At 67.1% G+C, this 56825-nt stretch carries 51 protein-coding genes and 1 tRNA gene (2 of these 52 only partly in view); 21 read left to right on the top strand and 31 right to left on the bottom strand.

Annotation, left to right across the window (positions count from 1 at the left end; genetic code table 11):
* Window positions 1–793: the 3' portion of a ubiquinone-dependent pyruvate dehydrogenase gene (gene poxB, locus FPY90_RS02620; RefSeq protein WP_071216482.1), read on the top strand. Its footprint begins 932 nt before the window's first position; the window shows 793 of its 1725 coding nt (coding positions 933–1725); its start codon lies off the left edge, out of view; the stop codon is at window positions 791–793.
* 112 nt (window positions 794–905) lie between these two features.
* On the opposite strand, the gene FPY90_RS02615 is transcribed toward poxB, so the two are convergent.
* Entirely contained in the window at window positions 906–1541 is a 636-nt protein-coding gene (locus tag FPY90_RS02615; protein ID WP_071216511.1) for a dihydrofolate reductase family protein, read from the bottom strand.
* Between the two features lie 297 nt (window positions 1542–1838).
* Here FPY90_RS02615 and FPY90_RS02610 point away from each other — a divergent pair, with 297 nt between their 5' ends.
* The 11 genes from FPY90_RS02610 to FPY90_RS02560 all read left to right on the top strand — a co-directional run bounded on the left by FPY90_RS02610 (window position 1839) and on the right by FPY90_RS02560 (window position 14442).
* Window positions 1839–3383 (top strand): DUF4357 domain-containing protein, encoded by a 1545-nt coding sequence (locus FPY90_RS02610; protein ID WP_071216481.1) that lies wholly within the window; start codon window positions 1839–1841, stop codon window positions 3381–3383.
* A 158-nt stretch (window positions 3384–3541) separates the two neighbouring features.
* A complete protein-coding gene (locus FPY90_RS02605) occupies window positions 3542–4372 on the top strand; it encodes a PhzF family phenazine biosynthesis protein (RefSeq protein WP_498683652.1) in 831 nt (276 codons plus the stop codon).
* A gap of 497 nt (window positions 4373–4869) precedes the next feature.
* The gene (locus tag FPY90_RS02600; protein WP_071216479.1) at window positions 4870–5748 is read left to right on the top strand and encodes a TetR family transcriptional regulator C-terminal domain-containing protein; all 879 of its coding nucleotides are present in this window, start codon (window positions 4870–4872) and stop codon (window positions 5746–5748) included.
* Window positions 5745–6632, top strand: coding sequence for a beta-keto acid cleavage family enzyme (locus FPY90_RS02595; RefSeq protein ID WP_209908178.1), 888 nt, complete (start codon window positions 5745–5747; stop codon window positions 6630–6632). The genes FPY90_RS02600 and FPY90_RS02595 overlap by 4 nt, the downstream gene beginning before the upstream one ends.
* A 2-nt stretch (window positions 6633–6634) precedes the next feature.
* Window positions 6635–7609 carry a 3-hydroxyacyl-CoA dehydrogenase NAD-binding domain-containing protein gene (locus tag FPY90_RS02590; RefSeq protein WP_498683649.1) on the top strand — a complete coding sequence of 325 codons (975 nt, stop codon included), beginning with the start codon at window positions 6635–6637 and terminating at the stop codon, window positions 7607–7609.
* Entirely contained in the window at window positions 7606–8046 is a 441-nt protein-coding gene (locus FPY90_RS02585) for a thioesterase family protein (protein WP_498683647.1), read from the top strand. The genes FPY90_RS02590 and FPY90_RS02585 overlap by 4 nt, the downstream gene beginning before the upstream one ends.
* Before the next feature lie 115 nt (window positions 8047–8161).
* A complete protein-coding gene (locus tag FPY90_RS02580) occupies window positions 8162–9682 on the top strand; it encodes an ABC transporter substrate-binding protein (protein ID WP_498683646.1) in 1521 nt (506 codons plus the stop codon).
* An 8-nt stretch (window positions 9683–9690) separates the two neighbouring features.
* Entirely contained in the window at window positions 9691–10638 is a 948-nt protein-coding gene (locus FPY90_RS02575; protein ID WP_071216510.1) for an ABC transporter permease, read from the top strand.
* Window positions 10635–11516 carry an ABC transporter permease gene (locus FPY90_RS02570; RefSeq protein WP_498683645.1) on the top strand — a complete coding sequence of 294 codons (882 nt, stop codon included), beginning with the start codon at window positions 10635–10637 and terminating at the stop codon, window positions 11514–11516. Before FPY90_RS02575 ends, FPY90_RS02570 begins: the two co-directional genes overlap by 4 nt.
* A gap of 2 nt (window positions 11517–11518) precedes the next feature.
* Window positions 11519–13255: a dipeptide ABC transporter ATP-binding protein gene (locus FPY90_RS02565; RefSeq protein ID WP_498683643.1), complete on the top strand. Its 1737-nt coding sequence runs from the start codon at window positions 11519–11521 to the stop codon at window positions 13253–13255.
* A gap of 8 nt (window positions 13256–13263) precedes the next feature.
* Window positions 13264–14442: a serine hydrolase domain-containing protein gene (locus tag FPY90_RS02560; protein WP_498683641.1), complete on the top strand. Its 1179-nt coding sequence runs from the start codon at window positions 13264–13266 to the stop codon at window positions 14440–14442.
* Between the two features lie 88 nt (window positions 14443–14530).
* Here the strand turns inward: FPY90_RS02560 and FPY90_RS02555 are convergent, their stop codons facing one another.
* Window positions 14531–15493, bottom strand: coding sequence for an NAD(P)/FAD-dependent oxidoreductase (locus tag FPY90_RS02555; protein WP_498683638.1), 963 nt, complete (start codon window positions 15491–15493; stop codon window positions 14531–14533).
* A 110-nt stretch (window positions 15494–15603) separates the two neighbouring features.
* Between FPY90_RS02555 and FPY90_RS02550 the strand changes: the two genes are divergently transcribed.
* Both FPY90_RS02550 and FPY90_RS02545 read left to right on the top strand, forming a co-directional pair.
* Window positions 15604–16206, top strand: coding sequence for a helix-turn-helix domain-containing protein (locus FPY90_RS02550; protein ID WP_498683637.1), 603 nt, complete (start codon window positions 15604–15606; stop codon window positions 16204–16206).
* 224 nt (window positions 16207–16430) lie between these two features.
* Window positions 16431–17264: a formate/nitrite transporter family protein gene (locus FPY90_RS02545; protein ID WP_498683636.1), complete on the top strand. Its 834-nt coding sequence runs from the start codon at window positions 16431–16433 to the stop codon at window positions 17262–17264.
* Between the two features lie 348 nt (window positions 17265–17612).
* Here FPY90_RS02545 and nrdF read toward each other — a convergent pair whose 3' ends face one another.
* The 7 genes from nrdF to FPY90_RS02510 all read right to left on the bottom strand — a co-directional run bounded on the left by nrdF (window position 17613) and on the right by FPY90_RS02510 (window position 25356).
* Complete coding sequence (nrdF, locus tag FPY90_RS02540; RefSeq protein WP_307580671.1) at window positions 17613–18593, bottom strand: class 1b ribonucleoside-diphosphate reductase subunit beta; 981 nt, start codon at window positions 18591–18593, stop codon at window positions 17613–17615.
* 131 nt (window positions 18594–18724) lie between these two features.
* Window positions 18725–20866 carry a class 1b ribonucleoside-diphosphate reductase subunit alpha gene (nrdE, locus tag FPY90_RS02535; protein WP_175475546.1) on the bottom strand — a complete coding sequence of 714 codons (2142 nt, stop codon included), beginning with the start codon at window positions 20864–20866 and terminating at the stop codon, window positions 18725–18727.
* Window positions 20863–21345, bottom strand: a complete 483-nt coding sequence (nrdI, locus tag FPY90_RS02530) for a class Ib ribonucleoside-diphosphate reductase assembly flavoprotein NrdI (RefSeq protein WP_498683633.1) — start codon at window positions 21343–21345, stop codon at window positions 20863–20865. The genes nrdE and nrdI overlap by 4 nt, the downstream gene beginning before the upstream one ends.
* Window positions 21346–21394: 49 nt before the next feature.
* Window positions 21395–21640, bottom strand: a complete 246-nt coding sequence (gene nrdH, locus FPY90_RS02525) for a glutaredoxin-like protein NrdH (RefSeq protein ID WP_071216467.1) — start codon at window positions 21638–21640, stop codon at window positions 21395–21397.
* An 829-nt stretch (window positions 21641–22469) separates the two neighbouring features.
* On the bottom strand, window positions 22470–23300 hold the full coding sequence (locus FPY90_RS02520; protein ID WP_071216466.1) for a bifunctional hydroxymethylpyrimidine kinase/phosphomethylpyrimidine kinase: 831 nt from the start codon (window positions 23298–23300) through the stop codon (window positions 22470–22472).
* 12 nt (window positions 23301–23312) lie between these two features.
* Window positions 23313–24128, bottom strand: coding sequence for a YggS family pyridoxal phosphate-dependent enzyme (locus tag FPY90_RS02515; protein WP_071216465.1), 816 nt, complete (start codon window positions 24126–24128; stop codon window positions 23313–23315).
* Between the two features lie 103 nt (window positions 24129–24231).
* Window positions 24232–25356, bottom strand: coding sequence for a flavin-containing monooxygenase (locus FPY90_RS02510; RefSeq protein WP_498683631.1), 1125 nt, complete (start codon window positions 25354–25356; stop codon window positions 24232–24234).
* A gap of 81 nt (window positions 25357–25437) precedes the next feature.
* Here FPY90_RS02510 and FPY90_RS02505 point away from each other — a divergent pair, with 81 nt between their 5' ends.
* Entirely contained in the window at window positions 25438–26067 is a 630-nt protein-coding gene (locus FPY90_RS02505; protein WP_071216463.1) for a TetR/AcrR family transcriptional regulator, read from the top strand.
* Between the two features lie 91 nt (window positions 26068–26158).
* Here FPY90_RS02505 and FPY90_RS02500 read toward each other — a convergent pair whose 3' ends face one another.
* The 4 genes from FPY90_RS02500 to FPY90_RS02485 form a co-directional block, all read right to left on the bottom strand.
* Complete coding sequence (locus FPY90_RS02500; RefSeq protein WP_209908211.1) at window positions 26159–26509, bottom strand: zinc ribbon domain-containing protein YjdM; 351 nt, start codon at window positions 26507–26509, stop codon at window positions 26159–26161.
* 85 nt (window positions 26510–26594) lie between these two features.
* Complete coding sequence (locus FPY90_RS02495) at window positions 26595–27533, bottom strand: hypothetical protein (protein ID WP_071216461.1); 939 nt, start codon at window positions 27531–27533, stop codon at window positions 26595–26597.
* A gap of 62 nt (window positions 27534–27595) precedes the next feature.
* The gene (locus tag FPY90_RS02490; RefSeq protein ID WP_071216460.1) at window positions 27596–28147 is read right to left on the bottom strand and encodes a hypothetical protein; all 552 of its coding nucleotides are present in this window, start codon (window positions 28145–28147) and stop codon (window positions 27596–27598) included.
* Window positions 28144–28749: a helix-turn-helix domain-containing protein gene (locus FPY90_RS02485; protein ID WP_071216459.1), complete on the bottom strand. Its 606-nt coding sequence runs from the start codon at window positions 28747–28749 to the stop codon at window positions 28144–28146. Before FPY90_RS02485 ends, FPY90_RS02490 begins: the two co-directional genes overlap by 4 nt.
* A 207-nt stretch (window positions 28750–28956) precedes the next feature.
* On the opposite strand from FPY90_RS02485, the gene FPY90_RS02480 reads away from it, so the two are divergent.
* From FPY90_RS02480 to FPY90_RS02470, 3 genes are all read left to right on the top strand, one after another.
* Entirely contained in the window at window positions 28957–29724 is a 768-nt protein-coding gene (locus FPY90_RS02480) for an alpha/beta fold hydrolase (protein WP_071216458.1), read from the top strand.
* Between the two features lie 361 nt (window positions 29725–30085).
* Window positions 30086–31456: an FAD-binding oxidoreductase gene (locus tag FPY90_RS02475; protein WP_071216457.1), complete on the top strand. Its 1371-nt coding sequence runs from the start codon at window positions 30086–30088 to the stop codon at window positions 31454–31456.
* 289 nt (window positions 31457–31745) lie between these two features.
* Window positions 31746–33233 (top strand): amino acid permease, encoded by a 1488-nt coding sequence (locus FPY90_RS02470; RefSeq protein WP_071216456.1) that lies wholly within the window; start codon window positions 31746–31748, stop codon window positions 33231–33233.
* Window positions 33234–33269: 36 nt separating this feature from the next.
* On the opposite strand, the gene FPY90_RS02465 is transcribed toward FPY90_RS02470, so the two are convergent.
* The 12 genes from FPY90_RS02465 to FPY90_RS02410 form a co-directional block, all read right to left on the bottom strand.
* On the bottom strand, window positions 33270–34286 hold the full coding sequence (locus FPY90_RS02465) for an NADP-dependent oxidoreductase (RefSeq protein ID WP_071216455.1): 1017 nt from the start codon (window positions 34284–34286) through the stop codon (window positions 33270–33272).
* 462 nt (window positions 34287–34748) lie between these two features.
* Window positions 34749–34824 (bottom strand) — tRNA-Ala (locus tag FPY90_RS02460).
* Window positions 34825–34897: 73 nt separating this feature from the next.
* Window positions 34898–35311, bottom strand: coding sequence for a ribosome silencing factor (rsfS, locus tag FPY90_RS02455; RefSeq protein WP_071216454.1), 414 nt, complete (start codon window positions 35309–35311; stop codon window positions 34898–34900).
* Between the two features lie 42 nt (window positions 35312–35353).
* Window positions 35354–36934: a hypothetical protein gene (locus FPY90_RS02450; protein WP_498683628.1), complete on the bottom strand. Its 1581-nt coding sequence runs from the start codon at window positions 36932–36934 to the stop codon at window positions 35354–35356.
* 21 nt (window positions 36935–36955) lie between these two features.
* Entirely contained in the window at window positions 36956–37543 is a 588-nt protein-coding gene (gene nadD / locus FPY90_RS02445; protein ID WP_071216452.1) for a nicotinate-nucleotide adenylyltransferase, read from the bottom strand.
* Between the two features lie 46 nt (window positions 37544–37589).
* The gene (locus tag FPY90_RS02440; protein WP_071216451.1) at window positions 37590–37811 is read right to left on the bottom strand and encodes a hypothetical protein; all 222 of its coding nucleotides are present in this window, start codon (window positions 37809–37811) and stop codon (window positions 37590–37592) included.
* A 105-nt stretch (window positions 37812–37916) separates the two neighbouring features.
* Window positions 37917–39236: a glutamate-5-semialdehyde dehydrogenase gene (locus FPY90_RS02435; RefSeq protein WP_071216450.1), complete on the bottom strand. Its 1320-nt coding sequence runs from the start codon at window positions 39234–39236 to the stop codon at window positions 37917–37919.
* 80 nt (window positions 39237–39316) lie between these two features.
* Window positions 39317–40456 (bottom strand): glutamate 5-kinase, encoded by a 1140-nt coding sequence (proB, locus tag FPY90_RS02430; protein WP_071216449.1) that lies wholly within the window; start codon window positions 40454–40456, stop codon window positions 39317–39319.
* Window positions 40457–40466: 10 nt separating this feature from the next.
* Window positions 40467–42038: a GTPase ObgE gene (gene obgE, locus FPY90_RS02425; RefSeq protein WP_498683625.1), complete on the bottom strand. Its 1572-nt coding sequence runs from the start codon at window positions 42036–42038 to the stop codon at window positions 40467–40469.
* Window positions 42039–42188: 150 nt separating this feature from the next.
* Complete coding sequence (gene rpmA, locus FPY90_RS02420) at window positions 42189–42443, bottom strand: 50S ribosomal protein L27 (protein WP_071216447.1); 255 nt, start codon at window positions 42441–42443, stop codon at window positions 42189–42191.
* Between the two features lie 48 nt (window positions 42444–42491).
* Window positions 42492–42800 (bottom strand): 50S ribosomal protein L21, encoded by a 309-nt coding sequence (gene rplU / locus FPY90_RS02415; RefSeq protein ID WP_007272816.1) that lies wholly within the window; start codon window positions 42798–42800, stop codon window positions 42492–42494.
* 194 nt (window positions 42801–42994) lie between these two features.
* Window positions 42995–46369 carry an Rne/Rng family ribonuclease gene (locus FPY90_RS02410; protein WP_498683624.1) on the bottom strand — a complete coding sequence of 1125 codons (3375 nt, stop codon included), beginning with the start codon at window positions 46367–46369 and terminating at the stop codon, window positions 42995–42997.
* 568 nt (window positions 46370–46937) lie between these two features.
* Between FPY90_RS02410 and FPY90_RS02405 the strand changes: the two genes are divergently transcribed.
* Window positions 46938–47567, top strand: coding sequence for a vitamin K epoxide reductase family protein (locus FPY90_RS02405; protein ID WP_071216445.1), 630 nt, complete (start codon window positions 46938–46940; stop codon window positions 47565–47567).
* 4 nt (window positions 47568–47571) lie between these two features.
* Window positions 47572–48015: a ribosomal maturation YjgA family protein gene (locus tag FPY90_RS02400; RefSeq protein WP_071216444.1), complete on the top strand. Its 444-nt coding sequence runs from the start codon at window positions 47572–47574 to the stop codon at window positions 48013–48015.
* Between the two features lie 10 nt (window positions 48016–48025).
* Here the strand turns inward: FPY90_RS02400 and FPY90_RS02395 are convergent, their stop codons facing one another.
* The 5 genes from FPY90_RS02395 to ileS all read right to left on the bottom strand — a co-directional run bounded on the left by FPY90_RS02395 (window position 48026) and on the right by ileS (window position 54321).
* Window positions 48026–48349: a hypothetical protein gene (locus FPY90_RS02395; protein ID WP_071216443.1), complete on the bottom strand. Its 324-nt coding sequence runs from the start codon at window positions 48347–48349 to the stop codon at window positions 48026–48028.
* Window positions 48350–48720: 371 nt separating this feature from the next.
* Entirely contained in the window at window positions 48721–49137 is a 417-nt protein-coding gene (ndk, locus tag FPY90_RS02390) for a nucleoside-diphosphate kinase (RefSeq protein ID WP_071216442.1), read from the bottom strand.
* Between the two features lie 50 nt (window positions 49138–49187).
* Window positions 49188–49649 (bottom strand): DUF4233 domain-containing protein, encoded by a 462-nt coding sequence (locus tag FPY90_RS02385; RefSeq protein WP_071216441.1) that lies wholly within the window; start codon window positions 49647–49649, stop codon window positions 49188–49190.
* A gap of 5 nt (window positions 49650–49654) precedes the next feature.
* The gene (locus FPY90_RS02380) at window positions 49655–51019 is read right to left on the bottom strand and encodes a bifunctional folylpolyglutamate synthase/dihydrofolate synthase (protein ID WP_498683620.1); all 1365 of its coding nucleotides are present in this window, start codon (window positions 51017–51019) and stop codon (window positions 49655–49657) included.
* Window positions 51016–54321 carry an isoleucine--tRNA ligase gene (ileS, locus tag FPY90_RS02375; protein WP_498683619.1) on the bottom strand — a complete coding sequence of 1102 codons (3306 nt, stop codon included), beginning with the start codon at window positions 54319–54321 and terminating at the stop codon, window positions 51016–51018. The genes FPY90_RS02380 and ileS overlap by 4 nt, the downstream gene beginning before the upstream one ends.
* Window positions 54322–54725: 404 nt before the next feature.
* On the opposite strand from ileS, the gene FPY90_RS02370 reads away from it, so the two are divergent.
* Window positions 54726–56444, top strand: a complete 1719-nt coding sequence (locus tag FPY90_RS02370) for an HNH endonuclease signature motif containing protein (RefSeq protein ID WP_498683618.1) — start codon at window positions 54726–54728, stop codon at window positions 56442–56444.
* A 186-nt stretch (window positions 56445–56630) separates the two neighbouring features.
* Here the strand turns inward: FPY90_RS02370 and FPY90_RS02365 are convergent, their stop codons facing one another.
* Window positions 56631–56825, bottom strand: partial view of a DUF898 family protein gene (locus FPY90_RS02365; RefSeq protein WP_498683616.1) — the 3' portion only. Its footprint extends 174 nt past the window's final position; 195 of the gene's 369 nt are visible here — the last part of the coding sequence; its start codon lies beyond the right edge, outside the window; the stop codon is at window positions 56631–56633.

Below are 56825 nucleotides of genomic sequence, written 5' to 3'. Positions count from 1 at the left end.
CGACACCCTGGAGGTCCTGGCGCCGCTGCTTGAGCGGAAGACCGACACCACGCACCTGGCCGACGCGCAGAAGCACTACCGCAAGACCCGCGAGAAGCTCGACGACCTGGCCACGCCGACGCGCAAGGGCACCAGGATCCACCCGCAATACCTGGCCCGCACCCTGGACGAGCTGGCCGACGAAGACACGGTGTTCCTGGCCGATGTCGGCTCCCCGGTCGTCTGGGCCGCCCGGTACCTCACCATGAACGGCAAGCGCCGGCTGCTCGGGTCCTTCAGCCACGGCTCCATGGCCAATTCGATCCCGCAGGCCATCGGGGTCCAGGCCACGCACCCGGAGCGGCAGGTCGTGACGCTCTCGGGCGACGGCGGGCTGGCCATGTTGATGGGCGACCTGCTCACCCTGGTCCAGTCTAAGCTGCCGGTGAAGATCGTGGTCTTCAACAACTCGTCGCTGAACTTCGTGGAGCTGGAGATGAAGGCGGCCGGCTTCGTCACCTTTGCCACCGACCTCGAAAACCCGAACTTCGCCGACGTCGCCACGGCACTGGGAATCCGCGGCTTCCGGGTGGAGAATTCCAAGGACCTGCCAGGGGCGTTGCGCGAGGCGCTGGCCCATGAGGGCCCGGCCCTCATCGACGTGGTGACCGACCGGCAGGAACTGTCGATGCCGCCGGCCATCACCGCGGAGCAGGCCAAGGGCTTCGCGCTCTATGCAATCCGGACCGTGATGTCAGGCAAGGGAGACGAACTGCTGGATCTGGCTGCCACCAACTGGCGCCAGCTCTTCTAGCCCGCGGGGCCCCGGGGCGCAGCGCCGCAACCGCGTCCTCCGGCTCCTGCCGGACGGGGTCGGCGTTGGCCACAAGGAGAGACCGTCCATGACGGCCCCGCGGCGGACGGGCTTACTTCGGTGCGGTGCCCGGCGGACTGCTGAGCACGGTGGGGACGTATTCGAGCAGCTGAAGCCGTCCGTCGAAGGTCCTGCTGTCCACCATCTCGAGTGCCACGTCCGGATACCCGTCATAGATGCGTTCCTTGCCGGTCCGGCCCGTGATCACCGGGAAGATGACCAACCGGAACCGGTCCACGAGGCCCGCTGCCAGTAGCGACCGGCTCAGGCTGAGGCTCCCGAGGGTGCTCATCGGTCCGTTTCCGCTCCGCTTCATCTCGGCCACGGCCTCGACCGCGTCCCCGCCCACCAGTCTCGAATTCGGCCAGTTCAGGGGTGCCCGCAGGGACGAGGAGAAGACGACTTTGGGAACCCCGGCAAGGCCCGTCAGGCTGGCAGCTTCGGTCTCGGAGAATCCGGAATCCGCGGTCGCCGCCTCCGCCGACATGGCGGACATCAGCCGGTAGGTGTTCGCCCCCAGGAGGTAGGTGTGCTGCTTCTGCCCTTCCCGTTCGAGCCAGGCGAGGTATTCCGGTGCCTCCAGGCCCCACCAGCCGGGCCATCCCTCGGCGGAGGCATACCCGTCCAGGGAAATAATCAGGTCCACCATCAGCTCCGCCGCCGACGCCCCTGCCGCAGTCCCGCCCATGACGCTCTCCCCGATCCGATCGACGCATTCCTCTGCCGGCCCCTCTGCCGAGGACAGCCGGTTCGTTTCCGGGCTCCACCGGCACCGCGCCTGCCGGGTGCTGCATCGGTGCCCGTGCCAGCAATGCTAGGCCCGGGCCCATCGAAGTTCAATGGAAGGATCCGCCCTGGCCAGTTCCGCCAACCATCCAGGCAACCGCACCGTGAAAATCCCGCCAGGCACGGCAAGGCAGTGCTTGCCACCTAAGAAATGGTTCCCCACTAGGATGTTCTAAACATCAACCGCAGGTGGGGGACCATGAAAATCGCCTTTGCAGTGGATCTCGAGCACGATCCCGACCTCGGGCACGCACCGCTCGGGACCCGGACCGATCCGATTCCCTTCTCCTCGTTCCCGGGTTCCAGCGACTCCGACCTGCCGAGTGCCCAACGTTCCTTCCCGGCCGCCGGAACCCCGGAGGCCCTGACCCTTGAACTTTGGTGGATCCAGGGGTGCTGCCCGGTCGTCACGATCGAGTCCACCGGAACCACGGCCCCGCCGTCCCCGGAGAAAATCACGCGCGGCGAGCTCGCCGAAACCATCGCTTCCCTGCTCCAGGGAAGCGGGGCCGGAGGGATGAGGCTTCCGGACATCTTCCCCCGGTTCCCGCTCGCTGCACCGCATCGGGACGGGGCGCAGCAGGCCGACGGGGACTGTTTGTGGGACTGGGCCGGCCTTTTGGTGGATTCCCCCGCGCCGGGCCGGCCCGTCGCTTCCTTCAGCCGCATCGAATCCGCGAGCCATGAGTACCCCGCAATCCTTCGGCTCGGGCTTGAGGCCAACGTGAACCGGCTGGCCCAGGGGCTGCGCAGCTGGGCCGAGGGTCCCGCCGCTGGCGACGAGGCCGAATTCACCTTCTGGCAGGTGTCGGGAACCGCGCTGCTCCACCGAATCACCAGCACCTACGTCTCCGTCGGCACGCAGGTACCGGCGCCCGGGACGTTATCCGACCCGGTCGGGCCGCTCGTCGGGCAACTGCGCCGGCTCCATGCCGATGCCACAACCGTCATCCCCGTGCTTCAACAAGCGCTGGCGCAACAGCGGGAAGGGTCGCTCGAAGAGGAACGCGAGGCGGCGGAACGGCAGCGGCGCGCCGAAGCCGAGGCGCGCAGGGCCCGGGATGCAGCACGTGCACGGAAGGAAGAGCGGATCCACAAGCTCCGCGACCGCTTCGACCGGCAGAAGTCATACGCCTACGGTGCGATCGGACTGGTCATCTCCGTCATTGCCCTGGTCCCCACGATCGGGGCGCTGCACCCCGATTCCCTCGAAACGCCGTACGGCGGCCAGATCGCCTGGATCGCAGCGTCACTCCCCCTGTTGCTGACGTTCGTGATCAGTTTCATCATCCTGATGCGCTCACGCAGCAACCTGACCGCCGAGCTTCTCCGGCTCACCGCCGATCACCTCGAGACAAAACAGCTCGCGTCCCCAGCCGCCCCACGACAGCCCGGGCCCATCCCCGCAACGCGAACGGCCACCCACGAGCTCGGCTCCGCCGGCGGCCTTCATGCGGAGGCGGTCGTCCTGCCAGACGGCACCGCCGTGGTGCTCAAGGGCTCGCTGGCCCGGGCACGGTCGCATGCAAGCGTTTCCGTGCGAACCAACGAATTCCGCAGGGAGCTGCTCTCCTCCGGGGTCCTCGTGGCCCAGCCGGACAGCGGCTACCTGGCCTTCGCCGAGGACCACGCCTTCGTGTCGCTCGCCGCTGCCACGCGGGCCATTCGCGCCAAGGCCGTCGGCGGTCCGGCGTGGGTGCGCGTTGGCCACCACGGTCGGCCGCCGGACGGCCAAGCGTCCTGACGGCGACTCCATGCATCCCCTCCGGCCCCGGCAGGGTTCACCCCGAATCCCGGGAACCCGGCCCCCGGGCAATACCCGCCATCGACGCTCACCTGTGGACGCGGCCGCTTTGAAAACATGGCGTCCACTGGGATTCCTGCTAAATTTGCGGAACGGAAATGCGCCGGTACAGCGAGGTTGACGTCTTCTCAGCAGCACCATACCGGGGAAACCCGCTGGCCGTGGTGCATGATGCCGCAGGGCTGAGCACCAAAGACATGCAACAGTTTGCGAACTGGACCAACCTCTCCGAGACCACCTTCCTGCTCCCCCCTGAAGATCCCGAGGCCAACTACCGGGTCCGGATCTTCACCGCCAAGGAAGAACTGCCATTTGCCGGGCACCCGACACTGGGTTCGGCCAGGGCCTGGCTCGATGCCGGCGGCACCGTGCCCGCGCACGGGCTGGTTGTGCAGGAGTGCGCCGCAGGGTTGGTGCGGGTGCGTGTTGCCGAGGGGCGCATGGCATTCGAGGCTCCGCCATTGACCCGATACGCTGCCGTCACGGAAGTCGACCTCGACCGTGTTGCCAAGGCCCTGGAGATCCCGCGCGCAGACATCCTTGATTCTTCGTGGCTGGTCAACGGCCCCAGGTGGCTGGGCGTACGCCTTCGCTCCGCGGAGGCCGTGCTGGCATTGCGTCCCGATCCCGGAAAACTGGACGATCTCGAAATCGGCGTGATCGGTCCGCATGCAGCCGGGTCCGAGTCGCAATTCGAGGTGCGCGCCTTCTTTGGAGGAGAGGCGGTGTGGGAGGATCCCGTGACCGGAAGCCTGAACGCGGGCTTTGCGCAATGGCTGACCGATACGGGCATCGCTCCCCGGAACTATGTGGCCTCCCAGGGGCAGGTGCTCGGCCGCAGAGGCTTGATCCACATCAACGTCGAAGACGGTGCCATCTGGGTTGGCGGAAACGCCCGGGGCTGCATCGCCGGCACGATCGAGATCTAGAGGCCTGCAGGCGGATTCCCGGTGCACATGCGGCCTGCCCGCGATGAAGTGAATCCAGCATTCTTTGCATCCGGATGCCGCCCGGCGGGTCACTGAAACACCCCCTGCATTGCTCCCGGCCAGCCTTCCGAGCGCCTCGCCCCGAAGGCAACAGGCGATCGGGTGCCCTCAAGCCCGCGGGCTCCGGTGGCGAATCCCATGAAGCTTCCCGGGGCCCTGTGTGGGGCGCTGGCCAACGACGGCAACTTCAACATCGACGCGGTGACCGACCGGCAGGAACCCTGATGCCGACCGGCCTTCTCCGCCTCCTACCTGCACCGGATCTTCGAGCAGGCGGCGGCATGCGGCGGCGTCCCACAAAGATTCGCCCGGTGGTTCCTTGCCACGCCCCAGAAGCAACACCACTAAGCAAAAATCCGACAACAAAATCGCAACTTTGAACTGACTTGCAGTCAGTTCTATTGCGGAAAGCGCAAACCTTGGCCTAGTGTGGCAGGATGCACGAACCCGACACGCGCCCATCTGCAATTGCCGACCGTACCCGTGAGGCCATTCGCAACACCGGCCTGCCCCAGCGCGAAATATCGAAGCTGACCGGCTTCGAGGAATCCAAGCTGTCCAAGTCCCTGCGCGGGACACGGAAATTCACCAGCGAGGAAATCGTGGCGCTGGCCACCGTCACCGGCGTCACGGCCAACTGGCTGATCACCGGCTCGGACTCGGCGCCGGCACCCTCGGCGGTACCCTCGCCCGGGATACTTCCGGCCCGGCACCGGGAGGACGAAAAGCATGCCCAGCGCCGTCGCAGCATCATCAAGCGCGCCTGGTGGCTCTTCGCCCAGCAGGGCTTTGCCGCGGTCCGCATGGCCGACATCGCGAAGGATGTCGGGATCAGCACGCCGACCGTGCACTACTACTTCCCGACCAAGCAGGCACTCTTCGCCGAAACACTGCATTATTCGGTGAAGCTCGCCTACGACCGCCAGGTCGCCGAACTTCAACCCATCTCCGATCCCGTGAGCCGGCTCAAGCGGCTGATTGAACTGCAATTGCCGCTGGGCCTGGAGGGCCGCGCCGAATGGTCGATCTGGATGCAGACCTGGACCAAGCTGGCCGTCAACGAGGAGGGCCTGGACACCCACTCCGGCGGGTACCGGCGGTGGGTGACGACGGTGCGGGAAACCATCGCCAGCGGCCAGGCAACCGGTCACTTCATAGACCACGATCCGTCCACCCTCACCGCCGAACTGACCGCCATGTTTGACGGGATGGGCATCCAAGTGCTGACCGGCCAACTGACTTCGAGTCAGATGTTCGCAAATGTGTGCGGGTACATCGACAGAAACATCATCAAGAAGCAAGGAGCCACACCATGAGCCGCAAGATCATTGTCACCTGCGCCCTGACCGGCGCCGGGGACACCACCTCGCGCAGCGAGCACGTCCCGGTCACGCCGGACCAGATCGCCGCCGACGCCATCGCGGCCGCCAGGGCGGGGGCCTCCGTGGTCCACATCCACGTCAGGGACATCGCCACCGGGCAGGGCTCGCGCGACGTGGCCCTGTACCGCGAGGTGGTCCGCCAGGTGGCGGCCTCCGACGTGGACCCGGTCATCAACCTGACCGCCGGCATGGGCGGGGACCTGTTCATCGACCCGTCGAACCCCACCGTGCACCTGCCCGGAACCGACCTGGTCTCCGGACTCGAGCGACTGGCACACGTGGAGGAACTTCGCCCCGAAATCTGCACCATCGACTGCGGTTCGCTGAACTTTGGCGAAGGCTCCCAGCTCTACGTCAGCACCCCCGACATGCTGCGCGAGGGCGCGGCGCGGATCCGGGAACTGGGGGTGAAGCCGGAAATGGAAATCTTCGACACCGGCAACCTCTGGTTTGCCAACGTCATGGTCGAGGAGGGGCTCATCGCTCCCCCGCCGCTGTACCAGTTGTGCATGGGAATCCCCTACGGGGCCCCGGTCGACTCCGGCCTGCTCCAGGCCATGGTGAACATGCTGCCCGCCGGCGCCGAGTTCACCTCGTTCGCCATCGGCCGCAACCAGCTGCCCTGGGTCGCCCAATCGGTGCTGCTCGGCGGCCACGTCCGCGTCGGCCTCGAGGACAACCTCTACCTCTCGCGCGGCGTGAAGGCCACCAACGCGCAACTGACGGCGCGCGCCATCGACATCGTCGAGTCGATGGGCCACTCCGTGGCCACCCCCGACGAAGCCCGTGAAATCCTCAAGCTCGACAAGGCGGCCTAGGCATGGAAAGCAACTACCCGAAATTCACCGACATCACCACCGTGGCCTGCGTCGGCGTGGGCACCATCGGCGGCGGCTGGGCCGCCTACTTCCTCTCCCGCGGGCTGGCCGTGCGCGCCTGGGACCCCTCGCCCGACGCGGAGGCGAAACTGCGCCGGCTCATCGACGCCGCCTGGCCGGCCCTGACCGCGCTCGGCCTGGCCGGGAACGCGTCCAAGGACAACTTCACCGTCCACGCCGACCTGGCCGAGGCCCTGGAAGGCGTGGGGTTCATCCAGGAAAGCGCGCCCGAGGACCTCGCGCTGAAGCGCGACCTGCTGGCGCGCATCGCCGCGGCGGCCCCCGGGAACGTGGTCGTTGGTTCCTCCACCTCCGGCTACGGGATGACCGAAATGGCCGTCGACGCCGCCGACCCGTCCCGGCTGGTCGTTGGCCACCCGTTCAATCCTCCCTACCTGATCCCGCTGGTCGAGGTCGTTGGCGGCCGGGACACCGACGCGAGGGCCACCGCATGGGCCTCGGGCTGGTACGAGTTCATCGGCAAGTCCGTGATCACCATGGACCGCGAGGTTCCCGGATTCATTGCCAACCGGCTGCAGGAAGCCCTCTGGCGCGAGGCCCTGCACATGGTCGACAACGGCGAGGCAACCGTGGAACAGATCGACCTGGCCATCACCGACGGGCCGGGATTGCGCTGGCCGCTGCAGGGCCCCATGCTGACCTTCCACCTTGCCGGGGGCGAGGGCGGGATGGCCCACATGCTCGACCACTTCGGCCCGTCGCTGAAGTCCCCCTGGACCCGGCTCGAGGCCCCGGAACTGACGGACAAGCTCCGCCGGGACGTGATCGACGGCTGCGACGACGAGGCCGCCGGGCGCACCATCGCCGAGCTGGTCGCCGCCCGCGATGCGGCGATCATTGCCGTGCGCCAGGCGATCGATGGCATCGGGAATCCGGGCCGGGTGCGCAACACATGAGCCTGCCCCCATACCGCTGCGCCGTGAAGCCCGAGTGGATCGACTACAACGGGCACATGTCCGAGGCCTACTACGTGTTGGCCTTCGGGGACGCGACCACCGCCGCCATGGACGCGCTGGGCATGGACGAGTCCTACCGCCGCTCCAGCGCCCGTTCGCTGTACACGGTCGAAGCGCATGTGCGCTACCTGCGGGAGGCCTCCCTCGACGAGGAGCTCGACATCACCACCGTCATCGTTGCATCGGGGCCAAAGAAGCTGCACCTGGCCCACGAAATGCGCCGAGGGGCCGAACTTATTGCTACGGAAGAAGTGCTGGGCCTGCACGTGGACCAGGGAACCGGTGGAACGGTTCCCTTCCCGGCCGACATCCTGGGGCGCATTGCCGGACACCCGCATGGGACCCCGGATTGGAGTGGCCGGTCCATCACCGCCTGAATCCTTCGCGCCCTTCACAAGAATCGAGTACGCCTTGAATTCCGCTACATCACCATTTGAACGAATGCCGGGCTCCGGGCCCGCGCCAAGCCGCCGAGCGCTTCTGGGCGGTGGAGTGGCCCTGGGACTGGGCTTGCTGCTCACCGCTTGCGGTTCGCCCGAAGCCTCTGTGCTGGAAGCCCCCGCCGGGGAACCGCTGAGGGGAGGATCGCTGCGGGTGGGCCTGGCCGGCGGCGGGGCCGCGGACACCCTCGATCCCCACTCCCCCGTCAGCACCACCGACATCGCCCGCGTGGTGAACCTGTACGAATCGCTGCTGTACCGGGATGAGAATTTCGCGCTCAAGCCCCTACTGGCCCTTAGCGCCATCCCGGATGCCACGGCCAGGGTGTGGACCGTCGCGTTGCGGCCCGGGGTGAAGTTCCATGACGGCCGGCCCCTCACCGCCACCGATGTGGCCGCCACCTTTGCCCGGGTCACCAACCCCGAGGACCCCAAGAGCGGGGCCGCGGCCCTCTCGATCCTCGACGAGGTCAAGGTCATCGACGACCTGACCGTCGAGTTCAGGCTCAACACGCCCACCGCCACGTTCGACGATTCGCTCGGGCAGTACGCCCTGGGCATCGTCCCGGCGGACTTCGACGTGGCCCACCCCGTTGGCACCGGACCGTTCAAGGCCTCCAGCTTTGATCCCGGGCTCCGCTCGGTGTTCGTCCGCAACGCCGGCTACTGGCGCGACCACCAGCCGTACCTGGATGAACTGGTCATCCTGAATTTCTCGGACGACGACGCCATGCTCAATGCCCTGCTCTCCAGCCAGGTCGATGCAATCGGCCAGATCCCGCTGGCCCTGCTGGAAGTCATCGCCGCCGACCCCCGCATCAGCATCCTGAATTCCGAGACCGGGGCCTGGCTTCCGTTCACGATGCGCATCGACAAGGCCCCCTTCGACGACGTCCGGGTGCGCCAGGCCTTCCGCCTGGCGGTGGACCGGCAACAAATGATCGAACAGGTGCTGAGCGGCAACGGGGCCCTGGGCAACGACCTCTACGCGCCATTCGACCCCGGCTACGCCGGCAACCTGCCCCAACGCACCCAGGACATCGGCAGGGCCAAGGAACTGCTTGCCGAGGCCGGGTACCCCGACGGACTGGATATCGAATTGGTGACGGCACCGATCCAGGCCGGTGCCGTGGAAGCGGCCCAGGTGTTCGCCCAGCAAGCCAAGGCGGCAGGGATCCGGGTCAAGATCCGCAGGGTGGACACCACCACCTTCTTCGGCGACGACTACCTCTCGTGGACCTTCGCCCAGGACTTCTGGTACACGCGCAATTTCCTGCCCCAGGTCAACAGCAGTTCGCTGCCCGCCAGTCCGTTCAACGAAACGCATTGGGACGACCCGGAATTCCTGCAGCTTGTCGAGGCCGCCACCACCGAGGTCGATGAAACCAAACGCAATGCACTGATCACCCAGGCACAGGAGATCGAATACGAACGCGGCGGATACATCATCTGGGGCCACCCCAACCAGGCAGACGCCTACCAGAAATACGTGGCGGGGTTGATTCCGAACAAGACCGGCCTGGCACTGTCCGGCTTCGAGTTCCGCCGCGCGTGGATCGGAGTTACCAAGTGATCACCCGAATGATAGCCAAACGGCTGCTGGTCAGCCTGATCATCCTCTTCATTGTTTCAGTGCTGGTGTTTGTGGCAACGCTGCTGCTGCCCGGCGACCCCGCCCAGGCCATCCTGGGCCAGCAGGCCACCCCCGAACGGCTGGCCGCGCTGCGCGAGCAAATGAACCTCAACGACCCGGTCTTCGTCAGGTACTTCACCTGGCTTGGCGGCCTGTTCACCGGAAACCTCGGATATTCGGCGGCCACCGGCGGCCCGGTCACCGCGCTGCTGGCCGACCGCATCCAATCCTCGCTGGTGCTGATGGGCCTGGCCGCACTGATTTCCATTCCGGTGGGCATCATCGTGGGCACCTTCTCCGCCCTGAAGCGCGGGCGCGCCTTCGACAACGCCAGCACCGGCATTTCACTGGTGCTGGCTTCCCTGCCCGAGTTCGTGATCGGCATCGGACTGGTTGCGTTGTTCTCGACCTCCGTGTTCAAGATCCTTCCCTCGGTGACCATGGCACCGCCCGGCGAGGCGGTGTGGAACTACCCGGTGCAGCTGGTCCTGCCGACCATCACCCTTGCCCTGGTGGTGACCCCGTACATTGTCCGGATGATGCGTGCCACCATGCTTGAGGTCCTGGATTCCGGGTTTGTGGAAATGGCACGCCTCAAGGGGGTGCCCGAGCGCCAGGTGGTCCTGCGGCACGCGGTGCCGCACGCCTTGGCCCCGGTCGCCCAGGTCATCGCGATCCAACTGGCGTGGATGGCCGGCGGCGTGGTCGTGATCGAATTCCTCTTCAGGTACCCCGGCATCGGCCAGGCCCTGGTGGATGCGGTCGCCAACCGCGACGTGCAGGTGGTGCAGGCGCTGTCCATCCTGATCGCCGCGGCCTACATCGTGGTAAACCTGCTGGCCGATTTGGTGGGAATCTTCACGAATCCGAAACTACGCACGGAGAAAGCCGCATGAGCACCCTCGATGATGCAGTTGAACAGGGCGTTGCCGTCTCCCGCCCGCCGCGGCTCCTGGCGCGAATGATGCGCCAGCGGCAGGCCAAGGTCGGCATGGTCCTGACCCTGGCCGTGCTGCTGGTCGCCCTGGCCGGCCCGCTGCTGCTGCCCTGGCTGACCGGGCACACCAGCACCGAGTTCACGGGACGCCCGTTCACGGACACCGGCGTGTTCGGCACCGACAACCTGGGCCGGGATGTGCTCTCGCGCTTCCTCGACGGCGGGTTGCGACTGATCGTCTATGCGGCGCTCGCCACCGCGCTGGGCATGGTCGTCGGGGTTGCCGTGGGCATGACCGCTGCCTATTCCCGCGGCCGGGTCGATGCACTGGTCATGCGCGGCAACGACGTGCTGCTGGCCCTGCCGCAGCTGGTCTTCGCACTGCTGGCCATCACCGTCCTGGGCCCGCAGGGCTGGGTGCTCGTGGTGGTCATCGGGATCACCCACGCCCCGCGCATTGCCCGGGTCACCCGTTCGGCCACCGCGTCGGTGATCACCGAGGACTACATCCGTGCCAGTGAAATGTACGCGGTGCCGAAGTGGAAGATCCTGCTCACCGAGGTCCTGCCCAACATCACCGGTCCATTGATGGTCGAACTCGGGTTGCGCATGACCTACTCGATCGGCTTTGTCGCCGCGCTGTCCTTCCTGGGACTGGGCATGCAACCGCCCACCGCGGACTGGGGACTGATGATCAACGAAAGCCGGATCGCACTGGTCGTCCAGCCCTGGGGCGTGCTCCTGCCCGTTGCGGCCATCGCAGTGCTGACCGTGGGAACCAACCTCCTGACCGACTCGCTCGCGCGGGCCTCGGCCAACATGAATGCGGGGAACTGAGCATGAGCACCAACACCATGGAAACCCAGGTCACCACCAGTGCACTGTGCGCCACGGACCTGCGGGTGGAAACCGATGCCGGGGTGGAAATCCTGCACGGGATCAGCTTCACCCTGCAGCCCGGGCGCATCCTGGCCCTGGTCGGCGAATCCGGCTCGGGAAAGACCACCGCGGGGCTCGCCTGCATGGGGCATTTCCGGCAGGGGCTGGCCAAGGGCACCGGGACGGTGTCCCTGGGAGGTGGGGAAGCGGGAAACATCCTGGATTTGCCGGATCACCAGTTGCGGCGCTTGCGCGGCAAGACCATCTCCTATGTGCCCCAGGACCCGGCACTGTCGCTGAACCCGTCCATGCGCATCGGCGAGCAGATTGCCGAGACCCTGCGCGTGCACCAAATCGGTGCCACCGATTCCGACCGCCGGCTGCGGGTTGCCGAAGTCCTGGCCGAGGTTGGGCTGTCCAACGACCGCGCCTACCAGCGTCGCTATCCCCACCAGCTTTCGGGCGGGCAGCAGCAGCGCGTGGGCATTGCCATGGCATTCGCCTGCCGCCCGTCGGTGATTGTGCTCGACGAGCCGACCACCGGCCTGGACGTCACAACCCAGGCCGTGGTGCTGCAAACAATCGACGAACTGGCCGAACGGCACCAGGTGGCGGGGCTTTACATCACCCACGATTTGGCCGTGGTGGCGCAGATCGCCGACGAGGTCGCCGTCATGCTCTCGGGCGACATCGTTGAGCACGGGGCCACCGACCAGGTGCTCTACGCTCCGCGGCACGGCTACACCCGCAGGCTTCTTGCCGCGGTTCCCGACCTCGCCGGCAAGCGCCGCGTGGGCCAGGTGGAGGCAATCACCGGCGAACAGCCGCTGGTCGTCCCCGGCCCGCACGGGGTCCCGGACACCACCGGCGCCACATCCCTCGTTGACGATGCCAAGCTGCTGTTCGGCACCGGGCCACGGGCCACGCCCGTTGCGGCAGCTCCGCACCCGCTGATGCGCGTGCGCGACCTGTCCCTCTCATACGGGGAACACCAGGTCCTGGACGGGATCGGCTTCCAGCTGCTCGAGGGTGAGTCAATGATGCTGCTGGGCGAGTCGGGGTCCGGCAAGACCACGCTCTCGCGCTGCGTGGCGGGACTCAACGACGCCTACACCGGCTCGATAGAGCTCTTCGGCGAGGAACTGGCCACCGGCACGCGGGCACGTTCTTCCGAGGACCGGCGCCGCATCCAGTACGTCTTCCAGTCGCCGTTCTCCTCGTTGAACCCGCGCCGGACGATTGCCGAATCCGTGGGCGTCCCGTTGCAGATGTCAGGAATCGGCGACAAGCGCAAGCGCCGCGCCCTGGTGCTCGAGGCCCTGGACCAGGTGAAGCTCGGCGAACGCTTCATGGAACGCCGCCCCGGGGACCTCAGCGGCGGCGAACGCCAGCGTGCTGCAATTGCCCGCGCGCTGGTCAACGCCCCCTCGCTGCTGGTCTGCGACGAGATCACCAGCGCCCTGGATGTCTCGGTGCAGGCCTCGATACTGGATCTTTTGCGCACGCTGCAGACTGACCACAACATGTCGATGCTCTTTGTCACGCACAACATTGCCCTGGCCCGGCACATTTCCCAGCGTCTGGCGGTCCTGCAAAAGGGCAAGATCGTGGACATCGGAACCACCGACGAGGTCCTGGACAACCCGCAGCACCGCTACACGCAGGAATTGCTGGCCAACGTCCCGACGTTCAAGTAAGGAACACCATGAATGCACCACGCGAAAAGCCGTTTGCCAGCCACAATGACGGGTTGCCCCAAGCCGGGTTCGAGATGCTGTCAGGGGTCTTCGAACGGCACTTGGCGGCCGCGGACGGCGGAATGGCACTGTGCGTGTACCGCGAAGGACGGCCTCTGGCCCGCTTCTACGGAGGCACCACCGTCAGGGACGGAGATTCCCCCGCCGCAGGCACCGGGGTGTCGCGCCCGTGGACGGAATCAACGATGGCTGTCTTGTTTTCCGGGACCAAGGGCCTGATGGCCACCATCGCCGCGATCCTGGTCGACCGCCATCTTCTGGACCCCCACGCCACCGTGGCCTCCTACTGGCCTGAATTCGCGGCGGCGGGCAAGCAGGAGGCGACGGTGGCCCACGTTCTCAGCCACACCGTCGGCCTGGTCTACGTCGACCCGGACCCGGGGCTGCGCCTTCGCTACGACAACCGTGCCGTGGCCGCGGTCTTGGCAGCCCAGTCCCCCTTGTGGGAACCGGGCACCAAGGTCGCCTATCACGCTCTGACCTATGGATACCTGGTGGCGGAGCTGTTCTTCCGGGTCACGGGAAAGACCCCGGGGCAGCTCGTTCGCGAACTGCTCGCCGAACCCCTCGGCCTGGACCTGCATCTGGGGCTCCCCGAATTCCTGGACGAGCGGCTGGCAACCATTTTTCGTTCGAAAGACTACGCGATTTCCACGTTCCTCCAGGACCCGGAGCGGCGGAAGATCGTGGACCGGATGTATGCCGGCTCCCTCACCGGTGACGGGGACCCGTTCAATTCGCTGGAGATGAGACGTGCGGAGATGGCAGCCGGCGGCGGCATCGGCACCGCCGATGCGATGGCATCCCTCTATTCGCAACTGGCCGCGCCGCTTTCACCGCTGGTTTCCGCCCAGGGGCTGCACTCCTCCACGGCGACCTGGTCCGAGGGCGTGGACGCTGTCAACGACCGACCCCTGCGCTTCGGGCTTGGCTACGAGTTGGCCGATCCCTTGGGGACCTACGGTCCGGTCACCCCGGCCTTCGGCCATTCCGGGGCCGGAGGCGGGTTGCACGGAGCATGGACCGGGAAGAACATCGGCTTCTCGTTCTTGACCAATGAAATGCTTGCAGAGGATCAGGACCGCCGGGCAAAGGACCTGCTGGGGGCCCTGGCCCGCACCATTTGATCCATCGAGGACTGCGCCCCTCTTGCCATGGCCCACCGAGGCGCGGCGGCCGGGCGGAACCGGCCCCGCGGCAAGGATCACCGCTGTTCTAGACGGTGGCCGCTTCGGCGCGTCGAGCCGCTACGGCCGCTTCGATCTCCATCTCGATCAGCTCCGCGTTGACCTGGGCTCCCACACGCAGTCCGTCGGCGGCAGCCATGACCACTTGGGCCATGGGCTCCCTCAAGCTCCCCGCCACCCACAATCCCGGAACGGCTGTCTTGCCAAGTTCGTCGGTGGCCACATAGGTGCCGATGCCCGATGGGTGCACGGTGGCCTGCAGCCCCAACGCAGCAAGTCCCGGGATCTCAACCCCGAAACGGGGCATGATGACGAGGGCATCGACCGCCTGCTCGCTTCCGTCACGGAAGACCAGATGGGTCAGGTGGGTGCCCTCGCCGCGCACCGCGTTGATTTCCCGCGGCACGATTTCGATGCCGCGTGCTTCCAGCCGTTCCCGCTCCGCCGCCTCAAAAACACGGTCCGGTGTGGTGAACAAGGTGACCCGATCGCTCAATTGCCTGAACATCAGGGACTGGTGGACTGCAAAGGGACTGTCGAGAACCGCTATGTCCCGGTCCCTGACCTCCCAGCCGTGGCAATACGGGCAGTGCAGCGCGTTCTTGCCCCAGTACTCGGCAAGGCCCTCGACCTCGGGCAGCGTATCCCTGATCCCGGCGGCCAGTATCAATCGCCTTGCCGAAACTTCCCGCCCACTGTCGAGGGCGATGGTGAATCCCGCGTCGTCGCGCCCGAAACCCATGGCGCGGCCGTTGCGGAACTCGGTGCCGTAGGGCTCAAGTTCCTCTCGTCCCAGCCGGAGCAATTCGAGCGGCGGCACACCATCGCGTGTGAGGAAGTTGTGAACACCCTCGGCGGGGGCGTTTCGCGGTTCGCCCGCATCGATGACCACGACCTTGCGGCGCGAACGCCCCAGCGCCTGCGCGGCGCTCAGGCCTGCCGCTCCCCCGCCGATGATTGCGACGTCGTATTCCGGTTGCATCGTGTCCATGGTTCAAACTCCTTGGCCTTGCCGCACGGCTGGTTCCGTGTGCACATTCAACGATGCCTCCGCCCTCCGCAAAAGTGCAACCTATTTTGCTGGTATGGCAAAATGGGGGCATGGAACAGGACGTCGAACGCACGCTCGCCCAGGTTGGTTCCCGCCTGCGCAGCTTGCGGCTGAACAACAAGGCCACCTTGCAGGAACTTTCGGATGAAACCGGGATCTCGGTGAGCACACTCTCGCGGCTGGAATCGGGCCAACGCCGACCGACTCTGGAACAGCTTCTTCCACTGGCGCGCGCGCACGGAGTGCCCCTGGACGACCTGGTTGGCGCTCCGGCCACCGGGGATCCGCGCATCCACATCAAGCCGATCACCCACCACGGCATGACCATCCTGCCGTTGAGCCGCGGGTCGGGAGGCGGACTGCAGGCCTTCAAGCACCTGATCCCCGCCGGCAAGCCGATGGCCAACCCCGAACTGCAGACCCACGAGGGCTACGAATGGTTCTATGTCCTCAGGGGCAAGCTTCGGTTGCGGCTGGGAGAGCACGATTTGATCCTGCCCGCCGGCGAGGCGGCAGAATTCGACACGCGCACCCCGCACTGGTTTGGACGAGCGGACAACAACGCGGTGGAGTTCCTCAGCCTCTTCGGACCACAGGGAGAGCGCATGCATGTGCGCGCCCGGCCCGCCAAAAAGATTGCAGTGACTTCCTAAGGTGCTTGGACACCAATGTCTATGCAGATTGTTGCAGCACACGGCTACACGGAAATCACCTGTCGGATCGCACCCGGCGAGACGATCCAACCCGCTAGTGTGGTCTCAAACCGGCTAGTTGCCTACATCACTCTTCGCGGCTCCTCTCAAAGGGTCCGTCACCCGCAGGTATCCCCTGGACTCCAGAAATTTCGATAGCTTGAACCATCAGGAAGGCGGACAAGATGAGCGGAACCGAGCGACGGAGACAACTCGGCAACAACGACGCTCCTGTTGAAGAAGAAATCGAGGAGTCTTTCAACCGAATTGTCGAAGAAGGTGCCCAACGGCTGGCAAGAACTTGGACCACGGTGTTGGTCACCGGGGCGTTTGGCGGCATGGAAGTGGGCCTGGGCGTCATGGCCTATCTGGCGGTGCTGCACGAGACCGACAACCACCTGCTGGCGGGACTTGCCTTCGGCATCGGTTTTATTGCCCTGCTTCTTGCCAAGAGCGAGCTTTTCACCGAGGGTTTCCTGGTGCCGATCGCCGCGGTTGCCGCCAAGGAGGCCAGCCTCAGCCAGCTCGCCAAGCTGTGGGGCGGAACGTTGCTGATGAACCTCGTCGGGGGCTGGGCCTTCATGTGGCTCGTGGTACAGGCGTTCCCGCAATGGAAACCCGAACTGGAAACCGCCGCCAGGCATTTCGTGGAGGCCGGGTTCAACTGGCAGTCGGTCTGCCTGGCGGTGCTGGGCGGCAGCACCATTACGCTGATGACACGCATGCAACAAGGCACCGACTCGGATCTGGCAAAAATGGTGGTGTCCGTAGCCTGTGGTTTCCTGCTTGCCGGGCTGCAGTTGTTCCATGCCATCCTGGATTCATTGCTGATTTTCGGCGCTATCCATGCCGGGGTCCAAGTGAATTACCTGGATTGGCTGGGCTGGTTCGGCTACACGCTTCTGTTCAACGTTCTTGGCGGGCTGCTGCTGGTCACCTCGCTGCGATTGCTGCGCAACAAGGAGCTGATTCTCGAGCGCCGGGAGAACGCCCCCGAGGATCCGGATGCGGCACGGTGAGAGGGTCAAAGGAGTCGTACCTTCGCGACGTGTAAAAAGGTTCACGAAACAGCTACTTCGGCTGGCCCACTGCACCTGCAGGGCTAGCTGGCGAGGATCGTCATTCATTGCCGATGAGTAGGTGACCGAAACTTTCATTCACAGGACGACCGGTGGCTTTGCGCCTATTCGACGCTGCTCCCGAACTACGCCGCGGCGGCACCTTCATCGGGCGCGGCAGGATTTCATAATGCAAATCCCCGCGTCGCCCCGGATTGTGCCCGCTCACCAAGGCCGGGACAAAGCAAGGGCGCCAGCTTCCCGTTGCGGGAAGCTGGCGCCCTTGGGCCGAAACGGTTGCGGTGGGGCTTAGAAGTCCCAGTCCTCGTCTTCGGTGTTCACGGCCTTGCCGATCACGTAGGAGGATCCGGACCCGGAGAAGAAGTCGTGGTTCTCATCCGCATTCGGGCTCAGCGCCGAAAGGATCGCCGGGTTCACGTCGGTGACCGATGCCGGGAACATGGCTTCGTAGCCCAGGTTCATCAGCGCCTTGTTGGCGTTGTAGTGCAGGAACTTCTTGACGTCCTCGGCCAGGCCGACACCGTCGTAGAGGTCATGCGTGTACTGGACCTCGTTCTCGTAGAGCTCGAAGAGCAGCTCGAAGGTGTAGTCCTTCAGCTCCTGCTTGCGCTCCTCGGTGACCCCCTCGAGCTCGAGGCCCTTCTGGAACTTGTAGCCGATGTAGTAGCCGTGCACGGCCTCGTCACGGATGATCAGGCGGATCAAATCTGCGGTGTTGGTCAGCTTGGCGCGCGAGGACCAGTACATCGGCAGGTAGAAGCCGGAGTAGAAGAGGAACGACTCGAGCAGCGTCGAGGCGATCTTGCGCTTGAGCGGATCCTCGCCGTAGTAGTAGCCCTCGATGATCTGGGCCTTCTTCTGCAGGTTCTCGTTCTCGGTCGACCAGCGGAACGCCTCGTCGATTTCCTTGGTGGAGGCCAAGGTCGAGAAGATCGAGGAGTAGCTCTTGGCGTGCACCGACTCCATGAAGGCGATGTTGGTGTACACGGCTTCCTCGTGCGGGGTCAGCGCGTCCGGGATCAGCGAGACCGCGCCGACGGTGCCCTGCAGGGTGTCCAACAGGGTCAAGCCGGTGAAAACGCGCATGGTCAGCAGCTTCTCGGCCTCGGTCAACGTTGCCCACGACTGGACATCGTTGGACAGCGGGATCTTCTCCGGCAGCCAGAAGTTGTTGACCAAGCGGTTCCAAACCTCGACGTCCTTGTCATCCTGGATGCGGTTCCAGTTGATCGCTTCGACGTGGCTGGCCAGCTTTAGCTTCTCAGTCATTTCCGTCCCTCTTCATACTAAAGTTTTTGGGTTTTGCGGGTGCGCGTACGACGGCGGGTGGTTACCCGCCGTCGTACGCAGTCGGTCGTCAGGTTATCGCTACCTGGCCACCTTGGGTGAATCGGCAGCTCTTAGAGTGCGCAGGAAACGCAGCCCTCGACCTCGGTGCCCTCGAGGGCCATCTGGCGCAGGCGGATGTAGTAGAGCGTCTTGATGCCCTTCTTCCATGCGTAGATCTGTGCCTTGTTGATGTCGCGGGTCGTGGCGGTGTCCTTGAAGAACAGGGTCAGGGACAGGCCCTGGTCCACGTGCTGCGTGGCAACGGCGTAGGTGTCGATGACCTTCTCGTAGCCGATTTCGTACGCATCCTGGTAGAATTCCAGGTTGTCGTTGGTCAGGTAGGGAGCCGGGTAGTACACGCGCCCGATCTTGCCTTCCTTGCGGATCTCGATCTTCGCGGCCACAGGGTGGATCGAGGAGGTCGAGTTGTTGATGTAGGAGATCGACCCGGTCGGCGGAACGGCCTGCAGGTTCTGGTTGTAGATGCCGTGCTCCATGACGGAGGCCTTCAGCGCACGCCAGTCGTCCTGCGTCGGGATGTCGATCCCGGCGAAGAGCTCGCGCACGCGCTCGGTGGCCGGAACCCATTCGGCCTCGGTGTACTTGTCGAAGTACTCGCCGGTGGCGTACTTCGAGTCGGCGAAGCCGTCGAAGGCCTCGTTCTTCTCGATGGCCAGCAGGTTCGAGGCACGCAGCGCGTGGAACACCACGGTGTAGAAGTAGATGTTGGTGAAGTCCAACCCTTCTTCCGAGCCGTAGTGGACGCGTTCGCGGGCCAGGTAGCCGTGCAGGTTCATCTGTCCCAGGCCGATGGCGTGGGTCTTGGCGTTGCCCTGGGCAATCGAGGGAACCGAGTTGATGTACGACATGTCGGAGACGGCCGAAAGCGCGCGGATGGCGGTTTCGATCGAGGCACCGAGGTTCTTGCCGTCCATCGCCTTGGCGATGTTCATCGACCCGAGGTTGCAGGAAATGTCCTTGCCAACGGTGTCGTAGCTCAGGTCTTCGTTGTACTCCGAGGCGGTCGAAACCTGCAGGATCTCCGAGCACAGGTTGCTCATCGAGATCTTGCCCTTGATCGGGTTGGCGCGGTTTACCGTGTCCTCGAACATGATGTACGGGTAACCGGACTCGAACTGGATCTCTGCCAGGGTCTGGAAGAACTCGCGGGCATTGATCTTGGTCTTCTTGATGCGGGCATCGTCGACCATCTCGTAGTACTTCTCGGTGACGAAGATGTCGCTGAAGGGCACGCCGTAGACCCGCTGGACGTCGTAAGGCGAGAACAGGTACATGTCCTCGTTCTTGCGGGCCAAATCGAAGGTGATGTCCGGAACCACGACGCCCAGGGAAAGGGTCTTGATGCGGATCTTCTCATCGGCGTTCTCGCGCTTGGTGTCCAGGAAGCGCAGGATGTCCGGGTGGTGGGCATTGAGGTAGACCGCTCCGGCACCCTGGCGTGCGCCAAGCTGGTTGGCGTAGGAGAAGCTGTCTTCGAGAAGCTTCATCACGGGGATGACGCCGGAGGACTGGTTCTCGATCTGCTTGATCGGGGCACCGTGTTCGCGGACGTTCGTCAGCGACAGGGCGACACCGCCGCCGCGCTTGGAAAGCTGCAGCGAGGAGTTGATGCCACGGGAGATCGATTCCATGTTGTCTTCGATGCGAAGCAGGAAGCAGGAAACGAGCTCGCCGCGCTGGGCCTTGCCGGCGTTCAGGAACGTCGGGGTCGCCGGCTGGAAGCGACCCTCGATGATCTCGTCGACCAGGGCGATGGCCACCTTCTCGTCGCCACGGGCCAGGTGCAGGGCAACCATGCAGACCCGGTCCTCGTAGCGTTCGAGGTAGCGCTTGCCGTCAAAGGTCTTCAAGGTGTACGACGTATAGAACTTGAAGGCGCCCAGGAAAGTCTCGAAGCGGAACTTCTTGGCGTAGGCACCGCGGTAGAGATCACGGATGAAGTTCATCGTGTACTGGTCGAGCGTCTCGCGCTCGTAGTACTCGTGCTTGACCAGGTATTCGAGCTTCTCGTCGAGGTCATGGAAGAACACGGTGTTGTTGTTCACGTGCTCCAAGAAGTACTGACGTGCTGCGGCACGGTCTGCCTCGAACTGGATGCGTCCGTCGGAACCGTACAGGTTCAACATGGCGTTCAGCTCGTGGTAACCCAGGCCCTGAAAAGCTGCGGGCAATTCCTTAGAATCTTGCTTCATTTCAGGTTCTGCGACTTTCGTGTCCAAAAGACTTCCAATCCTTCGCGAACTCGGGTCACATCTTCTGGAGTGCCCATCAGTTCAAATTTGTATAGAAGCGGAACCTTGCATTTGGCTGCGATCTTGATCGCGGCCAAGCAATAGGTGGTTCCAAAGTTGGTGTTTCCGGCACCTATTACTCCTCGTAACAGGTTTCGGTTGCGTACATCGTTGAGGAATTTTACGACCTGCGGCGGGATCGACCGCTCTCCCTTTTCGCCACCGTAGGTGGGAAGCAGAAGCACGAACGGCTCGCTCGCCACCAGGTGTGGATCGCTGTTCTTCAACGGAATGCGGGCGCAATCCAGATCAAGTTTTTCCATGAACCGGTGTGTGTAACCGGAAGCCGAGGAGAAATAGATCAAGTTGCTGTTGGTAAGTACCTCCGCCAGCACGGCGTGGTCATGCATTGGTGGTGTGGCCAACGCTGAACTAGGCATTTTTGATCGCCTCGCAATTACTCGAATCGGTAAGGCTGGGTGTGGCTGGTCAGGCTACGGACGAGGCCATTTCCTGGGCCAGTGCGTCGATCTTGTCCGGGCGGAAGCCCGACCAGTGATCGGCGTCAGTGATGACAACCGGTGCCTGCATGTAGCCCAAAGCACGAACGCGCTCCAAGGCAGCGGGATCCTGCGAAATGTCAACGCTCTGGTAAACGATGCCCTTCTTATCAAGAGCTCGGTAGGTTGCGTTGCACTGTACGCATGCTGGCTTCGTGTAAACCGTGACGGTCATGTCCGTAAATCCCCTCGTGCAAAAATCTGTGTATGTGTTGTGGCTGGTTCCCTATGCGCGCTCCCCGCGGGAGTGATGCATACGGACTTTGTGTCCCGGCGGCTACGAAGCCTTCGGGGGCGGGGATTCGTACATTTCTCCGCATTCCGGAGGTTCGCGCACTAGGCCTCACCAGCTGATTCAATACTACATCTAGTGGGGCCCCGAAGGTTAGACCCCAACATGATGTATTACACCCCTGTCATTCAACTCACCGACAGTCCACAAGCACTGTGGATAAACATCCCTCGTTAAACCGCGTGAATCCAACGAAATCGAAAATCTATCCACACCCTGTGGAGCAATCGACCAGAGATAAAAGAGTTGGCGTGTCGCTCGGCACGGCGTGTCGATCCTCAGCCGTCGAACCACAAGATATGGCGTTGCCGATTGAACGCTAGCACTACAGGTAGTGCCCTCGCCAACGCGACACCGCACTTTCCCCCACAAATGGCGTGCCGCGGATTGTGCGGCCGAAACCGAAGACCCAGGCCAGCCCCGGCGACGGCCGCCCGATCGGGCCGAGGCCTCGTCTGGCGCTGGCCGGACGAGTTTCCCGCCACCGTGGATCGGCCGCGAAGGCGGCTCGCCCGGGCCAGATAAACCCCCATGCCGCCGTCGCGCGGCTCCACACCGGAAGCGCCAACCGCTTTGCGGTCTCGAACGTGACGGCGGGCCGGCTCTTCGAGTACCGGGGCTTGCCGTTGGCACTTCACCGGCGATTCGAGCCGATGCCAGGAAAGCTGCGATAGGCGACAGTCCGCAGGGATTGCTCCAGCAGAAGGCAAAACTATGCCGTTGAGGGAGCCGCCGAAAAATACGGATCCCCACCGGCAAGCGCCCTGGCGGTTGCGCTCGCTGCGGCAGTTATCGCTTCTTCGAGGCCGCACCCGTTCAGCAAGGCACCCACGGTTGTGCCCAGGAAGAAGTCTCCGGCACCCTTGGCCCGGCTTTCGACCAGTGGGGTCTTCACCAATCGTGTTCCCGCATCCGTGACCAAAAGCGTGTCCACGGTCGCGGCACCTCGCCCGGATGAGGGCGCGGCGCTGGTGACTGCAACCCATCGGAGCGTTGGTGTCAGCAGCGACCGCGCCTTTTCTTCCGGCGAGTGGCCCCCGCGTCCCTCGGTGAGCAATCCAAGCTCAAAGTTGTTGGGCGTGACCGCGCCCGCCAAGGGGATCAGGTGCTTGACATAGCCTTCCACGACCTCGGGGGCCGTGTAGAGGCCGACGTCCTCATCCCCCATGGCCGGATCCACCACCAGCTGGATGCCGGGGTTGATCTCTCGCACCCGCGAAAACCATTCGCCGATGATTCTTGCCTGGCCCGGATGCGCCAGGTATCCGACACAGACGAACTTCGCTTCCCCGAGGACCGCACGCGCCAGGAGGTCATCAAGGATCCCGCCGAGCCAGCCGTCGTCCAGCTCTCCCCCGGCCAGCGATGGATAGTGGGGCAGGTTGCTGAACATGACGGTCGGGATGCAAATGACCCGGTGCCCGGCCCGTTCAACCATCCTGCCGATCACGTTGTTTCCCACCGAGCCAAAGGCCAGTTGGGAGCTGATGACGACGGCGGCAACCGGGCGTCGGTCCAATTCGTAGGGCAGGTCCGGGCTCATGGGGCTCGCGGCCTACTGGGCGGCGGTGTGGGGCGCGGCGGGCTTCTCGCCGGCGAACCCTGGCCAGTAGTGGCTGTCGGGCAGTGCCCGGGCACCGAAGATGCCCTGGCCCACGCGGACGACTGTGGCGCCTTCCTGGATGGCGAGTTCGAAATCGCCGCTCATGCCCATGGACAGCTCTTCGATCTCCATGCCCTCCGGTGCGCTCTCGCGCAGCATGTCGCGCAGCTCCCGCAGGCGCACGAAGCATGCCCGCACCGCCTCCTTGTCGTCGCTGAACAGGGCCAGGGTCATCAGGCCCTTGACGTGGAGCCGGTCGAATTGCGGGAGCTGGTCGACGAATTCCTGCACCTCGGCCGGCGGGAGCCCGAACTTGCTTTCCTCGTTTGAGGTGTTGACCTGGACGAAAACATCGAGCTGGCGGTCCTCGGCCTCGAGCCGGCGCTGCAGTGCCGCGGCCTGGCGGATGTTGTCCAGCGCCTGGAACTCGTCGGCGAACTTCGCCACGAACTTCGCCTTGTTGGTCTGCAGGTTGCCGATGACCGAGAACTTCAATCCCGGGATGTCAGCAAGGTTCTCGGCCTTGCGCGCGGCCTCCTGGACCTTGTTCTCTCCCAGGAAATCCATTCCCGCCGCAACGGCCAGGCGCAAGCGGTCCTCGGGCACGGTCTTGCTGACCGGCAGCAGGCGGATCGAGGCGGGATCGCGCCCCGCCTTGCGAGCGGCCGCATCGATGCGGGCCCTGATGGAGGCAAGGTTGTGCTTGAAATCCTCGATGGAGCTGGCGTGGGCTGCGGCAGGTTCGGGGGTGTTCACGGGCAATGTCATGGCGGGGGCAGAGTCTTTCACGATGAGGAACTTCGGATGCTTCAACGCAGGGCCCAAGCGGGTCGATGCGCCACGGCCAACATAGCACGGCGATGCGGAGCCCCTAGTCACGGTCGGGTGAAAGTTCACTGGCGCCATACCCGGACGCATGAGGCGAGGCCGTTGCTACCTGGTGCGGCAACCGCCGCGCCAGGTAGCGGGCATCGCGTCCCGCACCACCGATGATCCCGGACGTCAGCCCGTACTGGAACGGGAGGCCCATGAACCCCAGCCCGGGGACCTGGGTGCTGATCCCCCGGTCGTGGAAGGGATAGCCTGCCTCGTCCACTTCCAGGCCATGGATCCAGGAGAAGTCGGGCCGGTACCCCGTCGCCCAGATGATCGTGGACGCCTCGATTGCCGCCCCGTCTTGCGCCACCATCACGCCGTCGCGCACGTCGGCGATCTTTCCGGCACGGATGACCCCGGCGGAGTCGACGTCGTCCGCGCTCAGCCCGATCAGCGGTGCACCGTGGGCGAGGACCTCCTTGGCGACCTTGCGTCCCGCCGGCGTGGAACGCGTCAGGATGCGGTGGACCAGCAGCCAGTACAGCGCCGGCGCGAAATGGATAAGGGCGTCGGGCACATGGGCGGTCGGCTTCCCGCACAGCGTGACCTGCCGGCTGGCGGCCAGCTCGCAGGCGATTTGGGCCCCCGAGGTGCCGAATCCGACCACGGCAACCGGGCCTTCGGGAAGCAGCTGCGGGTTTCGGTACTCGCTCGAATGCAACTGGGTCGTGCCGGCGGAAATCCGGTCGGCAAACGCCGGGATCTTCGGAGCCTGGTGGACGCCGGTGGCCACGACCACGCGGTCCGCGGTGAAGATCCCCTCGGTGGTGTGCACCGTGAATGCCCCGTCCGCACCAAGGTCCATGCCCGTGGCGGTGGTCGAGGAACGGACCGGCATGCCAAAGGCCTGCGCGTAGGACTCCAGGTAGTCGGCGACGGCACCGGCCATGGGAAGCTCTCCGCGCCTGGCCGGGAACCGGCGCCCCGGCAGCCCGTCGTGTGCCGCGGGGGTAAAAAGTTGCAGGGAATCCCAGCGCGATCGCCAACTGCTGCCCGGTGCCGGCCCGGAATCCAGCACGACGTGGTCCTCGCCTGATTTCCCCAGTTCGCGGGCCATGGACAACCCGCAGTGGCCGGCTCCCACGATGATCGTGCGGTGGTTGTTGGTCTGGCTTTGCATGGTGGACTCCTCGGTTCCGCGCGTAGCGACCCTACGTTCATTAGAATACTCTTCCAGTCAGTGGAGCGCTATTCTTTTGTCATGGATTCCACCCCGAGGACCAAGCCCAGCCGCCGGGCGCAGCAGAGCGCCGAGACCAGTGCGTTGATCATTTCCACGGCACGCAGCCTCTTCATGGAGCAGGGCTTCGTCCCCACCACCATCGAGAAGCTGGCGCGCGAATGCGGGGTGGCTGTCCAGACCATCTACAACTCGGTGGGCACCAAGACGCAGATCCTGTCCCGGATCATCGACCAGGCGGCCTCGGGCGAACGAGCGCCGGCATCCCCGCTCGAGTTCCTCGCCGCCGAGCTGGAGCGCACCGCCACGCCCGACGACGTTGCCACGGTCTTGTCGGCGTGGTTTGCCGAAGTCAACGGGCGCATGGCCCCGGTCTACAAGGTCCTTTCCGACGCCGCTGCAGTGGATCCCGCGGCGGCGACCCTGCAGCGGGCCCGCGATGCGCAGCGCTTTGAGCGCTACCTGGCTGTGCCCGGCCTGCTGCGGGACCGCGGGGGGCTGCAAGGCGGACAACAGGACGAGGATGTCGCGGCACTGATCTGGAACACCGGGCATCCCCATGCCTACCGTTTCTTGGTCGCCGAACGGGGCTGGCCGTCGGAGCGCTACGAACGCTGGTGCCATGCGGCGCTGGCCGACGCCTTTTCCTGAACGCGCAGCGAAGACCATTCCCGCGGACACAGCAAGGCGCCGCCCTTCCCCGAGGGAAAGGACGGCGCTGGGAGTCCGCTTCCGGGTGTGGCTAGACCTTCTTGACGACGGAGGACTTCAGGTGCATCGGCCCGAAACCGTCGACCTTGCACGAGATGTCGTGGCCGTCGATGGGGTCGACCAGGCGGATGTTGCGCACCTTGGTGCCGACCTTGATGGACTGGGCCTGGCCCTTGACCTTCAGGTCCTTGACCACGGAGACGGTGTCGCCATCCGCCAGCACGTTGCCAACCGAGTCCTTGATGACCGTTTCCTGCGGCTCCTCGACGGTTTCCGCCTCGGCGGTCCACTCGTGGGCGCACTCGGGGCAGACCAGCAGGGCGCCCATTTCGTAGGTGTAGGGGCTTGAACACTGCGGGCACGATGGCAAAACGTCACTCATGGCACCCATTCTAGGCGGCGGTGACAAATCGGCGGTGCGAAGCCCGCTTCCGGGGCACGTCCGCGACCCGGAAGCGGCACACCGGCTACCCGCCTTGGGTGCCGGTGGACGCTGCCGCACGGGGCACCCGCACGGCGAACACCCCGGCAATCCCGACTGCCAACGCCAGCACCGCGGGCAGCAGGGCGCCGGGGCCCCCGAGGGAGCCGAACACCACGCTTGCCCCGGCCGAGGCCATCTCCTGCAGGTTCCCGGCGAAGACCCGCGAGCCCGCAGCGTAGGAGAGCCCGTCCAGCAGCGCGGGCACCAGCCAGAGCAGCAGCAGGCTTACCGCCCACGCCACCGCCTGCCGTGCGGTTCCGACCCCGCACCAGGCCAGGGCCGCCGCCGCCAGGATCGCAGGCAGCCACCGCGCCACGGCCAGCACCGCGGGAACCACCGGGGCCGCGGCACCCGCACCCAGGACCATCGTTAGCGCGTACAGCCACAGCTCCACCGACAACGCCGCCAGGGTCAAGCCGACCAAGGCTCCGGGGCGCCCGGCGCGGGCCACCAGGAACAACGCCACCAGCCCCAGGACAACGCCCAACGCGATGACGACCAGCACGCCGACGAAGTAGATGTTCGCCGCCATCGTGGCGCCCAAGCCGTCCCTGACCACCGCGGCGGTCTGGATTGCCGCACAGGCGATGGTCGCGAAGGCGCCAATTGCCGCATAGGCGGAGGCCGTGCCCCGCGCCGCCGCGGGTGCTGCGCGGACCGCCAGTCCGGCGACCCCCAGGCCCAGGATGACCATGGACAGGATCTGCGCGAGGAAGTACTGGCTGAATGGCAGCAGCACCCTGGGCATGTCCTCGGGCAGGGTGTCGATGGCCCACAGGTTCTGCAGCGGGAGCCGCAGGCCCGTGGCCAGCCACGGCAGCAGGCCCACGCCGACCGCGCCGATCCCCACGAAGAAGTACCACCATGTCCGGTGGCTGCTGCCGGGCCGCGGCCGGGCATACGGATTCGGGGTTGGCGTCATGGCTTGCATTCTTCCATGGGCCGGCAGGTCAAGCCGTCGGCGGCCCGGTTCGCCCCGCGACCTCAGGCGCCAAGAAGCCGGCCAACGCCCACCGCGGCACAGGCCCACAGGACACTGACGAAGGTCCCGAGGATGAACTGCTCGGCGGCGGCGTGCTGCTTGAGTTCGGAGAACCTGCCAAGCCCCTTCACCGCCAGGACCACGGCCAGGCCCTCGGGCCAGGCGGCCCAGAGCGTCGCGGCAATCGCCGCGCGTTCCAGCAGCCCGATCCACATGCCCCCGCGCAGCGGGCTGGCATCCGGGTCGTGGTCTTCGCCGGCATGGTCCCGTGCACGCTTGAACGCCGCAAGACGGAAGACGGTCTCGGTGACGGGCCCGCCGCCAAGTGTTGCCGCGGCCACGCTGGCAACGATGACCAGCTCAGGGGGTATCTGCCCAGCCCCGGGGGCGTGGTTGCCCAGCGCGGCGAGGATTCCGGCGAGCGCCAGCGCCGCCACCAGCAGGGCGCTGGTCAACGACTGCTTCAGCGGCCAGCGGAAGCCCGATGCGGCGAAATACCGCGGGGCACCCAGGGCAAGTACCGCCAGGAGCAATACCCAGGCAATCCAGTTCATGTGCGTCGTCCGCCTTCCGCGTTCAGGGCATATTCGTGCAGGGCCGCACCTGCCGCGGCGGCCAGCCGGGTGGCTTCGTACCAAAGCCCGGAGGCCAGCCGTGCCGAGACCGCCTGCTGCGAGATGCCCAGCCTGGCCGCGACCTGCTGTTGGGTCAGGCCCCGGGAGACCAATATGCCAGCTTCGGCCGACGATTCGGTGCGACGCGCGTTGACCATCGCGACCAGTTGCAGTTCGGCCTCCAGGCGTTCGGCCCCGTTCCCGGGCCCGGACAGGGCTAGGGACCCGCTGGAGCCCTTGGCGCGTTCCACGGCGTCGCGGGCGTGTTCGAAGGCGGGTCCGCGGCCGGCGCGCGTCTGTTCGGGCATCGGGGTCTCCACGGCCCCGACGCCGATCCCCACGCTCCATTCCCCCGTGCGTGCCACGTCCAGGGCCAGGGCTACCGCGGTGGCACCGTCCCGGAGCAAGCCCTGGATCTCGTCGCCGGCGGTTCGCTCGAATCCGCGCACGGCTTCGTAGTCGGTGGCCAGCCGCTGCAGCAGGGCCTCGACCTTGTCCGGTCCCGACCGGGAGCGGCGCTGGTCTATGGTGATGACGATCATTCCACAAACGTACAGACTTGTACGACTTTTTACAAGCCCCAAGGTTTGTAAGTGGACCCACAAGGCGAACGGCGAGCGCGGCGCCGCCATCCCGGCGGCATCGCCGTTGCCCCGTCCCTCCGCGGGGCATAGCATCCAAGGTGTGAGGACAATTGCGATGGACCACGAGCGCTGCGCCGGGTTCCCCGCCGGCTGCCTGGAACATCCATGCCCCGCCACCTGATCGTCCACGGCGCAGGCTCCCGGCTGTCCTGCACCGTCTCACCCGGCACCGGTCCCGAGGTGCTCTTCCTCAACGGCGCATTTTCCACCGGTCAGGATTGGAAGCAGGTCCTGCGCGACCTGTCCCCCGACTGCCACACCGTGACCTTTGACGCCCGCGGACGTGGCCGCTCGCCAAGCCACGCGGACTATTCGTTTTCCGGGGCGCTGGACGACGTGGCCAGTGTGCTCGCCGCCGCCAAGCTGCAGCACCCCATCCTGGTCGGCTGGTCGCACGGGGCCACCCTGGCCCTGCGCTACGCCGCCACGCATCCGGGCGCGATTGCCGGGATCGTGCTCATTGACGGCGCCTTCCCCGTGCGGGTCTTCCACGAAAAGGCACAAAGACGCATCCGCAGGCAGTACCGGCTGCTCAAGGCGCCGATGGCCGTGCTGGGTTCCCTGGGGATCATGTCCAAGCTGGCGCACCACCGGGCCGCCGACCTGGTCGTGGAGCTCGACGAGATCGACGCGGGGCTGCTGCCCGATTACCACTCCCTGGACTGCCCGGCGCTGATCATCGCCGGCTCGGGGCCGCACCCGGGCTCCCCCGCGGCGGAAATGCGCACAATGCGCGCCGCGGCGGCACTGGCCTGCGGGGCCAACGCGCGGGTCCGGCTGTTCTCCACCGTTCCAGCCAACCACCTGCGGATCCTGTCCAGGCATCCCACCGTCATCACCTCCGCCATCCACGCCCTGGCCTCGCGCACCTAGCCACCGCGCCCTTGGCTGCGGACCACATCCGGGCGGTGCACGGACAACCCCTTGACTTGCCGGAATTTGCGGCGACACTTTAGTCAGGAGCACCCCGGAACCACCCCCCGGCAGGGAATGGGGACCACCAACGCCGGGCACACCACCGGTTTCCGGGACACACTCGCCTGTCTCGCACCCCCGGGTGCCTTGGGGCTCACGCCATCGGCCCGATGGTGCCGTTGCGGCACCCTCCGGCATGGCGAATCGGTGCCGCGAAACCGCGGCGCATCCCGATCCGACGCCGTCCGCCCGGCTGCCGGCAGCACCACCACGCAGGGGGCCGCCACCCGCGCACCCGCCTCCCCAGGAGAACCCACCCATGGCCACCAACGGCATCTACGCCTCCGCATTGCGCTCCGCGATCGACGGCGAGGTATTCGGTTCCACCGACCCCGGGTTCGAAGCCGCCTGCCTCGGATTCAACCTGGCCCACGAGTTCCGGCCGGATATCGCGGTGCTGCCTCGCTCAAGCAGGGACGTCGCCGCCGCGGTGCGCCATGCCGCCGACCACGGGCTGGCGGTCCACGTACAGGCCACCGGCCACGGGCTGGGCACCCAGGCCCACGGCGGGATGCTCATCAACACCGCGGGGCTGCAGGAACTGGACCTGGATCCGGAGACCCGGAGCGTGCGCGTCGGGGCCGGGGTGCGCTGGAGCAAGGTCATTGCCGCAGCCGCACCGCACGGGCTGGCCCCGCTGAACGGTTCCTCCCCGGACATCGGGGTCGTCGGCTACACCATGGGCGGTGGCATGGGGCCGATGGGGCGCACCTTCGGGTTTGCCGCGGACCACGTGACCGCGCTGCGGATGGTCACCGCCTCCGGCGACACGCTCGAGGTCGATGCCGTGCGGGAACCGGAACTTTTCTGGGCGCTGCGCGGCGGCAAGTGCTCCGTCGGCATCGTCACGCAGCTGCGGTTCGACCTGCACCCGGTCGCCGAGGTCTACGGGGGCGGCATCTTCTTTGCCGGGCAGCACGCTCCGGAGCTCTTTCACGCCTTCGGCCCGTGGGCACGGTCCCTGCCCGAGTCCACGACCGCCTCCATGGCCCTGCTGCGGCTGCCCGACGCCCCGGAGTTCCCCGAACCGCTGCGCGGCAAGACCACGGTGCACCTGCGCTATGTCCACGTGGGCGGCGACCAGCAGGGCGCGGCGTTGCTCGCCCCCATGCGCGGCACCGCCGGTGCGCTGGTCGACATGGTGGCGATGATGCCGTACTCCCTGATCGGGTCAGTCCACCAGGACCCCACCGACCCGATGCCCGCCTGGGACGCCTCGCTGCTGCTGGGCTCCCTGGATGCCGGCGCGATCGACGCCCTGCTGGAAACCGCCGGGCCCCAACTCCGGATCCCGCTCATCCTGGCCGAGCTGCGCCACCTGGGCGGCGCCTTCGCCCGCCAGCCCGAGCACCCCAACGCCGTGGGCAGGCGCGATGCCGCCTTCGCGGTGAATGTGGTCGGCCCCTACGCCCCGCCGCTGCGCGAAGCGGTGGCGGCCAGCGGCCTGGCGGTGCTGGGGGCCATGGAACCGTGGTCCCACGGAGGACCCTCGATCAATTTCCGCGGCTTCTCCTGGGCCCCGCAGGATGTGCGCAAGGCTTGGGAACCCGGGCACGTCGAGCGCCTGCGCCGGGTCAAGGCCGGCTGGGACCCTGATTCGAGGTTCCGCTTCGGCTACCAGCTGGACTGAGCTCCGGGCCCCGGACCCAGGTCCCCCGCGGCGTTCCCGTCAGGCCCACGGGCGCAGCCATTGGCTTGCTGCGTCCCGAACTTCAGCAGCGACGGTGGCTTCTCCCCGGCGCGTGCGCGCTTGGATGCACCGCTTCGTGGCATACGTGGGGCGACGGGCGACGGAACCGGCAACAGCGCACCCGCCCGCCACTTCCACGGGGGACTATTTGCCCTATTGGTGTCCCCCACCCGGGCGTACGTTGGTGCCCAGCACGGCAGCACGCGTTCCCACCCCGAGGAGGCACATCATGTCAGGGGGAATTTTCCGCACGAAGACCATCGAGCAGACGATGGCCGAAACCGAGGAACCCGAACACAAGCTCAAGAAAAACCTGGGCGCACTGGATTTGATCGTCTTCGGCGTCGGGGTGAGCATCGGCGCCGGCATCTTCGTGCTCACGGGCCAGGCCGCGGCGTCCAACGCCGGGCCCGCCATCTCGATCTCCTTCCTGATCGCCGGGCTCGGCTGCGGGCTGGCAGCCCTGTGCTATGCGGAACTGGCCTCCAGCGTTCCGGCCGCCGGCAGCGCCTATACCTACACGTACGCGACCATGGGCGAACTTCTGGCCTGGATCATCGGCTGGGACCTGATCCTGGAATTCACCGTCGGGTCCGCCGCCCTGGCCACCTCCTTCAGCCAGTACCTGGGCGTGGTCCTGTCCGGCACCCCCTTCGCCATCCCCGAGGCGATCGCCACCGCGGAAAACGGCGTGCTGAACCTGCCCGCGGGACTGCTTGTCGTCGGCCTGGCCATCGTGCTGATCTCCGGGGTGAAGCTCTCCAGCCGCATCAACCAGGTCGTTACGGCCATCAAGATCCTCGTCGTGCTCGCGGTGATCATCGCCGGGGCGTTCTTCATCAACCTGGCCAACTGGTCCCCCTTCATCCCGCCGGCCGAATCCCCTGCGGCCTCCCGCGGCGGCGCACTGCACCTGCCGCTGGTGCAGAGCATCTTCGGGCTCGATCCCAGCGTCTTTGGCATCGGCGGGGTCTTCGCCGCCGCCGCCATGGTGTTCTTCGCCTTCATCGGCTTCGACGTCGTGGCAACCACGGCCGAGGAGACCCGCAACCCGCAACGCAACATGCCCATCGGCATCTTCGGCTCCCTGGCCATCGTCACTGTGCTCTACATGGCGGTGTCCCTGGTGATCACCGGCATGCAAAGCTACAAGGACATCGACCCCGACGACGGGGCACCGCTGGCCACCGCCTTCGTGAACGCCGGGCTGCCGGTGATGGGCGACCTGATCGCGATCGGCGCCTGCATCGGGCTGGTGGTGGTGTGCATGATCCTGTTCCTGGGCCAGACCCGCGTGGGCTTCGCCATGGCCCGCGACGGACTCTTCCCGGTGGCGCTGGCCAAGACCCACCCGCGCTTCGGCACCCCCTACCGGTTCACGATCCTTGCCGCCATCCCGATCGCCGTCCTGGCCACCTTCGTGCCGCTGTCCACGCTCGCGGAACTGGTCAACATCGGCACCCTGGCCGCGTTCGTGCTGGTGTCCATCGGGGTCATGGTGCTGCGCCGCACCCGCCCGGATTTGCCGCGCGCCTTCAAGGTGCCGTGGGTGCCGGTGATCCCGATCGCCTCGGTCCTCGTCTGCTTCTACCTGATGCTGAACCTGGCCCTGGAAACCTGGATCCGCTTCGTGATCTGGCTGGCCATCGGCTTCATCGTCTATTTCGCCTACTCGCGGAAGCACAGCCGGCTGAACCAACCAACCTCCGTTCCTTAAGCTTCTTCACCGGGGCACCGGGGGGCTCTCGCCGTCTCAGGAAGGCATCACGATGATGACCTTGCCCTTCGCGCGCCTGGATTCAAGGCGTTCGAAGGCGCTGGCAAAATCGTCCAAGGGGTAGGTGCTGTCGATGCCGAGCTTCAGCTTCCCCGCATCGACCAATCCGCACAGCAGCGCCAGCCCGCCGGCATCGGGCTCCATGAAGAAGAAATCATACGTGGCACCGGCCGCGGCGGCCGCCTTCCTGGCCTTGCGGCTCATGGCTGCGGCGACCGGGCGCACCAGCGCCCGGCGCAGGCCCGAGACCTCCTCCGGGATCCCCTCGGGAGTCAGCGGACCGGTGATGGACACGACCTTCCCTCCGGCCCGCACGCGGGTAAACACGTCGAGGTCCGTTTCAAGGCCAACCAGGTCCAGCACCTTGTCGAACTGCCCCGCGTAATCGGAAACCTTGGACTCGCGGTAGTTGATCACGCGATCCGCACCGGCCTGCTCGACGACCTGGCGCCCCTGCGGGGATGCGGTGGTGGTCACGTGTGCCCCGGCCAGCTTGGCCAGCTGGATCGCCAGCAGGCCCACTCCCCCTGCGCCGCCGGTGACCAGCAGCCGTTCCCCGGATTGCAGGTCCAGGTGCTTGGGGCCCAGCGCCTGCTGCGCGGTAAGGCCCGCCAGCGGCAGCGCCGCGGCATTGACCAGGGCAACGGACTTCGGCGCGCGGGCCACCAGGGCTTCGTCGATGGCCAGGTACTGGGCCAGGGCACCCAACGCAGTCTTGCCCACGCGTGAGACCACCCTGTCCCCCACCGCAAAGCGGGAGACCCCGGGACCCAGCGCGGTGACGACCCCGCTGAGTTCGTTCCCGGCGATCTTCGGGAACTTGTAGGGATGAAGCATCTTCAGGGTTCCGGCCCGCTGCATCGCGTCGACCGGGTTCAGGCCCACCGCGGCGACCTTGATGAGAACCTGGTTGGCGGCGGGCCGCGGTTCGGGCAGTTCCAGGACCGTCGTGGCGTCCGGGCCGCCGTACCTGGTGTAGGCAATGGCTTTCATGTTTTCCTCCGTCGCACCAAGGATCACTACGCTTCACGGCGAACACTTCAGGCGATCATCCGGCGGGGCAGGTGCACCTAGAATCTACACGCCCACACCGGGCAGGCCACCGTGAGCCCACTCTCAGTAACCGGCGACCCTCGGCCCCGGGAACCGGTACGGAAGTCCGCCACGTCCCGATTCCGGAGTTCGTTCTTCCGGGCTGCGGGCGGCCGAACCGGTTGCCCGCGGAGGCAACGCACGGCGGCGGTTGGCACGATTGGATGCCGGCACGCCGGCTCCCGTGGCCGACCGGTTCGACGGCAACACCGCTTCGCGGTTGAGCCCGTGTGGCGTCCGCCCCGCCGCCAAGCGGCACCAGGGATCGCCAGCAGGATTGCAGAACGCGTCTGCGGCCCCGGCCGCATCGGGACACAAAAAAGGCCTCCGACCTGAGCCGGAGACCTTTTTATTCTTGCTATCTGGTGGAGGTAAGGGGATTCGAACCCCTGACCTTCTGCATGCCATGCAGACGCGCTACCAACTGCGCCATACCCCCAGATGAGAGCCGCCCTTGCGGGCAACTCAACCATCATAGGCCACACAAAACGCGTGGCGCAAATCGAGGGACCCTAGAGCGAATCGGGGAGCGTTTCGATGTGCGACATGTCGGTGGCGGGCTCGCCGGTGGTCGGCAGCTCGATGAGCGGGCAGTCGCCCCACAGGCGCTCCAGGGCGTAGAAGACGCGGTCCTCGTTGTGCTGGACGTGGATGACCACATCCGCGTAGTCGAGCAGGACCCAGCGGCCCGCGCCACGGCCTTCGCGGCGTACCGGGCGGATGTCGAACTCCTCGGCCAGCTTGTCCTCGACCTCGTCGACGATCGCGTTGACCTGGCGCTCGGAGGAAGCCGAGGCGATCAGGAAGGCGTCGGTGACACCGAGGCGCTCGGAAACGTCAAGGGCGATCAGGTTTTCGGCCTGCTTCTCGGCGGCGGCCAGTGCCGCGGCCTTGACCAGGTTGATGGAATGTTCGTGGGCGCTCATAGGGGGTTCTCCTTGAGGGAATTGTGGCGTCGCAAAAGCGCGCTAGTTGGAGTTCAGGAACATGATGAGGCCGGCCACCAGGGCCGCGCCTCCAACGGACAAGGCCGCGATGACCATCAAGTACATGTTGTTGGCACGGCGCATTCCGGCGGTCTGCACGTCCAACGGCTCGAGTCCCTGGGCGCGCACTGCACGCACGGGAGGACGAGACGTCGAGGGCCCAACATCTTCGGCGCGGGGAGCCCTGGATTCGGGTGCCGCCACCGCCTTGCCGGCGGCCGGGGCCGCGGGGGCCTTGGCCGGTGCTGCTGCGGCAGCTTGTTTCGCGGCGGGTGGCTTGGAGCCGCCAGCCGATGCCTGGGCCGGAGTAGCAGCCTTTGGCTTGTGCGCAGGTGTGACCGCCGGGGCTTTCGCTGCCGGGGTCGTCGACTGGGGCGCCCGGGGCGCCGAAGCCGGAGTCTTGGTGGCCGGGGCCGCGGTGGTTTGCGGTTCCTCGACGATGGTGCCTTGGTCGGTCATGGCGATGTTGTAGCCACGTGTCCGCGGACCGGAGATGCCGGTGTTGACCAGCTTCTTCTCGATGTCCTCTTCGACCAGGTGGTTCATGGCCCCGGTGAAGGGGTCCGAGCGGCGGGCACCGGCCCGCTGGGTGTTTTCCTCCTGCATGCGCAGGCGCTCGGCGGCGCGGCGGGAAATGATCGCGGCACGCGCGGCAAGCTCGCGCTGCTGGGCCAGGACCTCCAGGTCCACGTTGGCCAGGTCTTCCTCGGGCGCGATGAGCAGCGGTTCGCTTGGGGCCGCCCCGCCGGAGCGCTGGCGCAACGCCAGGGCTTCCTCGACGCTCATCTGCGGCGAGGGGGTTTCGGGATCGGCTGGCGGCTGGGCCGCTGCAGGCTTGGCCGGGGCCGGTTTGCCGGGTGCGGGCTTGGCCGGAGCGGGCTTGGCCGGTGCCGGCGTGGCCTTGGGTGCGGGTGCGGACTGTGCGGCGCCCGCGTCCTTCGCGGCGCCCAGGGCCTGCAGGCGCATCTGCTTGCGCGTCAGCGGTGCCGGGTCTTCGGCGGGGGCAGGGTCCTTGGGTGAAAGTTCGGAGACTTCCTGTTCCAGGCGGCGGCGGGTGCGCAGGGCCTCGCGGTCGCGGGCACGCTGCAGGGAGGTGCGCTCGGTGCGTTCCGGCATAGCGTCAACCGCACCGGTGGCGGCGCGACGGCTGCGCGCAGGTTCCGCCGGTTCCAACACGGGATTGGCCGCGGGCTTGGCGGCCACGGGCTCCCGGACGGGCGTGGCGGCAGGAGGTGCAGCAGGCGGCCTGGCGGCAGGCTTCTCGACCGGCTTCCCTGCCGGCTTGGCAACGGCGGGCTTTTCGGCCTGCTTGGCGGCAGGCTTCTCGACTATTCCGGGAGCGGGTTGCGCCGTCGGAACGGCGGCCTTGGGCACGGGAACCTCCGCCGCCGGCTTGGCTGCCGTCGGCTTCGCTGCGGCGGGCTTGGCCGCATCGGGCTTCGGTGCGGGGGGCACGGGCTTTTGGCCCGCCGCCGCCTCGCGGGCAAGCTGGGCTTCGGCCTCGGCACGTCGCTGCTCCCGCAGGGCTCGCCTGCTGAGCGCGGGCCCGGTCTCGTCGCTCATCTTGTCCATTCCCGGCCGTCTCTATTCCTGGCCGTTGCTTACTGCGTTGTTCTTGTCGTTGTACAGCTTGTACTTGGCGATGTACTGCACCACGCCGTCTGGCACCAGGTACCAGACAGGATGCGCGGTCCGCACCCGTTCACGGCAATCCGTGGAGGAAATCGCCATCGCCGGGACCTCCATCAACGACACGTCGTTGCGGTCCAGCACCGGCAACTCGTGGCCGGGCCTGGTGACCCCCACGAAATGCGCCAGCTGCCACAGCTCCTCGGCGTTCTTCCACCCCATGATCTGCGCCATGGCGTCAGCGCCGGTGATGAAGAACAGCTCCGCCTCCGGACGCTGTGCGCGCAGGTCCCGCAGGGTGTCGATGGTGTAGGTGGGGCCGGGTCGGTCGATGTCCACCCGGCTCACCGTGAAGCGGGGGTTTGCCGCCGTGGCGATCACCGTCATCAGGTAGCGGTGCTCGGCCGGGGCCACGTCGCGGTCCGACTTCTGCCACGGTTCCCCGGTGGGCACGAACACGACTTCGTCAAGGTCGAAGACCGAGGCGACTTCGCTGGCTGCCACGAGGTGCCCGTGGTGGATCGGATCGAAGGTGCCGCCCATGACGCCGAGGCGAAATGGGCGGTCCGTACGTTCGGCCTCGAGACGGCTAGTGATGGCCGTGCTTGTTGGTGTGCGTACGGTGGGTGTCCTCGGGTTCCGGCTTGACCTGGTGGCGGTTGCCCACGTTGGAGTAGGACATGGTGATCAGCAGCATCAGCATGAACAGCAGGAAGATTCCGCCGCCGACAAGCAGCGCCTGGGTCTGGGTGGTCATTCCACCGGTGGACTCGGAAGCCAGGATCGCCGCGTTCAGGGACTGGGTAAACATGTTTCTCCAGGTTGCTATGTGTGCCGGACCCGCGTAGGCGCGCACGGCACGTTGTTGTAACTATTTTGTCTCGTTAGCCTCTATCGTACCCACCTTGGCACGCGGCTACGAACGAACATGCCCATCGCCTTGCACAATCCACTTGGTCGTGGTCAGCTCGCGCAGGCCCATGGGACCGCGGGCGTGCATCTTCTGCGTCGAAATGCCGACCTCGGCACCCAGTCCCAGCTGCCCGCCATCGGTGAACCGGGTGGAGGCGTTGACGATCACCGCGGCCGAGTCGACCTCGGCGATGAAGCGCTCGGCATGGGCAAGGTTGTTGGTCAGGATCGCCTCGGTGTGACCGGTGCTGTGCGCACGGATGTGCTTGATCGCACCATCCAGGTCATCAACCACGGCCACGGCCAGGTCCAGGTCCATGTATTCGGTGTCCCAGTCCTCCTCGACGGCGTCGATGGTCGGGATTCCACCGGCCAGCGCCTTGGCGCGGGCATCGACGTGCAGGCGCACCCCGGCCTTGGCCAGCGCGGCAAGCACCTCGGGGGCCGCGGCGGCCTTTGCGTTGAGAAGCAGGGTCTCGACGGTGTTGCACACCGAGGGGCGCTGGGTCTTGGCATTGAGCAGGATCGGGGCGGCCATGGCGGCATCGGCTGACTCGTCGAGGTAGATGTGCACGTTGCCCTCACCGGTCTCGATGACCGGGACGCTGGCGGTGGTGACCACGCGCTGGATCAGCTCGCGCCCGCCGCGCGGGATCAGCACGTCGATCTTGCCGCGTGCGCCCATCATCGCGTCGGCGCCGTCGCGGCCCCAGGGATCGACCGAGGCCACGGCGTCGGCGGGCAGCCCCACCGTTTCCAGGGCGTCGCGGATCAGGGCCAGCAGCGCCTCGTTGGAGTGCGCGGCGGCGCTTCCCCCGCGCAGCAGCACGGCGTTTCCGCTCTTCAGCGCCAGCCCGGCGATGTCGACGGTGACGTTGGGGCGGGCCTCGTAGATGGCGCCGATGACGCCCATGGGCACGTGCACCTGGCGCAGCCGCAGGCCGTTGGGCAGGGTCTGGCCGCGCAGCACGGTGCCCACCGGGTCCGGCAGCCCGGCCAGTTCCTCCAGGGCGGCGATCAGCGCGTCGACGCGCGCGTCGTTCAGCCGCAGCCGGTCCAGCAGCGCCTCGGTGGTGCCGTTGGCGCGCCCGGCCTCGATGTCCTTGGCGTTGGCCTTGATCACGGCCTTGCGGTTGGAATCCAGCGAGGCTGCGATGGCCAGCAGCGCCCGGTCCTTCCAGTTGCGGTCCGCCCGGGCCAGCACGCGCGAGGCGGCGCGGGCGCGGTCGGCCAGCCTGGCCACGGCGAGGGTGGCGGCCTCGGGCCCGCCGGAGTCCTGGGCGGCATCGGTCAGGGTCAAGGCTGCATCAATGTTCTGGCTCATAATCCCTTATTCTACGGTGGATGCGCCGAAGCCCGCCCCCATGTTAAGCACGGGGACGGGCTTCGGTAGCGGCTGCGCTGCTAGACCACGACTAGGTCGTCGACGTGAACCACGGCGCGTTCGTAGGAGCTGCCCAGGTCCTCGCCGAGCTCGTGCGTGGAGCGCCCGAGCATCTTCGGCAGTTCCGCCGACGAGAAGTTGACCAGGCCGCGGGCAATGACCAGTCCGGAGCCGTCGGTGATCTCCACCGCGTCCCCGGCCTCGAAGGAGCCGTTGATCCCGGTGATCCCGGCCGGCAGCAGCGAGGCGACCCCGGAGGCCACGGCGCGCACCGCGCCCGGGTCCAGCAGCAGCCGGCCCTGGGTGGTGGCCAGGTGCGCCAACCACAGCATCCGGGTGGAACGCCGCCCGCCGCGGGCGGAGAACCAGGTTCCCACGTCGTGCCCGGCCAGCGCCGCGGCGGCGTTGGCGGTGGAGGTGACCAGGGTCGGGATGCCCGATTCGGCGCTCATGGTGGCGGCCTCGACCTTGGTGGCCATGCCCCCGGTGCCCAGTCCCGCGGATCCGGTGGACCCGATGCGCAACGCCTCAAGGTCCTCCGCGCGCTCGATCGACGGCACGCGCACTCCCCCGGCGTTCGGCGGGGCGTCGTAGACCGCGTCGATGTCCGAGAGCAGCAGCAGCGCGTCGGCCTTGACCAGGTGCGCCACCAGGGCCGCGAGCCGGTCGTTGTCCCCGAAGCGGATCTCGTGGGTGGCCACGGTGTCGTTTTCGTTCACGATCGGCACCACGCCCAGGGCCAGCAACCGGTTCAATGCGCGGAACGCGTTGGCGTATTGCTGGCGGCGGATCAGGTCGTCGGCGGTCAGCAGGACCTGGCCGACCGTGATCCCGTGGGCGGAAAACGCCTGGGTGTACTTTGCCATCAGCAGGCCCTGCCCCACCGAGGCCGCAGCCTGCTGCGTGGCCAGGTCGCGCGGCCGGCGCCCCAGGTCAAGGGGCGCCAGGCCGGCGGCGATGGCACCGGAGGAAACCAGGATCAGCTCGGTCCCGGCGGTGTTGACCGCCGCGAGGCGGTCCACCAGCGAGCTGAGGGCCTCCTCGGAGATGCCTCCGGCCAGCGTGGTCAGGGACGAGGAACCGACCTTGACCACGATGCGCGAGGCGCGGGGCAGGTCCTGGCGTTGAGTGATGCCCGAGGGCTGGTGTGTGGCGCGCACGGTTTCTCGGTTACTCCCCGGACTTGGGTAGCTGGTGCTTGTAGTTGACCGACTCCGTCCAGATTCCGGCCTTGCGCTCGGCTTCCAGGTCTTCGCGGGCGGCGGCCTTGGCGCCCTTGCGCGCCTCGTGCACCGCCTTCTTCTCGTCGCGCGAGGGGCGTGCACCGTACTCTGCCAGGCGCTCGTCCTGTCCACGGCGCGAGCCCAGAAGCTCGGCGCCTGCGGCCATGGTCGGCTCCCAGTCGAAGACCACGGCGTCGACCTCGGAGCCGATGACCACCGCATCCCCGGGCTTGGCACCGAGCTTGTACAGCTGGTTTTCGACGCCCAGCTTGGCCAGGCGGTCGGCCAGGTAGCCCACGGCCTCGTCGTTGCGGAAGTCGGTCTGCATGATCCAGCGCTCGGGCTTTTCGCCGATGACGCGGTAGAGCGGCTCGAGGTTGCGCTCTTCCTTGCGGATGACGAACCCTGCCCGGCTGGCCTTGGTGCCGCGCGGACGCAGCACCTCGACGGGAACCGGCAGCGGTGCGGCCTCGATCTTGGCGCGTGCCTCGGTGACCAGTTCGGCCATCGCGAAGGACAACTCGCGCAGGCCCTCGCGGGTCATCGCGGAGACCTCGAAGACGCGGTAGCCGCGCTTCTCCAGTTCAGGGCGCACGAATCCGGCCATGTCGCGTCCGTCGGGCATGTCGACCTTGTTCAGGGCGATCAGACGCGGGCGTTCGTTCAACGGGATGATCTGGCCGTCGGCGCCGGCGAACGAGGAGTCGACCTCGTAGGCGTCGAGTTCGGCCTGGATGATGTCCAGGTCGGAGACCGGGTCGCGGTCCGCTTCCAGTGCGCCGCAGTCAAGCACGTGCACCAGGGCGGCGCAGCGCTCGACGTGGCGCAGGAACTCCAGGCCCAGGCCGCGGCCCTCGGAGGCCCCGGGGATCAGGCCCGGGACGTCGGCCACGGTGTAGCGGGTCTCTCCGGCCTGGACGACTCCGAGGTTCGGGACCAGCGTGGTGAAGGGGTAGTCGGCGATCTTGGGGCGCGCGGCGGACAGCGCGGCGATCAGCGAGGACTTTCCGGCCGAGGGGTAGCCCACCAGGGCGACGTCGGCGACGGACTTGAGTTCCAGGACGACCTCGGCGGAGGCGCCGGGGGTGCCCAGCAGCGCGAATCCGGGGGCCTTGCGGCGCTGGCTGGACAGGCCTGCGTTGCCCAAGCCGCCCAGGCCGCCGGCGGCAATGATGTATTCGGTTCCGTCGCCGATCAGGTCGGCCAGGATCTCGCCGTCACGGGTCTTGACCACGGTGCCCTCGGGCACCGGAAGGATGAGGGTCTCGCCGTTCTTGCCGGGGCGCAGGTCTCCCTTGCCGCCCTCGCCGTTTCCGGCGTGGCGGTGCGGCGAGTGGTGGTAGGACAGCAGCGTGGTGGTCTGGGCGTCGACTCGCAGGATCACGTCTCCGCCGTTGCCGCCGCTTCCGCCGTCGGGCCCGCCCAGGGGCTTGAACTTTTCGCGTTTGATGGAGACACAGCCGTGCCCACCGGTACCACCGGAGACATGGAGGACCACTCGGTCGATGAAGGCTGCCACGGTTGAAAGCTCCTAGCAAAAAAGGGTGGCGTTCCGCGCGCTGCTCCCGGGGGCGGGAGGCGGCAAAACACAGGGGTTTTGGAAAAACACATAGAGGGTGAGCCGTGCGGCCCACCCTCTACAGTGTAATGAATGCGGTTACGCGCTTAGTTAGCCAGCGGTAACGATGTTCACGACTTTACGGCCGCGGCGAGTGCCGAATTCGACAGCTCCGGCTTCCAGTGCGAACAGGGTGTCGTCCTTGCCGATTCCCACGCCGGCGCCCGGGTGGAAGCGGGTGCCGCGCTGGCGAACGATGATTTCACCGGCGGAAACAACCTGACCACCGAAGCGCTTGACGCCCAGGTACTGGGGGTTGGAGTCGCGACCGTTGCGAGTGGAACTCGCGCCCTTCTTACTTGCCATTGAATGTGCCTACCTTCAGGTAATGAGAATTCTTGGAAACAACCGCAATTAAGCGATCGAGGTGACCTTGACCTTGGTCAACGAAGCGCGGAAACCCTGGCGCTTCTTGTAACCGGTCTTGTTCTTGTACTTCTGAATGACAATCTTCTGGCCGCGAAGATTCTCAACGACCTCAGCGGTCACCGTAACCTTGGCCAGCTCGTCGGCAGCCGAAGTTACCTTCTCGCCGTCAACCAGCAACAGGGCCGGCAGTTCAATGGAGGCGCCGGGGGCAGCCTTCAGGCGGTCAAGGGTAACGAGGTCTCCAACAGAAACCTTTTCCTGGCGGCCGCCAGCGCGGACAATTGCGTACACCACGTGGGTACTCACTTCTACTCGACGTTCAATATGTCTTGCTGCGCATCACTACCCCAAAACGAGCCTGGGGATTGCGCTGTGCTGGCACGCCGAGCGGAAGAATCCGATAGCTGGCGTTCGCACCGAGGATCTAGACTACGCTAAAAAGCGCTGCGGGGGCAAATACAGCCTGACCCCGCGAGTCGTCAAGACCCCTACTCTTTCAACTCGTTGACCGGTACCCCGACACCCAGCATAATCGGCGCATTCGCGGCGTTTAGCGGCTTTTCGGCCTTGGTTTGGTCAGCGAGCGAAGCAACATGGGATGTACCCGATGCCGCAAGCGTGTCCGATGCCACAGAAACTGCGGCGTCGGATCCACCCTGCGGGCTCGTGGCACGGCGGCTGCGCTTGACGCGCGCCACCGGCTCGAGGCCCGAAGTCTTTTTGGTTGCCGCTGCCGCAGGCTCCGCCACGGGGGCGTCGTCCGAGGCCTGGCCGGCAACACCGGAGATGACCGGTGCAGCAGCTGCTGCAGGCGCCTCGGCGGCCGGATCGGCGGTTGCCGGTTCGGTTGCCTTGGCGCGGGCCTTGCGGCGGGTCCGGGTGCGGGCCGGGCGTGCATTGCCCGACTCGTCCTCGTCCGCTGCGTCGGAGGCCTCGGCCGGCTCGGCGGCCGGGGAGTGGTCCGGAAGCGCTGCTTCCAGGTTCTCCAGCGTCAGCGACGGGGCGGCTGCGGCGGCGGAGCCGGCACGGCGGTTGCGTCGTGCGGCGGGAACCGTCACGGACTCCCCCGCCACGGTCAGCGTGGCGCCCTCGTCCGAGGACTCGGCTTCCTCGTGCTCGTGCGCTGCGTGTGCCGCGGCGGCGATGTTGGCAAAGGCCGTGCGTGCGGCGTCGGCCTTGGCGGCGTCCTCCGGCTCCTTGGCCTCTACCGGGGTCGCGGCGGTTGCCTGCTCGGTGTGGGGCTCGTCCGAGCCGCGGTTGCGGCGTCGGCGCTCGGCACGCGAGGGCTTCTCGGCGGCGCGGTTGCTCGAGCCGTGCGGCTCGCCGGCCGAGTTGAAGGAACGGCGGTGCTCAACGGGCTCGTCGTGGGTGATCACGCCGCGGCCGTTGCAGGCCTCGCAGTTCTCGCCGAAGACTTCCAGCAAACCGGTGCCCATGCGCTTGCGCGTCATCTGCACCAGTCCAAGGCTGGTGACCTCGGCAACCTGGTGCTTGGTGCGGTCGCGGCCCAGGCACTCGACCAAGCGGCGGAGCACCAGGTCGCGGTTGGACTCGAGCACCATGTCGATGAAGTCGATGACGATGATGCCGCCGATGTCACGCAGGCGCAGCTGGCGCACGACCTCTTCGGCCGCCTCCAGGTTGTTCTTGGTGACGGTTTCCTCGAGGTTGCCGCCCGAACCGGTGTACTTGCCGGTGTTCACGTCGACCACGGTCATGGCCTCGGTGCGGTCGATGACCAGCGAGCCGCCCGAAGGCAGGAAGACCTTGCGGTCCAGGGCCTTGTGGATCTGCTCGTCGAGGCGGTAGTGGCCGAAGATGTCCTCGTCGGACTCCCACTTTTCCAGGCGCGAGACCAGGTCCGGGGCCACGTAGGTCACGTAGGCCTCGATGGTGTCCCAGGCCTCGTCGCCGGAGACGATCAGCTTGGTGAAGTCCTCGTTGAAGACGTCGCGGACCACCTTGATGGTCAAATCCGGCTCGCCGTAGAGCAGTTCCGGTGCCAGCGTCTTGGTGGACGTCGAGGCGGCCTCGATGCCTTCCCACTGGGCGCGCAGGCGGTTGATGTCGTTCATCAACTCTTCCTCGGAGGCGCCCTCGGCGGCGGTGCGCACGATGACGCCCGCGTTCTCCGGCAGGTGGTCCTTGAGGATCTTCTTCAGGCGGTTGCGCTCCACGTCCGGGAGCTTGCGCGAGATGCCCGTCATCGAGCCGCCCGGCACGTACACCAGGTAGCGGCCCGGCAGGGAGATCTGGCTGGTCAGGCGGGCGCCCTTGTGGCCGACCGGGTCCTTGGTGACCTGTACCAGCACGGTGTCCCCGGATTTCAAGGCGTGCTCGATGCGGCGCGGCTGGCCGTCCAGGCCCGCGACGTCCCAGTTGACCTCGCCGGCGTAGAGCACGGCGTTGCGTCCGCGTCCGATGTCGACGAAGGCTGCCTCCATCGACGGGAGCACGTTCTGCACCTTGCCGACGTAGACGTTGCCGATCAGGGAGTCCTGCTGGGTCTTGGAGACGAAGTGCTCGGCCAGGATGCCGTCCTCGAGGACGCCGATCTGGATGCGGTCCTCGCGCTGGCGCACGATCATCTGGCGGTCGACGGATTCGCGGCGGGCCAGGAACTCGGCCTCGGTGATGACCTGGCGGCGGCGGCCGGATTCGCGTGAATCGCGGCGGCGCTGGCGCTTGGCTTCCAGGCGGGTGGAACCGCGCACGGCGGTGACCTTGTTGGAAACGACGGGTTCCAGGGTGGCGCGCGGGGCGCGGACCCGGGTGATGGTGTTCGGCGGGTCGTTCTCCGAGCCGCCGGTCAGCTCGAGGTCGGCCTCGCCGCGGCGGCGGCGACGGCGTCGGCGGGAGACGACGCCCGACTCGTCCCCGTGCTCGTCGTCGGAATCGTGGCGGGAGCGGCGGCCGTTGCCGGCGTGGCCCTCGTCCTCGTCCTCGTCTTCGTCGCCGGCAGCCTCTGCGGCGGCCGGGAGGGTCGGTGCCTGGAAGATCAGCGAGAGTGCGGATTCGGGGATGGCGAACGGGTCGGTGACGGCGACCGGCTCGAGTTCGGCGGTTGCCTCCTCGGCCGCGTCGACTTCGCCCTCCGGGGCTTCGGCTGCGGACCGGGCCGGGGCGTCCTGGGATTCGGTGTCCTGGGTGGCGCGGGTGCCGCGTCCGCCGCGGGCCGGGCGGCGCCGTGCGGTCTTGGCTGGCTCGGCATCCTGCGCCGGTTCCTCGGTGGCTTCGGCTGCGGGCTCGATGGCGGCAGGTGCCTCGACCGCTTCGACGGAGGCTGCTTCTTCCGTGCCGGTGGCAGGGGAGGTGGCCTTGCGGCTGCGTCCGCGGGCCGGGCGCTTGGCGGCGGCCTTGGGCGCCGCTGCTTCCTCGGCGGCGGCTTCGGCCTTTTCGAGCATGGGTTCGGTCTTGGCCTCGGCGGCGGCCTGCGCCGCGGGGGCCTCGATGACGGTGTCCGGCTCGACGGCCGTGGTGCCCGGGGAGGTGACCCCGGAGGTGGCGCGGCGCGGGCCGCGGCGGGCCGGGGCCTTCACCGTTTCGGCGGCAGGCGCCTGGGCCGGTGCCTGGCCGGTGGCCGCCGCAACGACCGATTCAACGGTCGCGTCGCTGCCCTGGCGGGCCGGGGCGTTGCGGGGGGCCGAACCACGGCGGGCGGTGGCGGCGCGCGGTGAAACGTTCGCGCGCACCTTCCTGGTCGGTGCGGCTGCTGCGTCGTTGAGCTCTGCCAGGGTCATGGCCCGGCGCGGTGGCGGCGGCGAGGGTTCGTTGAAGTTTCCGCGCGGTGGGCGGGTGGTGCGGGTGCGGCCCTTGGGGCCCTGGCCCATCGCTGCCTTTGATTCGTCGCGATTCAGTGCCATGTTAAAAGAGTGCTCCTCGGCGGGTCGAACGCTCCCACAGATAGCTGCTCGCCCCTGGTTGGTTCGCTGGACCGGGCCTTGTGGCCGCGTGTCCCAGCGGAAGTCCTTTGATATGCCCGGCCCGGGTGCGCCTACCAACTATGGGGGCGCGGCATCCGTGCAAGACCAACGGCGCTTTTCCAAGCAAGCCGCTTTACGTTGCGGCGACCATATCGCGGTATTCGCTGAAGACCTTCGTATAGGCGGTCTCTTGGCAGCAGATGCATCGCAATCGGGCTTGAAAGCCTGTCGTTGGGTTGAAAGCAGACTGTGGATCCACGAACAACCACTGCAATTGTCTCATACCGACACGCCGAAGGATGCCGCCGACCCGAACATCGGCGACACACGGCGCCCCGCGGCATTGCCCCGCCGGTTGTCCCACGCGCGGCGCGGGGCATGGGCGCGGGCGGCGGCGGCCACTAGACTTCAAGCGGGGCCAGCAACAAATCCCGGCCCGGCATGGCACGTGTGCCGGATGCCGGTGGCCGCGCCGGGGCAAGAACCACCAGCCACAAGGGAGCACCCGATGAGCAAGTCCGACACCGCAGCGCCGCCAAGCAACGAGCAGCAGCTGCCCCGCCTGGCCCAGGCACGGGGCTTCGGCCTGTTCCTGGTGCTCACCGGCGCGGTGGCCTGGATCGCCTCGGGCATCCTGGTGCTCGAGCGCATCGCCCTGTACAAGAATCCCGACTACGTCACCTCCTGCGACTTCAATCCCTGGGTCTCCTGCGGCACCGTCATGAAATCCTCCCAGGCCGCGCTGCTGGGCTTCCCCAACCCGTTCCTGGGCATCGTCGGCTTCGGCATCGTGATCACCATCGGCATGGCGCTGCTGGCCGGGGCGCGCTTTGCCCGCTGGTACTGGGTCGGCGTCCAGGTCGGGGTGTCCCTGGCGATGGTGTTCATCATCTGGCTCTGGTCCCAGGCGCTGTACGAGATCAACGCCCTGTGCCTGTACTGCATGATCGTCTGGGCGATGATGATCCCGATGTTCCTCTACACCACCGCCCGCAACATCGCCCACGGGGTGATCCCGGCATCGGTTCCGGTGCGCAAGGCCGTTGCCGAGTGGACCTGGGTCGCGGTCATCGTTCTGCTGGTGCTCACCGCGGCCAGCGTCGTGCTGCGCTTCCCCGGTGCCTTCTTTGGCGCCTGAGCCCGTGCCGGCGTCCGCGGCCACCGCGCCTGCCCGCCGCTCCCCCGCGGCGGCGGCACGCTCCCGCCGCCTGGGCGCCGCCGCCTGCGTGCTGCCGGCCATTGCCCTGGGCCTGGGCGCCAGGTTCCTCGGTTCGGGGCTGGAGGCGGATTTGGCCGGCGGGGTCGTCTACGCGGTGCTGATCTATGTGCTGGCGACCTTCCTGCGCCCGCGCGCCGGGCACGTGGCCAACGCGCTGGCGGCCCTGGTGTTCTGCGTGCTCATCGAGCTGCTGCAGCTCACCGACATCCCGGCGGACCTCGCCGCACTTTTCCCTCCGGTGCGGCTGGTGCTGGGCACCACCTTCGTTCCGCTGGACCTGCTCGCCTACGGCCTCGGGACCGCGCTGGCCCTTGGCATCGACCTGGTGGCCGGAGGCCTGCTGCGCGCCCGCGGCGCCAAGGCCTGAACGGGCGCACCTACCGAAGCGTGCCATTCCAGCCGGCATCCCAGGTGGGGCCGGGCCCGGGCGTGAACCCCAGGACCCGCCCGGGCTCGATCCGGGCTCCCGCGGCATCCGGCGTGGAACAGAAATCCAGTTCCGTCCTGTCCACCAGCAGGGTCGCAACGACGCCCGCGTCCCGGGCCAGCAGCAGGCCGCCGCGTCCTTCGCGCTGCAGGGGCAGGGCGGCCGCCGCCTCCCACTCGAACCCCAGTGCCCTGACGACGTCGTCCGGGTCCATGTAGGGACAGATGGCCACGGCCCGGTCGAAGTCCTGCGCCTGCCCACAGACCTCCCCCAAGGGATGCGCTGCGAGTCGCGGAGGCCTCGATGGCCCCCAGCAACGGCCGCAGGTCCGCCTGCGGCGTTTGGGCCAGTGTGCCCTGGGCGCACCCGGCAAGCAGCAACGCGCCGGCCCCCAGGGCACCGACCACCCGAGAACCGCGGGCCGCTGCGTGCCCGCCCTGCTTCATTGGACTGTTGCCCGTCGACGGTTCCACGCCACTTCCCCTGTGGTCTTCAACCTCCCGGAATCCCCGGTTCATCTGTCCATAAGCACGAATGCGGCCGCCGAGTCGGTCCCCGCCCACGCAAAAGGGTCCGGGTCGCGGCCTTCCTTGGTGGAAGGCCGCGGGCCGGACCCCGCTGCGGCGCCGGGTCGGCGCCTCGGTACTAGGCGAACCAGATGCCGATTTCGCGTGCGGCGGACTCGACCGAGTCCGAACCGTGGACCAGGTTCTGCTGGACCTTCAGGCCCCAGTCGCGGCCCAGGTCCCCGCGGATGGTGCCCGGGGCCGCGGTGGTCGGGTCCGTGGTGCCGGCCAGCGAGCGGAAGCCGGGGATCACGTTCTGGCCCTCGGCGACGATCGCCACGAGCGGGCCCGAAAGCATGAATTCGACCAGCGGCTCGTAGAACGGCTTGCCCACGTGCTCCTCGTAGTGCGCCTCGAGCAGTTCGCGGGTGGCGGAAACCTGCTTGAGCTCGGAGATCACGTAGCCCTTGGCTTCGATGCGGGAAAGGATCTGCCCGGTCAGCTGGCGCTTGACGCCGTCGGGCTTGATCAGGATCAGGGTGCGTTCAATGGCCATGGAGGCGGCTCCTTCGTTCTGTGTGCTGCAAATGGTCGTTGGTCTTGATTCTACGGTTGGGCACCCGGTGCGCCGGGATCTTCCCGCGGGTGCGCCGCGTCCCAGGCTTCCTGCTCGCGCGCCCGGCGGGCCGTTTCCAGGTCCAGGGCCCGGCCCTTGGTGACCGCGTACCACCAGGTCGCGGCGAAGGCCGCACCGATGAAGAACATCGAGGTCAACAGGAACCCGGAGAGGATCAGCAGCAGCTGCAGCCCCCATCCGATCGCGTATCCCAGCGGTTTTTTCAGCAGCGCGCAGGTGAAGATGCACGCCAAGGCGACCACCGCGCCGATGCCGAGGACCAGCACCGGGGAGAGCGTGTCGCGGTTCAGCCCGAAGACGGCCAGCGCCACGAAGATCACCAGGAACGCCTCGAGCGTGAGCACCGTGGAGGCGAACATCACACGGGTCGAGCGCGGCTTCTTGGGCATCCCGGGGCGCCATTCGCGTTGCGCCTTGGTCATTTTCGCCATGGTTCCTACTTCCCTCCCAGCAGCATGCGGGCCTCGCCGACCAGCGTGATGGACCCGGTGACCAGCACCCCGCCGCCGAAGTCCTCGGAGGCCTCGGCGCGCCCGACGGCCCATTCCAGGGCGTCGTCAAGGCGTTCGGTCACGAAGATGTCCTCCTCGTTGAATCCGGCCTCCAGCGCCATGGCGGCCAGTTCCCCGGCGGGGATGGCGCGCGGCGAATTGGACTGGGTGATGCAGATGTCCTCGGTGAGGTCCAGGTAGTCCTCGCGCAGCTGCGCCAGCATGGCCGGGGCGTCCTTTTCGGCAAGGATCCCGATGACCAGCACCAGCGTGGAGAAGCCGAAGGACTCCTTCACCGCGGCCGCCGAGGCGCGGATGCCGTCGGGGTTGTGCCCGGCATCGAGCAGCACCGTGGGGGCCTTGCGGATGACCTCCAGGCGCCCGGGACTGGTGGCGGCGCCGAAGCCCTCCATCACCAAATCGTGGTTCAGCGCGGTTTCCCCGCCGCCGATGAACGCCTCCACCGCGGCCAGGGCGACGGCGGCGTTCTGCGCCTGGTGCTCGCCGTGCAGCGGCAGCAGGATGCCCGGGTAGCGCCCGGCCAGGCCCTGGATGTCCAGCTGCTGGCCGCCGACGGCGACCGTGCGGTTCTCGACGCCGAACTCGACGCCCTCGAAGCGGTACGGCACCTCGAGTTCGAGGGCCTTGTCCAGCAGCACCTGCGCGGCATCGGCCGGCTGCGCGGAGGAGACCAGAAACCCGCCGGGCTTGATGATCCCCGCCTTTTCCAGGGCGATCAGCTCGGTGGTGTCGCCCAGCAGGTCGGTGTGGTCCAGCGAGATCGGGGTGATGACCGAGACCTGGCCGTCGCCGACGTTGGTGGCGTCGGTGATCCCGCCCAGGCCGACCTCGATGATCGCCACGTCCACCGGGGTGTCGGCGAAGACCGCGAACCCCAGGATGGTCACGGCCTCGAAGTAGGTCAGCCGGTTCTCGCCCGCCGCGGTGAGCTCGTCGTCGACGATCTGCAGGTAGGGGCGGATCTCGTCCCAGATCCGCACGAACGTCTCATCGTCAACGGACTCGCCGTCGATCGCGATGCGCTCGGTGACCGAGACCAGGTGCGGGGAGGAATAGCGCCCGGTGCGCAGGTCGTGGGCGCGCAGCAGCGATTCGATCATCCGCGCGGTGGAAGTCTTGCCGTTGGTGCCGGTGACGTGGATGATCGGGAAGGCCTTGTTCGGCTCCCCGAGGATCTCCATGGCCCGGCGCATCGGCTCCATGCGCGGTTCGATCTTGTTCTCCGGGGCGCGGGCCAGCAGCTCGGCGTACACGCTCTCCACGGAGAACCTGTCAAAGGTGTTGCTCATGTGGTGGGTCCCATTTCCTTGTCGGCGGCTTCGGCCTCGGCCACGGTTTCGACGCTGACGGCGGGTGCCATCCCGTCGTCCCCGGTGACCAGGACCAGCCCGGTGCTGAGCGTTTCGCCCTTGATCAGTTCGGCGTTGGCGTGCAGTGCTGCCACGGTTGCGGCGTCGGCGGTGATTTCGGTGCGGATGCGGTCGCTGACCTGCAGGTCCGCGTCCTTGCGGGCGGACTGGATGGCACGGATCATGTCCCGGGCAGTTCCCTCCGCCGCGAGCTCCGGGGTGACTTCGGTGTCAAGCACCAGGAAGCCCCCGCCGGGCAGCACCGCGGCGGCGATCTTCTCCTCGCCCTCGGTGGCTTCCACGACGGTTTCGAGCGTGTATTCGTGCTCCTCCAGGGCCAGGCCGCCGGCGGTGACCGTTCCGGCGTCGTCCACCGACCAGTCCCCGGACTTGGCGCCCTTGATCGCCAGCTGCACGTTCTTGCCCAGGCGCGGGCCGGCGGCCCGGGCGTTGACCACCAGGCGCTGGCTGATGCCGTACTCGGAGGCGTCGGCATCGGCCGCGTCGATGAGGGTGAGCGAGCGCAGGTTCAGCTCGTCGGCGATGATGCTCGCGAAGGTGCCCTCCAGCGCCGCGGCACCGGGCACCGCGACGGTCATCCCGGCCAGCGGCAGGCGCACGCGCAGGTTCGCGGCCTTGCGCAGCGAGGAGCCCACCGAGGCGATCTTGCGGGTGGTTTCCATGGCCGCGACCAACTCGTCGTTGCGGCCGAAGAGCTCCGCGTCGGGCCAGTTGGCCAGGTGCACCGAGCGCCCGCCGGTCAGGCCGCGCCAGATTTCCTCGCTCGCCAGCGGCAGCAGCGGGGCGCTGACGCGGGTCAGGGTCTCCAGTGCGGTGTACAGGGTGTCGAAGGCGCTGGTGTCCTCGTCGAAGAAGCGCTGGCGGCTTCGGCGCACGTACCAGTTGGTCAGCGTGTCCATGTATGCCCGGATGGTCTCGGCGGCGTCGGAGATGTCGTAGGCATCCAGCTTCGCGGTGGTCTCGCGGACCAGGTCCCCGGTGGCCGCGAGCATGTACGCATCCAGCGGGTCCGCGGCCGAGTAGGTCAACTTCGCCTGGTAGCCGGCGCCGTGGTTCGCGGCGTTGGTGTACAGGCAGAAGAAGTGCCAGACGTTCCACATGGGCAGCAGCACCTGGCGCACGCCCTCGCGGATGCCCTGCTCGGTGACGACCAGGTTGCCGCCGCGCAGGATCGGGGAGGAGAGCAGGAACCAGCGCATCGCATCGGAGCCGTCGCGGTCCAGGACCTCGTTGACGTCCGGGTAGTTCTTCAGCGACTTGGACATCTTCTGCCCGTCACTGCCCAGCACGATGCCGTGGCTGATCACGTTCTTGTAGGCGGGACGGTCAAAGAGCGCGGTGGAGAGCACGTGCATGGTGTAGAACCAGCCGCGGGTCTGCCCGATGTACTCGACGATGAAGTCCGCCGGGTGGTGGGTGTCGAACCATTCCTTGTTCTCGAACGGGTAGTGCGCCTGGGCGTAGGGCATCGACCCGGAGTCGAACCACACATCCAGCACGTCCTCGACGCGGCGCAGCGTGCCGTTATCGGCGCAGCCCTCGTGCGCCTTGGCCAGGTCGTCGATGAACGGGCGGTGCAAATCGGGCTGTCCCTCGTGGTTCAGCGGCAGGCGCCCGAAGGCCGCCTTGATTTCCGCCAGCGAGCCGTAGACCTCGCGGTGGGTGCACTCGGCGCCGTCGCATTCCCACACCGGGATCGGGGATCCCCAGTAGCGGTTGCGGCTGATCGACCAGTCCCGGGCGTTGGCCAGCCACTTGCCGAACTGGCCGTCCTTCACGTTCTCCGGGATCCAGTTGATCTGCTGGTTCAGCTCCAGCATCCGGTCCTTGACCTTGGTGACCTCGACGTACCAGGAGGAGATCGCGCGGTAGATCAGCGGGGTGCGGCAACGCCAGCAGTGCGGGTAGGAGTGTTCGAAGGAGGCCTGCTTGATCAGGCGCGCATCGTTCTTCAGGACGTTGGTGATGGCCTTGTTGGCCTCGAAGACCTGCACGCCGACGATTTCGGCCAGCTCCCCGCCCTTGAACAGCGGCAGGAACTTCGCGCCCTCGTCGATCGAGAGGATCACCGGGATGCCGGCGGATTCGCAGATCTTCTGGTCTTCTTCGCCGTAGGCGGGGGCCTGGTGGACGATGCCGGTGCCGTCGGTGGTGGTGACGTAGTCGGCGACCAGCAGCTGCCAGGCGTTGGCGGTCCCCCAGGTCTCGGTGTCGGTGAAGGTGTCCCAGAGCGGTGCGTACCTGATGCCCGCCAGGTCCTTGCCGGTGTAGCGGCCGGTGACCGCTTCCTTCGCGGCGTCGGCGTCGGCGTAGCCCAGGTCCTTGGCGTAGGCGCCGAGCAGGTCCTCGGCCAGCATGAAGCTGCCGGTGGCGTTGGAGTCCTTCACGCCGTTTTCGCCGGCCGGCAGCACCGCGTAGACGACGTCCGGTCCCACGGCCAGGGCCAGGTTGGTCGGCAGCGTCCACGGGGTGGTGGTCCAGGCCAGAGCCTGCACGCCGGCGAGTTCCTTGGAGATCTCGGATTCACCGGCCAGCAGCGGGAAGGAGACGGTGACGGTCTGGTCCTGGCGGTCCTTGTAGACGTCGTCGTCCATGCGCAGCTCGTGGTTGGACAGCGGGGTCTCGTCCTTCCAGCAGTACGGCAGCACGCGGAAGCCCTTGTAGGTCAGGCCCTTGTCGTGCAGCCGCTTGAAGGCCCAGATGACCGATTCCATGTACTCGACGTTCAGCGTCTTGTAGTCGTTCTCGAAGTCGACCCAGCGTGCCTGGCGGGTGACGTAGTCCTGCCATTCACCGGCGTACTTCATCACCGAGGTGCGGCAGGCGTCGTTGAACTTGTCGATGCCCATGGCCTCGATCTGGACCTTGTCGCTCATGCCCAGCTGCTTCATGGCCTCGAGCTCTGCAGGCAGCCCGTGGGTGTCCCAGCCGAAGCGGCGCTCCACGCGCGACCCGCGCTGGGTCTGGTAGCGGGCGACCATGTCCTTGACGTACCCGGTGAGCAGGTGGCCGTAGTGCGGCAGGCCGTTGGCAAAGGGGGGGCCGTCGTAGAAGACGAACTCGTTGGCACCGTCGACGCCGGCATCGCGGCCGTCGATGGAGGCCTGGAAGGTTTCGTCGTCCTTCCAGTAGGAAAGGACCCGTTCCTCGATCTCCGGGAAACGGGGAGAGGATGGCGTCACGCCATGGGGGTCGGTCGAGGCCTTGGGGTAGCTGGTCATCTGCGGCAGTCCTGGTGATCGAAGGCGCGTGGGCGCTTAGGCGTTCTCCAACACAGGGACGATGGTCAAGTATGCGGATACTCCACCTCGCGGTACCACCCCGCTTGCCTTCTCCGCCCGGGATGCCCCGGGGCCGGATCGGGCCGCTCGTTGACTGCTGTGACGGGCTTACCCGCTTGGTTCTACTTGGCTTCCCCGCGTGGGCAAGGTTGCCGTTCTTCCAAGGACTCGCCGGTGATGGCCGGGTCGACGTCGTGATGCCTCCCAGTCTAGCGCCCCTGCCGCCCCATTGGGGAATCCGCCGGGGTGTTCGCCCGGGCACCGGTTCGGCACCCGCCAAAATACTTATCCACAGATCTTCGACGCTGCCCCCGCGGCCGGCGGGGGCGGGGCATGCTTGAACCATGTCCAGCACCCCAGCCCTCGCCGCCGAGGCGCTCACGACCCTCAACGGGCTCGTGCAGCACACCCCGGGAACCCCGGACGACCCGGTCGCCACGACCGGGTCCCGGGACGGTTCGCTGCGCGCGCTGGCGCTTCTCATCCCCGTGCTCAGGTTGGCGATCGACGAGGCAGCGGCAGAGGTCGGGTCCTCCCCGGTGCGGGCCGCGGCCTTCGTGGCGCTCACCGAGGCCATCTGCCGGCAGGTAGGCTACGGCCAGTTGCTGGCGGCATCCCGAGCCGTCGACGCGCAGGTGCACACCATCACCGAGGAACCGCTCGCGCAGCTCAACGCCTGGCTTGGGGATCCCGAGGCGGCGGCCGCCAGCCCGCTGCCGGCCGATGTCCCCACGCCGGCTGGCTCCAGGCCGTACTTCCGCGAAGACGCCGACTTCCTCGAGGCACAGCTGAACCTCACGCATTTCCAGGCCCGGCACCGGGTGCAAAGCGCCGAAAACCTGCTGCCGCACACCGGATTCAACGGCACCCTCGTTCCGCCGAAGTTCCCGCTGCTGGGCCAGGTGCTCAGCGACGGCGCAGCGGACCCCAGGTCGCTGGCCACGCTGGCCAAGAAGTTCGAGAACCTCTCCCCCGCCGGCGACCTGGCGGACGACGCAGGCACCGGGCGGGCGCTGGAGGCGGAGCTGGCCGAGGCCGCGCGCACCCGCAACTCCCAGGGCACCGAAAAACTGCTCAAGGACCAGGCCAAGAGGCTCGAGGACACGGCAGCCGCGACGGCGCGCGAGCTCGTCGAAGAACTCTTTGTCGGCGCCCACTACCTGGGCCACACGCGCAAGGGCTACGAGTACAGGGTCATCACCACCGCCGAGGGCCACGAACTGCTGGCCACCGCCGCGGACATCCTCAACAGCCCGCGGACCAAGGCGGGCACCCCGGCCGAACAGGCGTCCCAGGCCGGACCTCCGATCCCCGACTGGGCCGTGGATCCCGGCACTCCGCCTGATGCACGCCCCGCCGCCGGATTCACCGACCTGGGTCAACCCGGGCAGCTGGACCCCACTGTCGAGATGCGCCCCGGCGAGACCATCGAACAGGCACTGACGCGGCAGCGGGCACGCCGCCTGCATCAGCTCATCCTTGATTCGGTGCGGATCGCCACCAGCCCGGCCGAAGCCGGTGCCCCGAAGGACCGGGCCGGCGACGGACAGATGCCCTTGGCACCGAACGTGACCCTGAATGTGACCATCGACCTGCAAACGTTCCTGGGCCAGCTCGAGGCGGCCGGGGTCACCGACCGTGGCGAAGAGATCTCGGCGGCCACCTGCCGGCGCATCGCCTGCAACGCCGGCATCATCCCAATCATCCTGAACGGGGACGGGGTGCCGCTGGAGCTGGGCCGCAGCCGAAGATACTTCAACCGGGCCCAACGCCGGGCCATCGCCGTCCGCGACAAGGGCTGCATCAACCCGGGCTGCACCATGTCCATCGGCCGGTGCGAGGCACACCACCTGGATGCATGGAATTGCGGCGGCCGCACCGACGTGTCGCGAGGGTGCCTGTTGTGTCCGCTGTGCCACCAGGCCTACCACGCGGGCAAGTTCCGGATCGAGATGATCGGCGGGCACCCGCACGTGATCCTGCCCAGGTCCCGGGACCCGCTGCAGCTCCCCCGGCGGAACTGGATCTTCCATCCGGGCGCCGCACCTGCCCGGGCCGCCTGAGCCTTCCGCCTTTCGGTGGCCGGCGCTGGCGGAGCGCGGCTTGGCCCGGGCTCGCGACATGGAGATTTCCCGGTGGACCGGGTTGGTGCCCGGCGCAGTGTTCCCGTTGTTGCCGCACCTTGGGGCGGTCGCCCGCTTCCGCCGGCGCAGGAAGAACCCGTCGACGAACGCCGCGGGGCCCGGCCGCTAGGCAAGCACGGTGTGCTCGACCTTCCAAGCCGTCAGTCGCGGGTACACCCAGAAGCTGTAGATGCCCAGGGTGATGATGCACAACAGGAACCACTTGATCCACAGACCGAAGATGCCCCACCCGGTACCGGTGAATTGCAGCGGCCTCCCGAGCAGCAGCGTGTTGTTGGCGCGCCAGCGTTCCACCAGCAC

Origin of the sequence: Arthrobacter sp. C2 (assembly GCA_024207135.1) — a bacterium.
GTDB lineage: Bacteria > Actinomycetota > Actinomycetes > Actinomycetales > Micrococcaceae > Paeniglutamicibacter.
The sequence above is the reverse complement of the archived record's forward strand: the minus strand, read 5'-3'. Positions and strand labels throughout refer to the sequence as shown.

Excerpts from the sequence above, each read along its gene's own strand:
- FPY90_RS02615 (WP_071216511.1), bottom strand. The coding sequence starts at position 1,541 with ATGGGCGGGACTGCGGCAGGGGCGTCGGCGGCGGAGCTGATGGTGGAC.
- FPY90_RS02610 (WP_071216481.1), top strand. The coding sequence starts at position 1,839 with ATGAAAATCGCCTTTGCAGTGGATCTCGAGCACGATCCCGACCTCGGG.
- FPY90_RS02605 (WP_498683652.1), top strand. The coding sequence starts at position 3,542 with ATGCGCCGGTACAGCGAGGTTGACGTCTTCTCAGCAGCACCATACCGG.
- FPY90_RS02600 (WP_071216479.1), top strand. The coding sequence starts at position 4,870 with ATGCACGAACCCGACACGCGCCCATCTGCAATTGCCGACCGTACCCGT.
- FPY90_RS02595 (WP_209908178.1), top strand. The coding sequence starts at position 5,745 with ATGAGCCGCAAGATCATTGTCACCTGCGCCCTGACCGGCGCCGGGGAC.
- FPY90_RS02590 (WP_498683649.1), top strand. The coding sequence starts at position 6,635 with ATGGAAAGCAACTACCCGAAATTCACCGACATCACCACCGTGGCCTGC.
- FPY90_RS02585 (WP_498683647.1), top strand. The coding sequence starts at position 7,606 with ATGAGCCTGCCCCCATACCGCTGCGCCGTGAAGCCCGAGTGGATCGAC.
- FPY90_RS02575 (WP_071216510.1), top strand. The coding sequence starts at position 9,691 with ATGATAGCCAAACGGCTGCTGGTCAGCCTGATCATCCTCTTCATTGTT.
- FPY90_RS02570 (WP_498683645.1), top strand. The coding sequence starts at position 10,635 with ATGAGCACCCTCGATGATGCAGTTGAACAGGGCGTTGCCGTCTCCCGC.
- FPY90_RS02565 (WP_498683643.1), top strand. The coding sequence starts at position 11,519 with ATGAGCACCAACACCATGGAAACCCAGGTCACCACCAGTGCACTGTGC.
- FPY90_RS02560 (WP_498683641.1), top strand. The coding sequence starts at position 13,264 with ATGAATGCACCACGCGAAAAGCCGTTTGCCAGCCACAATGACGGGTTG.
- FPY90_RS02555 (WP_498683638.1), bottom strand. The coding sequence starts at position 15,493 with ATGGACACGATGCAACCGGAATACGACGTCGCAATCATCGGCGGGGGA.
- FPY90_RS02550 (WP_498683637.1), top strand. The coding sequence starts at position 15,604 with ATGGAACAGGACGTCGAACGCACGCTCGCCCAGGTTGGTTCCCGCCTG.
- FPY90_RS02545 (WP_498683636.1), top strand. The coding sequence starts at position 16,431 with ATGAGCGGAACCGAGCGACGGAGACAACTCGGCAACAACGACGCTCCT.
- nrdF (WP_307580671.1), bottom strand. The coding sequence starts at position 18,593 with ATGACTGAGAAGCTAAAGCTGGCCAGCCACGTCGAAGCGATCAACTGG.
- nrdE (WP_175475546.1), bottom strand. The coding sequence starts at position 20,866 with ATGAAGCAAGATTCTAAGGAATTGCCCGCAGCTTTTCAGGGCCTGGGT.
- nrdI (WP_498683633.1), bottom strand. The coding sequence starts at position 21,345 with ATGCCTAGTTCAGCGTTGGCCACACCACCAATGCATGACCACGCCGTG.
- nrdH (WP_071216467.1), bottom strand. The coding sequence starts at position 21,640 with ATGACCGTCACGGTTTACACGAAGCCAGCATGCGTACAGTGCAACGCA.
- FPY90_RS02520 (WP_071216466.1), bottom strand. The coding sequence starts at position 23,300 with ATGAGCCCGGACCTGCCCTACGAATTGGACCGACGCCCGGTTGCCGCC.
- FPY90_RS02515 (WP_071216465.1), bottom strand. The coding sequence starts at position 24,128 with ATGACATTGCCCGTGAACACCCCCGAACCTGCCGCAGCCCACGCCAGC.
- FPY90_RS02510 (WP_498683631.1), bottom strand. The coding sequence starts at position 25,356 with ATGCAAAGCCAGACCAACAACCACCGCACGATCATCGTGGGAGCCGGC.
- FPY90_RS02505 (WP_071216463.1), top strand. The coding sequence starts at position 25,438 with ATGGATTCCACCCCGAGGACCAAGCCCAGCCGCCGGGCGCAGCAGAGC.
- FPY90_RS02500 (WP_209908211.1), bottom strand. The coding sequence starts at position 26,509 with ATGAGTGACGTTTTGCCATCGTGCCCGCAGTGTTCAAGCCCCTACACC.
- FPY90_RS02495 (WP_071216461.1), bottom strand. The coding sequence starts at position 27,533 with ATGACGCCAACCCCGAATCCGTATGCCCGGCCGCGGCCCGGCAGCAGC.
- FPY90_RS02490 (WP_071216460.1), bottom strand. The coding sequence starts at position 28,147 with ATGAACTGGATTGCCTGGGTATTGCTCCTGGCGGTACTTGCCCTGGGT.
- FPY90_RS02485 (WP_071216459.1), bottom strand. The coding sequence starts at position 28,749 with ATGATCGTCATCACCATAGACCAGCGCCGCTCCCGGTCGGGACCGGAC.
- FPY90_RS02480 (WP_071216458.1), top strand. The coding sequence starts at position 28,957 with ATGCCCCGCCACCTGATCGTCCACGGCGCAGGCTCCCGGCTGTCCTGC.
- FPY90_RS02475 (WP_071216457.1), top strand. The coding sequence starts at position 30,086 with ATGGCCACCAACGGCATCTACGCCTCCGCATTGCGCTCCGCGATCGAC.
- FPY90_RS02470 (WP_071216456.1), top strand. The coding sequence starts at position 31,746 with ATGTCAGGGGGAATTTTCCGCACGAAGACCATCGAGCAGACGATGGCC.
- FPY90_RS02465 (WP_071216455.1), bottom strand. The coding sequence starts at position 34,286 with ATGAAAGCCATTGCCTACACCAGGTACGGCGGCCCGGACGCCACGACG.
- rsfS (WP_071216454.1), bottom strand. The coding sequence starts at position 35,311 with ATGAGCGCCCACGAACATTCCATCAACCTGGTCAAGGCCGCGGCACTG.
- FPY90_RS02450 (WP_498683628.1), bottom strand. The coding sequence starts at position 36,934 with ATGAGCGACGAGACCGGGCCCGCGCTCAGCAGGCGAGCCCTGCGGGAG.
- nadD (WP_071216452.1), bottom strand. The coding sequence starts at position 37,543 with ATGGGCGGCACCTTCGATCCGATCCACCACGGGCACCTCGTGGCAGCC.
- FPY90_RS02440 (WP_071216451.1), bottom strand. The coding sequence starts at position 37,811 with ATGTTTACCCAGTCCCTGAACGCGGCGATCCTGGCTTCCGAGTCCACC.
- FPY90_RS02435 (WP_071216450.1), bottom strand. The coding sequence starts at position 39,236 with ATGAGCCAGAACATTGATGCAGCCTTGACCCTGACCGATGCCGCCCAG.
- rpmA (WP_071216447.1), bottom strand. The coding sequence starts at position 42,443 with ATGGCAAGTAAGAAGGGCGCGAGTTCCACTCGCAACGGTCGCGACTCC.
- FPY90_RS02410 (WP_498683624.1), bottom strand. The coding sequence starts at position 46,369 with ATGGCACTGAATCGCGACGAATCAAAGGCAGCGATGGGCCAGGGCCCC.
- FPY90_RS02405 (WP_071216445.1), top strand. The coding sequence starts at position 46,938 with ATGAGCAAGTCCGACACCGCAGCGCCGCCAAGCAACGAGCAGCAGCTG.
- ndk (WP_071216442.1), bottom strand. The coding sequence starts at position 49,137 with ATGGCCATTGAACGCACCCTGATCCTGATCAAGCCCGACGGCGTCAAG.
- FPY90_RS02385 (WP_071216441.1), bottom strand. The coding sequence starts at position 49,649 with ATGGCGAAAATGACCAAGGCGCAACGCGAATGGCGCCCCGGGATGCCC.
- FPY90_RS02380 (WP_498683620.1), bottom strand. The coding sequence starts at position 51,019 with ATGAGCAACACCTTTGACAGGTTCTCCGTGGAGAGCGTGTACGCCGAG.
- ileS (WP_498683619.1), bottom strand. The coding sequence starts at position 54,321 with ATGACCAGCTACCCCAAGGCCTCGACCGACCCCCATGGCGTGACGCCA.
- FPY90_RS02370 (WP_498683618.1), top strand. The coding sequence starts at position 54,726 with ATGTCCAGCACCCCAGCCCTCGCCGCCGAGGCGCTCACGACCCTCAAC.